A 55,780-nucleotide genomic window follows, 5' to 3' on the forward strand; every position below is an offset into this window, starting at 1 on the left:
AGCCGCACGTCGCCGCCGCCGCAAAAGATTTGTAAAAATGCGCTGCCCTCATTGGCGATGAAGGAGCGCGGCGGAATCTCGTGCGGGCTCTGGCGCGGGATCGTCTTGACGCCCGGCCAGCGGCAGACGGAGCGATTGGGACGATCGAAGAAGGCCGTGTTCGGCCCGAGCGTGACGACGAGCCCTTCCTGTCCTTCCAGCAAGCGAAAATCGCTCTCGCCTTCGACGAGGATGGGACGGTCGCGGCTGAAGAAAGGATTGCGCGCGATGGTGCGCAGGCCGAGATCGAGGAAAAAGGTCGGCGACAGATACATGGTGGGAAATCCCCTCGGCGGAGCGTCGCCGGAACGGGTCCAGCGCAAGCCTTGCGTCAGAAGAAAGCATCCCAGTATGGATAGCGCCGATGACATTCGGATCAAGCTTCGGCGGCGAAGCGAGACCGAACCGTCAGTATCCCGTCATCTCGAGATAGCCGACGCCGCTCTGCGCGCCGGCGAAGGAGATCGGCCCTTCGAAATAGCCGACGCCGACGCCCATGAAGCTCTGCGAATTGAGGGGCTTCGTCTCTATGTCGAGATGCAGGCTCGCCACGCGCACGCGCCAGCGCAGGGGCAGCAGGCGACCGGCGACGAGGCCCTGCTCCAGCGGCTCGAGGAAAATATCGTCGCGCGTGAGCATGCGCGTCGCGCCATCGGCTGTGATGAAGCTTCCCGAGAGAAAGGGAAGCGTCTTGTCGCTGCGCAGACGGAAGAGCATCAGCTCGCCGCCGCTGTCGAGATGCAGCGAGAACCAGTCCCAGCCTTTCTGATCCGCTGAGAGCGGCCGGCTGCTCCATTCGTGATCCATCCAGGCGCGGCCCTTCACCTTGCGCTCGGCGCCGTCTATGGCGAGCGCGCCTTCGACGCTGAAGAAGGGCTGGCTGTAATAATATGAAGCCTGTCCGCTCTCCGATTTGCGGCTGAAGCCTGCTTCGCCATGCAGAGCGAGCGGCTCTTCGGCGGTGAGCGCGAGCGTGTAGCGAAAGCGCGGCGCGATTGCGGAGATGGTTCCGCCGGAGAGATTGGGCTCCGTCGCGGAAAAGGACCAATTGTCGATAAAGGCGCGGAATGGCGCCGCTGTGACGCCCGCCTGTCCGACGCCGCCGCGTGCGCGCGTCTCGGCGAAGAGATGCAGCGCATCGGTCGTGACGGCGGCATGCGCGACGAAAGCTTGCGGGCTGTCCCAGCCTTCGCCGCCATGCGGCGCGCGCGCGTGGCGGAACAAGGTCCATTGCGCGCCATAGGCTTTGCCTGTCTCATCCGTCAGATTGGCGGTGAGATACCACCATTCGATGCGAAACTCTGGATGCGCGCCATGATCGCGCGGAAAGACGAGCGTATGGCCCGGCTGCGGCTCGGCGAAGCCCTGCGCCTCGTCGCCGAGACCGGCGAATCCGGCGGCGCGCGCCGACGCGGCGGAAAGAAGCGCCAGAGCGAGGAGAAGGGCGCGCAGCGCTTCAGCGTTCATTGGCGAAGACCGCGAGCAGGGACGCCGGCGCGATGCGCGCGAGACGGCGAATGGGCAAGAGCGCGGCTAGCGCGGCAGTGAGCAGCGCCAGCGCGAAGACCTCGAGCCATTGCGACGGAAAAATATGAAAGGGCAGGCGCCAGCCGAAAGCGCGCACATTGACGATGGCGACGAGATCATAAGCGAGAGCGAGGCCGAGCGGCACGGAGACGAGCGCCGTCGCGGCCGCAAACAGCGTGACGCGCGCGAGTTCCAGCAGAGCGAGGCTGCGCCGCGAGACGCCCGCCGCCCACAGCGGCGCGAGCTGCGGGACGCGCGCGGCGGCGAGCGTGGTGAGGCTGGCGAAAAGTGCGATCGCCGAGACGACGAGCGTCAGCGCGTCGAGCGCGGCGGTGACGGCGAATGTGCGCTCGAATATGTCCGTCGAACGCTGCTTCAGCGCCGCCTGATCGATGATGCGCGCGACGCCCGCGCCAAATTCCGCTTGCAGCGCGAGCATGATCTCCGGCGCAGTCTCCGAGCGCGCGCGTAGCATATAGTCGAGCCGGCGCGCGTCCGGCCAGCGCGACGAGAGCGCGTCGTGATCGACGCGGAGCTGGCCTTTGGCGGCGCCGTAATCGGGATAGATTCCGACGATCTCGACGCGCCAATCGCCGGTCGGCGTCGGTATCTCCAAGGTCGAGCCGAGCGCGAGGCGAAGACGCCGCGCGAGCTGCTCGCTGATGAGCGCGGAATCGCCGCGTGCGATGCTGTTCCACGCGTCGGCGTGCGCTTCGAGCAACGGAAAATGCGCGCTGAAGGTCTCATGCGGCGGCGCGCCGACGATCTCGACGGGCCAAGAACTTCCGGGCGTGGAGCGGATGGCCGTTTTCGCCTTGCACAGCGGCAGAACGGCGGCGACATCCTCGCGATGGGAGAGCCATGTCGCTATGCGCCGCGCGTCTTTATCGCTCGCGGCCTCGAAATAGATTTCCGCGACGAGGCGCTCGTCGAGCCATTGCGTGAATGTCCGGCGAAAGCCCTCCACCATGGAGCCGACGCCTATATTGGTGGAGAGGGCGAGCAGCAGCGCCATCAGCGCCAGCGAGAGGCCGGGAAGCTGCTGCAGCGCATCGGCGAAGAACCATTTGGCGAGCGGTCCGCGCGCGCGTCTTTCGCCGAGCCGCAGCATTGCGGCGAGCGGCAGCGGCAATGCGAGCGCGGCGCCGAGCAACAGCCCGGCCATGGAGGCGAAGCCCGCCTCCATCCCCTCGCCGAAGAGCAGCGCCGCCGCCGCGCCCATGAGAGCGAGTACTGCGAGCGCGGCCTGGCGGTAGAGCCAATGTCGCTGCGCCTCGCGCCAGGCGAAAGGCTGCGCGATGGCGAGCACGGGCAGGCGCAGAGTCTTGACCAGCCCGCTCGCCGCGGCGATCGCGGCGCCGATCAGCGCCATGCCGATGCCGGATAGCCACCAGGAAGGCGCGAGGCCGAGCGCGCCGTCGAGCTCGGCGCCATAGAGTCCCTCGAGGCTGGCGGCCATGTTGGGCAGCAGCGCGGCGGCGATGAGATAGCCGCCGGCCATTCCCGCAGCGCCGGCGAGCAGGGCGAGCAGCGTCAGCTCCGCGACCAGCGCCAATGAGAGCGCACGCAAGGAGGCGCCGATGGCGCGCAGCGTGCGGATGATCGGCAGGCGCTGCTCGAAGGCGAGGCCGAAAGACGCATGTGCGATGAACAGGCCCACCACATAGGCCAAAAGGCCGAAGGCGGTGAGGTTGAGATGAAAGCTCTCGGTGAGCTTGGCGAGCTCCGGCGCCTCATCTGCCTCCACGCGGCGCAGCGTTTCGCCGATGACGGATTCGAGCGTGGGCGCGTCCGCAGTAGGTTCCTCGGCGAGCAGCAGGCGCGACAGGCGCCCCGGCCGATGCAGCAGCCTCTGCGCGGCGCCGATGTCGACGACGACCATCCCCGGCGCGAGATCTCTGGCGATGGCGAGCGGCGGCAGGCGATCCGCTTCACTGATCGTCGGCGTCGCGCCTTCCATGAGGCCGAGCGCGCGCAATGTCTGCGGCGCGATCAGCGCGCGGCCGGGCGGGCCGAGGAAATCATTCAGATCGTCGCCCTCCGGCATTTTATTGCTGGAGATTTTGGGCAGCGTCAGCGGCTCCACGCCCAGCAGGCGATAGGATTTGTCGCCGAGGCGGATCGTCCCCTCGAGAATCGGCGAGACCTTCCAGCCCGCGCGCCGCAGAGCGATGAAAGCGTCCTGCGCGAAAAATCCGCCGCTCGCCGCAACGAGGCTCGGCGAGCCGCCGAGGCCGAGCGCGCCGGCCGCGCGATCATAGCTGCGGCGCGCTTGATCGTTCAGCGCCGCGACGCCGCTCCACAGCGCCGTCGCCACGGCGAGGCCGACGAAGAGCGCGGCGAATTGGCCGGGACGTCGCCGCCAATGGCTGGTGAGCGTGGTGAGCGTATAGAAGAATTGCTTCACGGCGCCAGCCTTCCGCCGGCCAGAGTGGCGCGACGGTCGAGCCGCGCAGCGAGCCGCGCGCTATGCGTGACCATCAGCACCGCCGCGCCCGCCGTGGCGGAGAGCTCGAGCAGAAGATTGAGCACGGCGTCGCCTGTGGCTTCATCCAGATTGCCGGTCGGCTCGTCGGCGAGCAAGAGGCGCGGGCGCGGCGCCAGCGCGCGGCCGACGGCGACGCGCTGCTGTTGCCCGCCCGACAATTGCTCGGGATAGCGATCGAGCAGAGCGGAGAGGCCGAGACGCTCCGCGAGCGCGTCGCGCCAATCGCGATCGTAACGCCCGGCGAGCCGCGCCTGCAGAGAGAGATTATCGCCGACGGTGAGGCTCGGCACGAGATTGAACTGCTGAAACACGACGCCGAGTGTCTTGCGGCGCAGCGCCGCGCGGCCTTCGTCGTCGAGCTTCGTCACTTCCGCATCGTCGATGTGAATGGCACCGCCATCGGCATGGTCGAGCCCGGCGACGAGATGCAGCAGCGTGCTCTTGCCGCTGCCCGACTCGCCCATCAGCGCGAGGCTCTCGCCGGCGCTGAGCGCGAGATCGACGCCGCGCAGCACGGGCAGAGGACCCTGCGGTCCGAGATAGGATTTCGAAAGCCCCGTCACGCGCAGCAGCGCGCCCTCTACTGCCGCATCACGCGCGGGCGCCGACATCACGCTCAAAACGCCCTCATTTCGGATCGAAGTGGAATTGAATGCCGCGCGGATGGCCGTAGGGCGGCGCGGGGAAAGGCGCGGCGCGGCGCACGGCGGCGAGAGCGGCGTTGTCGAGCTCGGCGAAGCCGCTCGAGCGATAGACCGCCTGATGCGTCACATGCCCGCCCTCGTCGATGAAGAACACGACGACGCCGTGATTGGGCGTCGTCTTGTTGCGCAGCGACGGCGGCACATTCATATGCCGCATGATGAGGCCGAAGAGCACGGAGAGATAGGTGGTCTTCGCCGTGCCGCCGCTGACCGGCGCCGGCTTGGAGGAGCCGGAGAGCTTGAAGTCCGGCAGCGGCTCCAGCGAGGCGAGCTGATCGGCGATGGATTTGGGCTTGGGCTCCGGCGAGGCCTTGATCTCGACCTCGCCCTGCTTGTCGTCGACCCGCGCTTCCTTTTGCGGCTCCGCCTGCTCGACGATCTCGGCGTCGGCCTTGTCCTCCTCCGCCTTGGGGGCGGCCGGCGCGGGCTCGGCTTTGGCCGCCTGCTGCTTTTGCGGATCGGCGGATTTCTCCTGCGCGGGCTTGGCGGCGTGCTGCTCGTTCGGCGGCTCGCGGCGGGCGGATTTGGTCTCCTGATCCGGCGCGTCGCGATCGGCCTTCTCCTGGTTCGGCGCGCGCGGCGCGTCGAAGGCCGGCTTCTCGTCATCGACGAGCTTTTGCGGCGGCGGCGGCTTCTGCTTTTGCTTCTCCTCCGGCTTCGGCTCCTCCTTCTCGGGCTCCGGCGGCGGCGGTTCCTGCGGCGGCGGAGGCTGCGGCGCCTCCGCGACCACCTCCAGCGGAATTTCCTGCTCTGTGGTCGGGCTCTCGCTCGACAGCAGCAATTGCTCGAGCAGAAATGCCGCCAGGACCAGAATATGAATGAGCGCGGACAGGATGATGGGCGCGAGCCGGCGCTTCGCAGGCGCCTCGCTCGCGGGCGGCGTTGTCAGACGTTCGGCCGGGTCCGCTCTCAAGCTCATGTCAGAAGCGACATTCGAACGCCGCATTGCGGAAAAACGACGGCGAGAGCTTCGCGCTCGAGCCTGAAAGGCGCGATTCTGCGAGGATGGACGCGCCGCGCGCCTCCGTTCCGCGAGATGTTCCGGCGACGCCGGGCGCGACAATGAAAAAGCTGCGCGTCATCGAGCCGGCGATCCAGAAGAGACGAGAGAGCATTCACACGAAACCGGCGGCAGGTTCAACCCCCGTTCGAGCCGGCTCCGCCGCTCGAATGGGGGCGTTCGTTGCGCCGCAGCGAGAATAGCGGGCGCGGCGGCGCGCGTCATCTCGGGAGTATTTCCGAAGCCGGCGGAAAACGGCGGCGCACCTTCTCATCCGCGCCGGGGCCGGGGGCGATCAGCAGCTCCTGCGGCTCCAGCGCGGCGCCGCTCGAGCCGGTCACGCGCAGCGGGGCGATCTCCGCGCCGGTCGCCGGGTCCAGCAGGCGCAGCGGCGGTCCCGCCGCCGCCGCCCAGCGGTCGCCCCATTGCATCAGCGCCACCAGAACCGGGAACAGATCGCGACCCTTCTCGGTGAGGCGATAGTCGCGTGGATTGCCGCGTCCCGGCACGTCGATGCGCTCCATCACGCCGCAGGCGACCAGCTTGGACAGCCGATCGCTCAGCACATTCTTGGCGACGCCGAGATTGCGCTCGAACTCGCCGAATCGGCGCGCGCCGAAAAACGCCTCGCGGATGATCAGCAGCGTCCACCATTCGCCGACGATCTCCAGCGCGCGCGCCACTGAGCAGGTCTGGGAGGGGAATTGATTGTTTCTCATCGCTTCGCCGTTTATTTAGTATCTTGACGAAACTAAATATTGCCTCAGTTTCGAAAGGCCAGAGGAGATCGCCTCATGTCCGACGAAACGCAGACCCATGTCGCGGGAGCCTTGCCGCTGGAGCGCCTGCGATCGATGAGCGGATTGGAAGTCGTGAGAGCCATGGGCGAAGGTTCCTTGCCCGTGCCGCCGATCATGCTCCTTTTCGCCTTTCGTCCCGTCGAGATCGAGAGTGGGCGCGTCGTCTTCGCGGCGACGCCGGACGAGCGACATTATAATCCGCTCGGAACGGTTCATGGAGGCTATATCTCGGCGCTGCTCGATTCCACGATGAGCTGCGCCGTGCATACGACGCTGCCGCCGGGCCAGCTCTACACGACGCTCGAGCTGAAGGTGAATTTCACCCGCGCGGTCTCGGCCGACGCCGAGATCCGCGCCGAGGGAAAGGTGCTGCACCAAGGCCGCAGCATCGCCACGGCGGAGGCGCGGCTCTATGACGCGCGCGAGCGCCTGCTCGCCCATGCGACGACGACCTGCATGATCTTCGCCGTCGGCCGCTCGCCCAGCGGATGATGAGCGGGCAGGGGAGTGGCGCGGTCGCGCCTCTCCCGCCGCCGCTCTTTCAGAACTTGAACTTCACGCCGCCCTGTATCGCGCGCGGCTGGCCCGCATAGATCGAGCCGGTCGAATTTTGCGCGAGCACGAAGCCGGGATTTTGAAATCCCGAAGTGAGCGAGTTGGAGATCACCGTCGCCGATGCGACATAGGTCCGGTCGAACACATTGCGCACTTCGACGAAGGCGGTGATGTTCTTCAGAAAGCCGATCGAGACGTCGCGATCATAATGCAGATTGAGATTGACGAGGCCATAGCCCGGAATGGTGAGCTGATTGCCATTGTCGATAAAATAGGAGCTCTTCAGCACATATTCCAAATAGGCGCCGACGCCTTTGAAGTCGCCTTGCGGAATATCGTAGCCGATGCGCGTCGTCAGCTCATGCGGAGCGACGCCGGGGATTTTATAGCCGGCGCGGTTGAAGTAAGAGCTCGGCCCGCGCTGCTCGGTGAAGCTCGTGAAGATCTGATTATTGTAGGAGTAATTGGCGAGCAGCCGCCATCCGTCGAAAGGCCGCCAGTCGAGCAGGAACTCCGCGCCGCGATGGGCCGAGCCCGGCGCATTATAGGTGTAGTTCTTGAGGCCATTGCCCGGCGACTGCGTCAGCATCTCGTTCTGATACCATTCGTAGAAGCCGTTGAGCGTGACTTTGAGAGTCTCCGTCGGCGTCCAGTCGAAGCCGGCGTCGAAGCCCGAGTTGCGCTGCGATTTGAGGCCTGTGTTATTGCCGTCAAGCCCCTGCTGATTGACGAAGAGGAAGCCATATTGCGGCGTTCCATAGCCGCTCGAGGCGCGCGCGTAGAATTTCCACTCGCGATCGGGCCGCCAGGTCACCGAGGCTTCCGGCGCGAAATTCCAATAGGTGCGATTGGCCGGCACGGTAGTCAGCGCGCCAGAGGGATAGGAGACGGAAGAGGACAGCGCCGCGACCTTGCTCATCTCGGTCGCCAGGGCGATGACGCCCGTCACATCCGGCGCAAGCTCGAGCTCCTCGCGGAAACGGCCGCCGAGATTGGAATGCATGATCTCCTGCTTATTGGTGAGCAATGGCCCGAGATCGCCATTGCCCCAGCCGAGCAGATTTTGCGAGTAGGTGGTGAAGCGCGTGCGATTGTACCAGGCGGCGAAATTGCTCGTGAGCTGCTGGCCCTGCAGCGCGCCGTGATGGGTGAGATCGGTCGATATGTTGATCGAGGGCGCGTCGCCATAAGTGACCGGCGTGTCGATCGGCTGATAGAAATCCTTGTCGTCATAAATGAACTGCGTGCGCAGCACCGTCTGCGCGTCTATGTCGTGCTCCCAGCGCAGGCCCAGCATGTCGCGCCGGTCGTTGCGATGCCAGCCCGATTGCAGCGCGGAGACCTGCGCCGTCGCGCCATTGGTTCCGTTGAGGAAAACGGCCGTCTGTCCGCAGAGGCTGCGGCTGACCGCGGTGGAGGGCGTCGGCAGGCCGTAGCAGCCGCGTTGATAGGGATTGAAATAGAATTGGTTGAGCGACATGCGCGCCGGCACATTGCCATAGAGCTGATTATGGACCCATTTGAAGGTGAAGCGATCGGTCGGCGTCGCCTCGTAGCTCGCCTTCAGATTCACCGTCTGCGTGTTGAATTCCGTATGCGTCGTCGAGCCTTCGCCGCGTGCGTCGCTGGCGAAGAGGGCGATGTCGAAATTGCCGTATTTCTTGCCGATGGCGGTGTAATTGGTGAGATAGCCGAAGCTGCCGGCCTCATGGCCGGTCTCCACGCCGTCGATCTCCGCGCCGGTGCGGGTGCGGAAATTGATGGCGCCGCCATTGGCCCAATTGCCGAACAGAGCGGAGGAGGGGCCGCGATAGACGTCGACGCCGGCATAGGCGTGCGGATCGGTGGAATCGGTGCGCGAGAATCCGTCCGGCTGCGTCATGGTGAAGCCGTCCTCGAGCAGCACGATATTGCGCATGGCGCCGCCGATGCGCGCGCCTGAGCCGCGGATGGAGAGCGTCATGTCGCGCGGGCCATTGCCCTGCTTGAAGGAGACGCCGGGGCTGTATTCGACGAGATCGCCGATGGTGACGAGCGGCGAGGTCTTGAAATCCTCGCGCTTCACCGTGGTGAAAGTCTGGCCGGTCGGATCGCGATAGACGGGCAGCGCCTTTTTCTCGGGAGAAAATCCCGGCGCGGCGGCTTTTTGTCCCGCGTCGCGCGGGGCGCCCTCGCCAGCGACGTCGATGGAGGGCAGCGCCTCCTGCGCCATTGCGGAGGAAAGAGACGCGATGAGGAGCGCGCCGGCGGAAACGCCGCGCGAGAGAATGGTTCTGGTCATGACGATTTGTCTCCTGGCGCGGCGATGAGCGCGCGCGGGTCTAAAGGGCGGGGCGGCAAAGCCGCATCGGACCGATCAGGAGAAGAAAGGCGGCGCGCGCGAGAGCCAGGGCGTCGTCGGCAGAGCGACGCCGGCGCGATGAGACGTGTCGGAGCGCGCCGCGAAGGACGGCGCGTCGGGAGCGGGGAATTGCACGAATCCGAGCAGAATTGCGACGAAGCCTGTCGCGTCGCGCCGCGCCGTGATTTGCAGGCAGCAGCAGCTCGCGCCGGCGTGCGCCTCGCCGTGGTCGGAAGCGTGATGAGAGAGCTCGCAGATTTCCTGCGTCGCGGCGGTGAGCGACGCCTCGTCGGCATGCGCTGCGCGTTGGGCGACGCCCGGCGCGGCGCTCATCACGAGAGCGAGCAGCACGGCCAATAGGGCCGCGATGCGCCCGAGAATCGGGAGCCGTCGGTCGCTGAATCGCCGCCTTTGCTTCATCATTGCGGCATAATCGGCAGCGGCTCACGACTGTCAAGCCTTCGTCCGCCCCGCCAGCTTGTCAGGCGAAGGTCACGCGCGTGATCGCGGGCATGCGCTCGCGAAAAAAGGCAAGGCGCAAAAGCCCTCCGAACAGCAGCGCGCGCCATCCGCGATAGAATCGATAGTCGAAATGATCCACCGTCTCGATCGCCGCCCAGCTTCGCAATGTCGGCGCGATCTCGCTGCGGTCGACGCCCCAGGGCATGGGCGGGATGGTGAAATTCGGCGTGAGCTTGCGGCCCTTCAGCGTTTCTCTCGAGAGCCAGCGTGGCACATGGTCGAACAAGAGGCCGGCTTTCGGAAAGCGCTGCGCCATGTCGCGCAGCAGCGATGCGGTTTCCTCCGGCGGAAGATACATGAACAGCCCTTGCGCCGTGATGAAGACGGGGCGTCCTTGCGGAACCTCGTCGAACCAGCGGCGGTCGAGCGCGCTCAGCGCCACGTGGCGATGGCGCGCGTCGGGCTTTATGAAGCGCTCGCGTATGGCGATCGACTCCGGCAGATCGACGGTGATCCACAGCGCCTCGCCCGCATCGGCCACGCGGAATCTGTGGGTCTCCAAGCCTTCGCCGAGATTGACGATCACGCCATCGGGATGCGCCGCCAAAAAGGCGCGCAGCGCATTGTCGAAGACGACGGCGCGATTGGCGTGCGAGGGCTGCGCCTTGCCGAAGCTCGCCTCATAGTCATAGTCGAGCGCGCGATAAATTTCGACGAGCCGAGGATCATGCAGCAGTCCGTTTGGCCGCAACGCCTCGCCGGCGCGATTGTGCAGCGTCCACAACATGGTTTCCGGCACGCCGGTGAGATTGGGCGCGATCTTGTCCATGCGGCCTCCTCGCAAATAGTCTTGCGCTTTATGTTTCGCGCTCGATCGCGCGCCAGCCTATGTCGCGGCGACAAAATCCCTCGGGCCAGTCGATCGCGTCGACGCCGCGATAGGCGAGCGCCTGCGCCGCCCTCGCCGTGTCGCCGAGCGCCGTGACATTGAGCACGCGTCCGCCGGCGGCGACGAGCGCGTCGCTCTCGCGCCGCGTGCCCGCATGGGTGACGATGACGCCGTCGATCTCGCCGGCGCGCGCGAGGCCTTTTATCGCCGTGCCCGTCAGCGGCGTTCCTGGATAGCCTTTCGCCGCCAGCACCACGGTGAGCGCGGTCTGCTGCGAGAAGCGCAGCGGCTTCTCCGGCAGCGCGCCTATGGCGGCGGCGCGCATCAGCGCGAGCAGATCATCCTCGAGGCGCGGCAGCATCACTTGCGTCTCTGGATCGCCGAAGCGCACATTGAACTCGATGAGCTTCGGTCCATCCTTCGTCAGCATCAGCCCGACGAAAAGCACGCCTTGAAACGGCGCGCCCATCTCGCGCATCGCGCGCAGCGTCGGCGCGACGATCTCGCGCATCACGCGCGCCTCTATCTGCGGCGTGAAGGCGGGCGCCGGCGAATAGGCGCCCATTCCGCCCGTGTTCGGCCCCGTGTCGCCGTCGCCGACGCGCTTATGATCCTGCGCGGATGTGAAAGGCAGCGCTCGCTCTCCGTCGCAGATCACGAAGAAGGAGGCCTCCTCGCCTTCGAGCTTCTCCTCTATGACGACTTCCGCGCCCGATTTGCCGAAGGCGCCGGAGAACATGGCCGTGACCGCCGTCTCCGCCTCTTCGAGAGTCTCGGCGACGACGACGCCCTTGCCGGCGGCGAGGCCGTCGGCCTTCACCACGATCGGTGCGCCCTTCGCGCGCAAATAGGCGAGCGCTTTCTCCTCATCGTCGAAGCGCTGATAGTCCGCGGTGGGAATGGCGTTGGCGCGGCAGAGATCCTTGACGAATCCCTTCGAGCCTTCGAGCTGCGCCGCGGCCTTGGACGGGCCGAAAACGGCGACGCCCTTCGCGCGCAAGAAATCGGCGAGTCCTTCGACGAGCGGCTGCTCCGGCCCGACGACGACGAGCTCTATGCTCTTTTGCGCGCAGAAGGCCGCGACGGCGGCGTGATCCGAAACATCGAGAGGCGCGAGCTCCGCTATCTCTGCGAGGCCCGGATTGCCCGGCGCGGCGTAGAGTCGGGAGAGAAGCGCGCTTTTCGAGAACGCCCGGGCGATCGCATGCTCGCGGCCGCCGGAGCCGATGAGGAGAACATTCATCCTGTGATCCGGATAATTGACGTCGGCCCTTCAATAGGGCCTCGCGCCTCCGGACGGAAGAGGGCGGCGCATCGCGCCGCCTGCGCTCTGCGATATTATGCCTTTGCGAGATCTCTGCCGCGCGGGCCGGCGTGGCGGGCCTTCATCAGACGGCGGCGGCGCAGCAGCAGGATGAGCGCCCCTGCACGGGTCGCGGGGCTTCGGACGAGCGCGGGCGTCGCCTTGCGCTCCCATGCGCTTCGATAAATGCGCCAGGCCGCGGCATAGGCGACAGTGAGCGCAGAGCCGGCGATCGCCGCGCTGATGATCTGAAACATGCCTCGTCTCCTTTGCAAGCTCGGACGGCGGCACGATGCGTCTCCTCGCCGTAAGGAAGCCATTCGCGATTTGCGGGAGGCGCATAAGGGCTTCGTAAAGATCGGGCGTGAGCGCGAAATTTCGCCGTGTCCGCGCTTGCGTGCGCGCCGCGCCTCCCGCATTTTGTGAGGACGCAGCGTGCGAGAGAGCTTAAGGAAAATGGCGGAGACGGGAAGCGAATTCGAACGTCGGCCGGATCCGGACGCGTTGCTCGCGCTCGCCGATCGCGAGAAGCGCGGCAAGCTGCGCGTGTTTCTCGGCGCGGCGCCGGGCGTCGGCAAGACCTACGCAATGCTCGCCCGCGCTCGCGCGTTGAAGACCGATGGCGTCGATGTCGTCATCGGCCTCGTCGAGACGCATGGGCGCTGCGAGACCGAGGCTCTGACGGAAGGCCTCGAGATTCTGCCGCGCCGCAAGATCGAGTATCGCGGCCGCACGCTCGAGGAGTTCGACGTCGACGCCGCGCTCGCGCGTCATCCCGCGCTCATCGTCGTCGATGAGCTCGCGCACACCAATGCGCCGGACAGCCGCCACCCGAAGCGCTGGCAGGATGTCGAGGAACTGCTCGACACCGGCGTCGATGTGTGGACCGCGCTCAATATTCAGCATCTCGAGAGTCTCGCCGATGTCGTCTCGCGCATCGCCGGCGTCGCCGTGCGCGAGACGGTTCCAGATCGCGTGCTGCAGGACGCCGCCGATGTCGTACTCGTCGATGTGACGCCGGACGAGCTGCTGCAGCGTTTGAAAGAGGGCAAGGTCTATGTGCCCGACATGGCGCGCCGCGCCGTGCAGAATTTCTTCACGCCGCGCAATCTCACGGCGTTGCGAGAACTGGCGCTGCGTCGCACGGCCGAGCGCGTCGACGATCAGATGGTCGATTATCTGCGGCAGAGCGCGATCGAAGGGCCATGGGCGACGTCGGAGCGGCTGCTCGTCTGCGTCGGCTCCGATCGTCTGTCGGAATTCGTCGTGCGCGCCGGCGCGCGCCTCGCGACCGGGCTCAATGCGCCTTGGATCGCGCTGCATCTGGAGCGCGCGGGAGAAGAGGAGCAGGACGCCGATCGCGCGCGGCGCGTCGACGAAGCATTGCAGCTCGCCGAGCGTCTCGGCGGAACGGTCGAGCGCATCTCCGGTCATGATCTTGCCGGTGAGGCGCTGAGATTCGCGCGGCGCGAGAATATCACGCAGATCGTCGTCGGCCGCTCGCGCGCCGGGCTGCTGGCGCGGCTGTGGCGCAAATCTCTGACCGACGAGATCGTGCGGCGCTCGGACGATATCGCCGTGCAGGTCATCACCGAGAGCCGCGCGAAGGCCGAGGAGGAGCCGCGGCCGCGCAAGGCGCTTTCCGCCAATGGCGAGCTCTGGCGCGGCGTCGGCGCGACGCTCGCCTCCGTCGCTTGCGCCACGCTCATCGCATGGCCGCTCGACGTCTGGCTGCATCTTCCCAATCTCGGGATGATCTTTCTCGCCTCCGTCGTGTTCTGCGCGCTCGCCGCCGGCGTGTGGTCGGCGGTCGCGGCCTCCATTCTCTCCTTCTTCGCTTTCGATTTCTTTTTCGTCGATCCGCGCTATGAGCTCACCGTCTCGCAAGCGCATGAGTTTCTGTCGCTGCTCGTCTACACTTTCGTCGCCATAGTGACGGGCACGCTCGCCGGCCGCGTGCGCGAGCAATCGCGGGCCATGCGCGCGCGGGCGGAGGCGGCGCAATCGCTATTCGAATTCTCGCGCAAATTGTCGAGCGCGGCCTCGCTCGACGAGGTGATGTGGGCCGCCGCCATGCATGCGCAAAAGGCGCTCGACGCGAAGAGCGCGGTGCTTCTGGCGCCGGACGACGGCGAGCTGACGATCGCCGCCGCCTGGCCGCCGATCGACCAGCTGGACGCGAAGGAGGCGGGCGCCGCGCGCTGGGCCTTTGAGCGCGCCGAGCCGGCGGGACTGCGCAGCGGCACGCTGCCCAACATACGTTTCGCCTTTCGTCCGCTGGCGACGACGCGCGGCGTCGTGGCGGTGATCGGCCTCGAGCCGAAGAATGCGCAAGAGACGCCCTCGGCGCAGAATGAGCGAATGCTGACGGCGATTCTCGAGCAGACCGCCATCGCCGTCGATCGCGCGCTGCTCGTCGGCGAATCTGTGCGCGCCGCCGCGCTCGAGGAGAATGAGCGCCTGCGCACCACGCTGCTCGCCTCGCTCTCGCATGATCTGCGCACGCCGCTCGCCTCCATCACCGGCGCCGTCACCAGCCTGCGCCAGCTCGGCGATCGGCTCGCCGATACGGATCGGCTGGATCTGCTCGTGTCCATAGAGGAGGAGGCGGCGCGTCTGTCGCGCTTTGTCGTCAATCTGCTCGATATGTCGCGCATCGAATCGGGCGCGCTGGCGCCGCGCCGCGAGCTCGTCGATGTCGGCGACGCCGTGCGGGCCGCTATGGAGCGCAGCCGCAAGGAGTTTCCGCAGCTGAAGGTCTCGGCGAGCCTCGCGCCCGATCTGCCAGCGATTCGCGGCGACGCCGGCCTGCTGGCGCAGATCGTGTTCAACCTACTGGACAATGCGCATAAATACGGTGGCGGCCAGGCTTCGGTCTACGCCCGCCGCGACGGCTCCGAGCTGCTGCTCACCGTGACCGACGAAGGGCCGGGCGTGAAGCCGGCCGACCTCGACCGCATTTTCGAGAAATTCTACCGCGGCGGGCGCGTCGACGGCCGCAAGGCCGGCACCGGTCTCGGCCTCTCCATCTGCCGCGGCCTCGTCGAGGCGATGGGCGGCTCTATCGTCGCGCAGAGCCCGGCCATCCGCCGCAAGGGCACGCGAATCGTGCTGCGCTTTCCCATTCCGGAGCAGCCGCGCCGCGACGCTGTGGCGTGAACGCATCACTCGCCGAAATTTGAAAAAGCGCGAGCGTGACGGCCACGTTTTCGCCGTTCATTTACGTTTTCTGGCTTTCATCGACGCGCTCGGCGCGCGGCTGGCGGCGTGACTCGGGGACAGGCCGTCCGAGCGCCGCCCCGGAGGGTGATGGAGAGAGTCATGAGGGAGATTTCGGCACGAAAAATCGCGGGCGCTCTCGTCGCGCTCGGCCTCGGCGTCGCGCCGATCGTGACGGCCGCGCCGGCCGCTGCGGGCGATCCGGGCGCGGCCATCGCCGCGGGCATCGGCGGCTTCGCGCTGGGCGCGCTCGCCGGCGGCGCCGCGCGTCCGGTTCCGCCGCCCCCGCCTTATTATGGCGCGCCGGCCTATTATCCGGCGCCCGTCTATGAAGCGCCGCCGCCCTATCGCTGCTGGCGCGAGCGTCGCCCGGTGTTCGACGAATATGGCGACGTCGTCGGCTATCGACCCACCCGCGTCTGCGAGTGAGGCGAAAGGCGAGGCTTCGGCCTCGCCTTTTCGGTTTCTACGGTCCCTGCAACCATGACGACGTCGCCGCGTTACAGCCAATGAGAGGCGCGGCCGACGCTTCGGGGAGAATTCCTCGCTCCAGTCGGCCCTTCGCCGGGAGCGTCGAATCATGGGCCTATCGAAAAATTCGCGAATCCTTCTCGCCGTGACGGTCGCGGCCAGCTTCGGCGCGTCTGTCGCCGCCACGCCGTCGCTCGGCGCGCGTTTCGAGGCTCTGGCCGCGCCATCGTCAATTACGAAAGCGACGCTCGGCGACAGCGTGACGGCGCTGCGTCCCTTCGGCGATGGTCCGGCGATACTGATCGGTCGCGCCTATGGCGCCGATGACGAGGATTGCGTGCTCGCCGTCACCCGCGTCGAAGGCTCGGACGGTCAGGTCAGCGTCGCCCGCGGAATCGCCTGCCCGCAATAAGAGACGAACTTCATCGGACGACGAGGCGCCCCATTCCGCCATTGGGCTCGAGGCGCGGGCGGCGCGTGCGGAACTGCCCCTTCAGCACCAGAGCGTAGGCAATGGCGTTGAGGCCGGCGAGCGTCAGCCACCAGAGCTGCTCGGCCGCCGGGCCCAGCACGCAGATCGTCAGACCCGTCGCCAAGCCGCCGAGCAGGAACGGCGCGAGCACCGGCCGCGTCCGTCCGATGACATAAAAGGCGCGGGCGACGACGGCGGCGAGGCCGAGCGCGCCGAGAATGCCGAGATCGAACCAAACCTGAAACAGCAGGCTGCGCGGCGTGTCCGGGTAGAGATAATGGCCGGCGACGCCGAACACCGCCGCGCCGAAGCCATGGCCGATGAAGAGCCGTGGCCCATCATTGGCGATGATCCGGCCCCAGGTCTCGAGCGGGGCGGCGAAAGCCGGCAGACGCTCGGGCGCGACGAGATGCACGAGAATCGGCGCCAGCGGCGCCAGCAGGATCAGCGCCGCCGAGAGGATCGCCAGCAGCGAGCCGGCGCGGCGCGCCTTGCCGAAGGACAGCGCCAGCGCCAGCGCGCCGGCCATCAGCGCGGGCAGCGCATTGGGCGCGCGCGCCAGCAGGCAGGCGGCGACGCTGACGAGAGCGAAAAGGGCGGCCGACACCCAGCGTCCGCGCAGCGCCAGCGCGCCGAGCGCCGGCCAGATCGCCAGCGCCAGGCCGAGTCCGGCGCGTTGCAGAGCATTGCTGTCGAGATCGACCGGCTGATCGCCGCCGCTCGCCGAGAGCAGGGCGACGGCGGCGAGGGCAGCGGCTGCGGCGCCGGTGCCGATCGGCAGCAGATTGAGGTTGGACGTCTTGGTGCGCGCCGGCAGCAGCGCGCAGGCGGCGGCGACCAGCGCCAAGGTCGCGGCGCTCTTGGCGTAGCGCTCGGCCGGGCCGGCGCCGAAGGGCGTCCAGGCGAGCGACAATCCCGTCCAGCCGACGAAGAAGAAAGCGGCGAGGGCGGTCGGCGTCAGCGCCAGCACGGCGATCTCGCGCAAGCGTCGCGTCTCCGGCGTGAGGCTGGCCGAGAGCAGCAGCAGCGCGGCGCCGACGGGCAGCAGAATATAGATGGTCTGCCGCGTCAGGATCGGCGCCAGCTGCGAGATGATGAACAGCAGCATAATGCTGAGACGCGCCAAAAGGCGCGCCGCCTCGGCGGCTGGATCATCTATTGTGCGTCGCGAAACATTGGGCATGGCGGCGGCGTTCGGCGTGAGGCGCGCGCCCGAGGGCGGCGCGGAGAACTCTACTGTTTGTGCTCCGACGAATCCATGGATGCGCCGGCATTGCGCCGCGGCAATCTGTGTCGCGACGTCACTTTTTCGCTGGGTGTGTCTCTTTTGCCCACTCCTCGCGCACGGCTACGTCTTCTTCCTCAGCGAGAGCCTTCCCGGCGAGCGCGGAAAAATCTCCCGGCGGAAGCAGCCGCGCCAGCGCCCATACGGACGCGCCGCGCGCGAGCGGCGACGAATCGGAGAGCAGCGGCTCGACCGCGGCGGCGAGCTCGCGGTTCTTGGAATTGCCGATCGCTATGGCGACATTGCGCCGAAAGCGCGCATGGCCGAGCCGCTTGACCGGAGTTCCTGCGAAGAGCGCGCGAAAGCCGGCGTCGTCCAGCGCGGCGAGATCGGCGAGGGGAAGCTCGGAGAGCTCCTCGCGCAGGGCGAGCTTGGCGTCCCGCGTGGCGCGCGCGAATTTGTTCCAGGGGCAGACGGCGAGACAATCGTCGCAGCCGAAGATACGGTTGCCGATGGCCGCGCGGAACTCGCGCGGAATCTGGCCCTTGTGCTCTATGGTGAGGTAGGCGACGCAGCGCCGCGCGTCGAGCCGATAGGGCGCCGGAAAGGCCTTGGTCGGGCAGGCGTCGAGACAGGCGCGGCAGGAGCCGCAATGGTCCTCCTCCGGCGCATCCGGCTGAAGCGGAAGATCGGTGAAGATCGCGCCGAGCAGCAGCCAGGAGCCGAAGCGCCGCGAGACGAGATTGGTGTGCTTGCCCTGCCAGCCGAGCCCGGCAGCTTGCGCCAATGGCTTTTCCATCACCGGCGCCGTGTCGACGAAGACCTTGACCTCGCCGCCGCCGGCCTGCGCCAGCAGAAAGCCGGCGAGCTGCTTCAGCCTTCCCTTTATGACCTCGTGATAATCGCGTCGGCGCGCGTAGAGCGAGACGGCGCCGCGATCGGGCTTCGCCAGCGTCGCCAGCGGATCGCCGGAAGCGCCATAATCGACCCCGAGCATTATTACGGAGCGCGCCTGCGGCCACAGCGCCTTCGGCGCGGCGCGGCGGTCGGCGGTCTCCGCCATCCACTCCATATCGCCATGGGCGCCGGATTCGAGCCATTGCGCGAGATGCTCGCCGGCCTCGGCGGGAGCCTGCGCTGTCGTGATGGCGCAGAGATCGAAGCCGAACTCGGCAGCGCGGCGGCGCAGCGCCTGCTCGAGGCTCAGAAGTCCAGCTCGGCGTAGACCGGTCCCGGCGTCATGCCCGGCGTGCGATCGGCCAGCAGGGGACGGAAGGCCGGACGCGACTTGATCCGCTGATACCAGTGCTTGACCGTCTCGTCTTCGTCCCATGGCACGTCGCCCAGATAGTCGACGCAGGAGAGATGAGCCGCAGCGGCGAAATCCGCATAGGTGAGGGATTCGCCGGCCAGCCAGCGCCGCGCCTCGGTCAGATAGCCGATATAGCGGATATGGGGACGCAGATTGGCGCGCGCGACCCGCAGCAGATCCATGTCCGGCGCGCCGCCGCCGATCTCGGCCGCGAGAAAGCGCTTGTAGACTTTCTCGGTGACCAGATAATTCGTCACCTCTTCGAAGAATTTGACATTGAACCATTCGATCAGCCGGCGCGTCTCTATGCGCTCGTGCAGACCAGCCGGCATCAGCCGCAGGCCGCGGAAGTCCGGCGGCAGGCAATCCTCGAGATATTCGACGATGACGCTCGCGCCCGGAACCACGGTCCCGTCGTCGTCGACCAGCACTGGCGTCTTGCCGGCCGGATCGAGCGTCAGAAATTCCCGCCGCCGCTCGGCCGCCCGCTCCTCGACCAGCGTCGTCTCGATCCCGTATTCGGCGAGAATCAGCCGCACGAATCGGGAATGGGGGCAGAGCGGGTGATGATAGAGAGTGGGCATGGAGCCGTGATTTGACGGCGAAACGCCGGAAACTGCGCCTGGCCGCGCGAAAGCGGAGACGTTCGTATAAGTCGGAGCGCGCGGCGCGACAAGCGCGGAGATTGTGCTCGGCAGGCGTCGGGCTTCGCTCTAATTGTCTGAAAATAATACGCGTACTGCCGACCGGCGCGGGCGCCTGCGAAACCGGCCGCGAGCCGCCTTTTTTATGGGCTGCGTTAATGAATGGTTTCTGATTCGTGGCGGCTGCGCGGCGCGCGCGAGGGGCGGAGAATTCGAAACCCATGACCCCTCCCTCCACGCGGCCGGCCTATGGCTTCGGTTTAGCGGGAGAGTGGGGCGGCGTTCGTGCGCTGGCGCACATTCCGGCGCGGAAAGAAGCTCTACCGCGCGGCTTTCGACCGCTGCGGCCGTCAGATCGTCTTGCCCTCTCAGATCGTCTTGCCCTCGAAGCGGCAGAGATCGGCGATGATGCAGCGCTCGCATTCCGGCTTGCGCGCCTTGCACACGTAACGGCCGTGCAGGATCAGCCAGTGATGCGCATGCAGCTTGAAGCGCTCGGGCACGAGCTTCTCGAGGCCTGCCTCCACCTGCTCGACGGTCTTGCCCTTGGTGAGCGGCAACCGGTTGGAGACGCGGAAAATATGCGTGTCCACCGCGATCACCGGCACATGAAAGGCGATGTTGAGCACGACATTGGCGGTCTTGCGGCCGACGCCCGGCAGCGCCTGCAAAGCCTCGCGATCGCACGGCACCTCGCCGCCGTGCTTCTCGATGAGCTGCGCGCAGAGGGCGATGACATTCTTCGCCTTGGTCGGATAGAGGCCGATCGTCTTGATATAGCCGCGGAGCCCTTCGACGCCGAGCGCGAGCATTTTCTGCGGCGTGTCGGCGATCGCGAAAAGAGCGCGCGTCGCCTTGTTGACGCCGACGTCGGTGGCCTGGGCGGAGAGCACCACGGCGACGAGCAGAGTGAAGATATTCACATGCTCGAGCTCGCCTTTGGGATGCGGATCAGCCGCCTCGAGACGCGCGAAAATCTCATCGATGCGCGCAGCCTCGCGGCTGCGCGGCGATGCAGGGCGCCGCGCCTTGGCGAGCGAGCTCTTTTCGTTCGGCATAAAGGCGTTATAACTCGGCGTTCTGGAGAACGAAAGGCGGCGGCGTGACGGCGAGCGCTCCTTCTGCGGAAGCCATTTATCAGACGCGGCTGATCCCGCATCGCTCGATGACGCTGCGGCAGGCGCATGTGTTCATCCTGCTGTTCGGCGCGGGAACATGCGTGCTGTCGGTTCCCTTCTATATTCTCGGCGCCTGGCCGGTGGTCGGCTTCATGGGGCTCGATGTGCTGGCGCTCTATGTCGCGCTGCGCGTCAGCTTTCGTTCCGCCCGGGCGTTCGAGAGCCTCAGCCTTACCCCCTTCGAGCTCGTCATCGTGAAGAAGAGCGCCTATGGCCTGCGGCGGGAGCGGCGTTTCGACACTTACTGGCTGCGGCTCGAGACGGAGGAGGACGAGGAGTTCGGCATGCAGCGCGTGCTGCTCGTCTCGCGCGGCGAGCGCGTCGAGATCGGCGGCTTTCTCGCGCCGGAGCAGAAGGCCGCGCTCGCCGAGGAGCTTTCCCGCGCGTTGGCGACGGCCAAGCGCGGACCGGTCTATTCCTGACGCGTTTTCGGGTGGCGGTGCCCGGCCGCGCGCGCCATGATGCGCCGCATGACCCTGCGCTCCGACACGATCCCTCCTCTCGCCGAGACGCGGCCGCAGGAGGATTACGCCAAGGTCGCGGAGACGATCCGCTTCATCGGCGAGAATTGGCGCCGGCAGCCCTCGGTCGAGGAAATGGCGGGAGCGGCGAGCCTTTCCGAAGCGCATTTGCGCGCCTTGTTCCGGCGCTGGGCGGGACTCTCGCCCAAGGCCTTCCTCGAGGCGCTGACGCTGCGCCATGCGCGCGCGCTGCTCGGCGGCGAGACGAGCCTGCTCGACGCCTCACTCTCGCTCGGTCTTTCCGGCCCCTCGCGCCTGCATGATCTCTTCGTGACTCATGAGGCGCTGACGCCGGGCGAATATAAGCGCGGCGGCGAGGGGCTGGAGATGCGCTACGGCTTCCACCCTTCGCCTTTCGGCGAGGCGATTTTGGTCGCGACAGAGCGCGGCCTCGCCGGGCTCGGCTTCGTCGATGGCGCGCGCGCGGAGGCTTTCGACGATCTTCGCCGCCGCTGGCCGAAGGCGCGATTTTCGCTCGACGACGCGGCGACCGCAGATTTCGCGCGGCGCGCCTTCGATCCGGCGGAATGGCGGCCGGACCGGCCCTTGCGCCTCGTGCTGATCGGGTCGGAATTCGACGTTTCGGTCTGGGAGGCGCTGCTCGACATCGACATGGGCCGGGCGACGACTTACGGCGCGATCGCGCGGCGGCTCGGCAAGCCCGGCGCCGCGCGGGCGGTCGGCGCATCCGTCGGGCGCAATCCCGTTTCCTTCGTCGTCCCCTGCCATCGCGTGCTCGGGGCGAGCGGCGCGCTCACCGGCTATCATTGGGGGTTGACGCGCAAGCAGGCGATCATCGGCTGGGAGGCGGGGCGCCTCGGGCGCCGGCCGGCTGATGAGGCGTGAGGCGGAGGGAGGTCCCGGCGCTGGACGCGAAGGCCGAGCCGCGTCATATTGATGGCTCACCTTACGAGGATCAGAAATGAGCGCCGCAGTCGCCTTCGATACGCTGAAATTCGTGGAGAAACTCGAGGCCGCCGGCGTTCCGCATGCTCAGGCCAAGGCGACAGCGGAGGCTTTCGCCGAGGCGACGAGCCAGGAGCTGGCGACGAAAGCCGATCTGGCCGTCGTCGAGTCGAAGATCGAAAAAGCCGAGCTGCGCCTCGAGGCGAAGATCGAGGCCACGAAAGCCGAAATCATCAAATGGCTGTTCGGAACGATCGGCTTTCAGACGCTCGTCATTCTCGGCGCCGTGATCGCGCTCGCTCGGCTCGCGCATAGCTGACGTCCGCGCCTCACGGCCGGCGATGATCGATGCGCTCGAAATGCGCCTCGGCCTCTCTGGTCAGCCGCTCCTCGTGGATCTTCCAATAGCGCCACAGCAGAAAGGCGCCGAGAATCGCGCCGGCGAGGCCCAGCCAGCCAATCGGGCCGGCGATGCGATGTATGGCCGCGCCGAAAACATAGCCGCCGAGGCCGAAGACCAGCGCCCAGCAAATGCCGCCCGCGGCGTTGTAGAACAGGAATTTGAGCGGATCGAAGCGATTGGCGCCGGCGAGCACGGCGGCCAATATACGCAGAAGCGCGATGAAGCGGCCGAAGAAGACGATAGAGCCGCCCCAGCGCATAAACATATATTGCCCGAGGCGCAATTGCGGCGGCCCGACGCCGATATGCGAGCCATAGCGCATCAGCAGCTTCACGCCGAACTCGCGTCCGATCCAAAAGCCGATATTGTCGCCGAAGATTGCGCCGGCCGCCGCGGCCAGAATGACGAAGCGAATGTCCATATTGCCGGAGTGGCCGGCGTAAATGGCCGCGCCGACCAATGTCGTCTCGCCGGGGAGCGGTATGCCGGCGCTCTCCAGCGCGACGATGATGAATATGGCCCAATAGCCATAGGTCGTCAGAATGGAGACGATCTGCGCTTCGTCGATCAGTCCCGACATGCCCCGCCTTTGCCGATTCGACCGAGAGACGGTCGAGCGACGGCATTGTCGCCGCCGGGCGCGCCGCCGGCAAGAGAGGCCTCGGGCAAAAGAGGCCGCCGAAAGGCGCGAGCTCGTCTCAGCGCGCGGCGCGCCGCAGGGGAACGACGCCCTCGAAGGTGAGGCCGCCGTCGCGCCGCAGGAAAGGCAGTCCGAAGCCTTTCACGTCATCGGCGAATTGCGCGCCGCCTTCAAGCGCCTTCTCTACCACCCTGCGCAGCCCGCTGAGGATCGGCTGATCGCAGCCGGCCATCTCGTGCGCCAGCTGCGCGCGCTCCGCCTCATCGGCCCGCAGCGCGAAATCGCGCACCACGACGGAGACGAAACGACCCTCGCTGACGCCATTCTCCTGCGCGACGGCGCGGACTCTCTCGGCGAAAACGCCTCCGATGCAGAAAGTCGCCGCCTGCGCGACCTTGTCGTTCGAGCATGAATGGATGAGATCGGTGACGAGCATGACCTTTTCTCCGTCCTGCGAACGAAACTCTCCTGCGCCGATGGAATGCATCTTCGGAATTCCCATAGTCTTCTCGCGGCAGTCTTCTTGCGGCGTTGTTTGTCCGCTTCCGTCCGAAACGCCGCCCGAGCCTCCGCCGTCACGCAAAAGCCGGACCAGATTTTTCAAAAGCCCCCTCGTCTTTCCCGCAGCTCTATCGTCGAAAAACTGGGTTACATTTGAATCTATTCGGTCATTCGGACTTCCCGCCCGGCGCCGCATAAGCAAAACGCCGTAGTTCCGAAAAGGTTTCATCGCCATCCGCCCTTTTACGCTCGGCGCGCGGCGGAAAAGCGGCGAAGGCCTTGCCGGCCGCCGGGACGGCCCGATTTCTTTGGGGATGAGCCGCACGCGCATCAGGCGCGTCCTGCGCCGGGCGTGGCGGCTTCTATGGAGGAAAGTCGATGGAACGTCGCTCTTTCATGAGATTTTTCGTTATCGGCGCGGCGGCGGCGCTGGTCGCCGGCCCCTCTCACGCCCTCACCTCGGTCGCGCCGCTCGAGGCGCCGCGGGCGCCGGAGCCGGCTCCCGAGGCCGCTGTGGCGACGCCGGAGGATCTCGAGCGGACGCAGGTCGAAAAGACCTATTGGTACTATCGTCGCCGCGTCTGGCGGCCGCGCTGGCGTCGCCGCTACTGGCGCCGGTATTATCGGCCGCGTTACTGGCGTCGCCGTCGCTACTATTATTACTGAGCGCTTTTTAGAGCGCTTTCCGATCGAACGGACCCGTTCGATCGATCAGAATTCGCTCCAACGAAAGAAAGTTAGAGCGCTCACCAGGCGCCGGTGTTGGGCATGGAGCTCCAGGGCTCGGCCGGCGGCAGCGGCGCGCCCTTCTGCAGCAGCTCGATCGAGATCTGATCGGGCGAGCGAATGAAGGCCATATAGCCGTCGCGCGGCGGGCGGTTGATCGTCACGCCGGCCGCCTGCAGCCGCGCGCATACGGCGTAGATGTCGTCGACCGCGAAAGCGAGATGGCCGAAATTGCGGCCGCCGGCATAATCATGCTCGTCCCAATTATAGGTGAGCTCGACGAGCGGCGCGCCGGCCTCCTTCGCCTGCGGAAGATCGTCCGGCGCAGCGAGATAGACGAGGGTGAAGCGGCCCTTCTCATTCTCGGTGCGGCGCACTTCGGCGAGGCCGAGCTTGCCGCAGAAGAAATCCAGCGAGCCGTCGAGATCGCCGACGCGGATCATCGTGTGGAGAAATTGCATATTGGCGCCTCTTGCGGGGGTGAGAGGCGGCGAGCATAGCCGCTCCCTCGCGCCGACGCACGCGCCCTATTGATGCGGCGGGATCTTCAGCGCGCTCTCCAGCGCGATGATGATCGGAATGAGCGCCTCCTTCTCCTGCTCGGCCGAGCCGAACTCGGCGGACTTCAGCCGCTGCTCCACCTCGTGAATCGTCATCAGGCGCCGCTCCAGGACGATCAGCAGCTCCCTGGCGATCTGCGGCTCGAGCTCGATTCTGATCATGCGCGCATCTTTCCTCATCGACTGGCCGATTCCGATCGACCGAGCCGCAGCATAGGTCCTGCTCGCAGGGGGCGCTGTGCGCTGGCGCATATTGCGAGCGTCGGAAAGGACGTCTCTACAGTCCCGGCGCCCAGGCGGGCCGCAGCGGGGCGTCCTCCGGCGCGGCGATGGCGGCGCGCAATTGCTCGAGCAGGCGCGGCTTGTCGGCGCCGAGCGTGCCGCGCAGCACCAGCCAATTGGAGGCGTGATCGCTGCGGAAAACGGTGCGCTTCAATTCCAGCCGTGAGAGAAAGCGCTCCATCTCGCGCAGCAGCCCCGGCACGTCGAGCGGCGCGAAATCGGGGAAATCGGCGCGAAATCGCGCCTCGCCCTTGGGGAAGCTGACCACCAGCGTCGCCAGAAATTCCGGCTGCGCGGCGTTGAGCAGCGCGGCGGAATTTTCCGCATGCGCCTCGCTGAGCGCGGCGCCGCCGAGCCCGTTGAGAATCATCACCGAGCGCTTGATCCCGGCCGCGCCGAGCTTCTCCAGCGCGTCGCGGGTGGAGGCGAAAGTCTCGCCCTTCTGGACCCGCGCCAGCACATCGTCATCGCCCGATTCCGCGCCGACATAGACCAGCGAGAGGCCGAGCGCGGCGAGATCGCGCAGCTCGGCGACGGATTTGCGGCTGACATTGCGCGGCAGGCAATAGCTCGACACGCGCCGCACGCCCGGCAGCTCGCGGCGGATCGCCTCGAGAATGGCGGCGAGACGCCGCGTCGACAATGTCATGGCGTCGCCATCGGCCAGAAACACGCGCGCGACAGAGGCCCCATAAATCTCACCGCAGCGCTTTATGCTCTCCATCACCTCGGCTTCGTCCCGCGGGCGGAAGCGCTTTTGCGGCGCGGTATACATCTCGCAGAAGCTGCAACGATTCCACGAGCATCCATCGGTGACGGGAAGAATCAGCGACTCCGCCTCGCTGGGCGGACGAAAGACGGGCTCGACATAGCGGATGGGGGCGTCGGTCATGGGGGGAGTCTAATACGAGGAGGCCGGGACGGGAATGGGGGCGGCGAGTGACCCATTGCAGCCCCATCCCCCAGATTGGCCGACGTCCGACAACGCCGATAGGAGACATTCCCGTGGCCAGGTAAGACGGTGCGAGATCAGGCCGTCGAAGGAAAACGCGATCTGGAGCAATGTGAAGCGCACAGGCGTCGCCAGAGCGCCTCTCGCAGGGGGGGAGATTGCTCTACAAGCTCGATGCGCAACTGAACAAGATCAAGAAAGTGCCTCGAATCGTCCAATCATTCTTCGGAGTTCCAAGCGTCGCCTATATTTCCGACTGGTGAGTAACGAAGGGGGAGCCCCAGCGCGTCGTGGAGTTCCGGCGTCGCGTGTCGCGACAAGACACTTTTGCTCGGTGTCCCGTCCTTCAACGTTTCTGGCATGGCCTCTCTCACCTCCATTGTCGCGCCGCATCGCGTATTTCACTCGTCGAGAATGTGAGTCGCAACAATGCGCGCTTAGCAAGATAAACTATTGGATAACCGCCCAAATATACGGCCGCAAACGGTGCGAAGGCCTGGCTGCCGTCGACGTGGGCGATGACGACTATGACAAGCGCGTAGAGCGCGACGCCCTCGTAGGCCGAGGAGGCGAACTTAAGTAGAATGCGTCTTTCCAACGATCCAATCATTGGCATGGTTTCTATGATCCCTCGCAGGAATTCCACTATCGCATAAATCCACGAAGCCGTGATCGCGAGCGCGACGAGCCATTGAATTTTTTCGCCGTGCGAGTTGCCCACTAGACGGGTTGCGACGTATTCGAAGGCTATGGCGAACACCAGCCCGAGTGCGCCGACCCACCCCACAAGAAAATTGGCCCAACTCATGGGTAGCCGAAAATCAGAAAGTTTCATGGACTTGTTCTCGAAAGGACTTGGTAACCGCGAACGCCTCCGGCGTCGCGCGCGCATTATTTCCGAGGACGAGAATCGCGTAAAGTCCAGGCTCGTTGCGTTCGTACAAGGAAAACGTGCGCGTATGCAAATTCATCTTGCCTGAGCCGGGTCGCCAGCAAGAGGGGGGAGCCGGTGACAAAATGACGAGCGCTTTCCGTCCAGCTTTCTCGACATAATCTCAGCGCTCCATTTTGTCGGCGCGCCCTTCCTCGGAACAACGTGCCTTCGCCTATCAGAGGGAAACGGTCGTCACTAGACCACGACCCGGCGCGTTGCAGTGACTGAAGAACGTGCTCGCCCGCTCCAGTGCCGCGAACGTCCGCGAGATCCAGCGAAAGAAGACCTACGTTCGTGCAGGTTGAATGGCCGGTTATGGCGCATCGCAGCCATCACCCCGCCCCCACGCCAATCGCCTGCCCGAACAAAATGCGATGCCCGTCGATCGTCGTGACGACGATTTCGCGCATTCCATAGGGGCGGTCGACCGGCGTTGTGCAGAGCGCGCCGCGGGCGGCGATCTCGGCGTGGAGCGCGTCGATGTCGTCAACGTTCACGTAGCCGAACAGATTGTGGGAGCCGAGCGCGGCGGGCGGCGCGTCGGTGGGGCAATGGCCCAGCATCACGCGGACATTGTCGCGCTGGACCAGGCGCCAATCCGTGGCCTCCGCCCAGAGCAGCTCGAAGCCGAGCACGTCGCGAAAATAGCCGGCGCTGGCGTCGAGATCGGGAACGGCGAGCACAAAGGCCCATGTGGAGAGCTTCGGGGGCAAAAAAGTCACCTCAATGAAATCACCTGTATGAAATCGGCTGCGTGCTTGCGCGTCCCTATGATGGCGGCGCGGTCCGCGAAATTCAAATCGAGAAATTATTCGCCGGCCCCTGCGTCTCCGAGTAGATGCGATATTGGTTTCTGCCATTCTCCTTGGCGAGATAGAGCGCGCGGTCGGCGCGCGCCAGCATGGGGTCCGGTCCTTCCAGAGCGGAGGCGAAGAGGGCGACGCCGACGCTCACCGTGGCGCGCAGCTCGCCGCCCGGCAGCAGATAGGGCTCCGCCGAGAGCGCACAAATTTTCGCCGCCATGACGGAAGCGCTGGCCGCGTCGCGCGAGCTCGATTGCAATATCGCGAATTCGTCGCCGCCGAGCCGCGCCACGACATCGCCGGCGCGGCAATGGCTCTTCAGCCGCGCGGCGAGCGCCTCCAGCAGCGCGTCGCCGCTGGCGTGGCCCAGCCGGTCGTTGACGTCCTTGAAATGATCGACGTCGATATAGAGCAGCGAGAAGGGCGCGCCGCCGGCTTCGGCGTCGGCGAAGGCGCGGCGTAGCGCGTCGATGAAGCTGCGGCGATTGGCGAGGCCGGTGAGAGCGTCCGTTTGCGCGAGAATAGCGATCTGATCGGCGACCTCCTTGCGCTCGGTCACGTCGAGCGCGACGCCTTCGATCAGCTGCGAGCGGCCGGGCCGGTCGCGTGCGGCGTAGCGCGCGTCGAGCCAGCGATAGCCGCCGTCGCGCCGCCGAAAACGGAACTCCACCATGCCGCCGCGCCGCCCGTCCGCGGCCGCCCGCGCCAGCGAGGCGCCGACCTTCTCGAGATCGTCGGGGTGAACGCAATCGGCGAGGCTGCGCGCCGGATCGGTCAGCTCCCAGGGATCGTAGCCGAACAGCGCGATGTTGTGGGACACATAGACGAGGCGCGGCGTTTTCGCGTCCATGCGCAGGCGGAACAGCAGAGTCGGGCTGCGCTCCACCACCTCATTGGCGTCGCGGAGCCGATCGACATAGCGCTGCCGCGCGAGCGAGCCGCCGATGAGATCGCCGAGTATGCGCAGCGCGTCGATCTCGGCGGCCTTCCACATGCGCTCGCTGTGGCAATCCTCCACCTCCACCCAGCCCCAAGGGGCGTCATCGACGACGATGGGCGCGAAGAGCGCCGATCGCACGCCGGCGCGCTCGAGAAAGCTCTTGGCGGGGCCGGGCTCGAGCGCGCGCGTCGCCGCCGTCACCGGCCGGCGCTCGGCGAGAGCGGCGAGCAGAGGGCCAGAGAGAAAGGCGCGCGTCTTGTCGGCCGCGAAAAACGAGGCGTCCAGCGCGACCGGAGAGTCCGCGCGCTGCCAGAAATGCAGCAGGGACGGGGGCTCTTCCGGCGCCGTGGCGGATTCGAAGACGAGAATGCGATCGGCGCCGATCGCCGCGCCGACGGATTCGAGCAGATCGGGAATTGCGGCGGCGCTGGGCGCGGTGGTGGTGAGCTCGGTCGCCGCGGTGGAGACGGCGTGCAGCAGAGCGTTGCGCTGATGCAGCGCCGCCGACAGCGCCTCCTGCTGCAGCCGGCGCCGCGACACCGACACCAGCCAGCCATTGGCGCGCAGGCCGAGAATGACGAGCACGGCGGTGAAGGCCGAGAGCAGCGCCCCCATCGCGAGGGCGGTCGACTCCCCGCGCGCAAAGAGCCCGACGATGGAGGGCAGCACATCCGGCGCGATATAGCCGAACATGGCGGGCAGATAGGCGGAATTGGTGAGCACGGCGCCCGCCGCCATGCCGCCGGCGGCGAAAAGCGCGAAGGCGTGATAGCCGGGGTCCGGCGTCAGCCACAGGACCGATGAGGCCGCTCCCCAGAGGCAGCCGGTCAGCGTCGAGCCGAGCGTCCACAGCGCGAGAAAGCGCCGCACCGCCTCTGCGCTGGGCTGCGTGGCGCGAAAGTGGCGCGCATGGACGATGCGCGCGACGACCAGGATCAGAAAGGCGAGAAGCCAGGCGGCGATTTGCGCGTGCGAGTAGAAGTCCCGAAAAATGCTAGCGACGATTGCGGCATTGGCGGCGTTGAAGACCAGCACCGATTGTCCGGTGGCGAGCATTTGCGCCTGATCCGCCCGGATCGAGGCGTCGAGCTCCTCGGGATCGATCTCCTGCTCCTCGGAACGCGAGTCGCGCTCATACCGACACATAGCTCGACCCTCGACGCGTCTCTGATATTGGAGGCGCGATTTGTTTCCAAAATGTCCCGATCGCGGTACGAAGATATTTCTCCGCTGGAAGAATCTAGCGCGCTGCGGTCCCGAGCGAAGTCCACGCGAGGGCTCGAAAGGACGCGGATGGCGCGAATGATGTTCAGGTGAGCGAGACGGGCGGGCGGGTGCGGCCGGCCGGCTCGGCGCCGTCGACGAATGCGCGGAGCGGTTGCGGCGCGCTGATGACATAGCCCTGAATCTCGTCGCAACCGAGCTGGCGCAGAATGCGCAGCTGCGCATCGGTCTCGACGCCTTCGGCTGTCGCCATTAAGCCGAGCTCATGGGCGAGAGAGACGATCGATCGCACGATCGTCGCCGCGCGCGGATCGGCTTGCGCCTGCTGCGTCAGCGAGCGGCCGACCTTGACGCGATCGACCGGCAGAGCGTGGAGATGCGCGAGGGCGGCGCCGCCGCCGCCGAAATCATCGAGCGCGATGGAGACGCCGAGCGTGTGGATCGCGGTGAGGCAGCGCAGAATATCCGCATTGTCGGCGAGGCGGACCGAGCTGGCGATCTCGATCTCCAGACGGCTCGGATCCATGCCGGAGGCGGCGAGCGCCTCGGCGACGTCGCGCGAGAAGCCGGTCTTCTCCAATTGCGTCTGGGTGACATTGACGCTGATGCGCGCGTCGGGCGGCAGAGCGGCGGCGCTGGCGCAGGCCTCGTTCAATATCCAGGCGCCGATCTCGTAGAGCAGGCCGGCCTTGGTGGCGACGGGGAGGAAATCCTCCGGCGTCCGCAGGCCGTCGCGCGGGTGCCGCCAGCGCAGCAGCGCCTCATAGCCGCAGACGCGCGTGACGCCGAGCGCGACGATGGGCTGGAAATGGAGCTCGAACTCGCCGGCGGCGACCGCCTGACGCAAATCCTGCCAAATGCGACGATTGGCGGCGATGCGCGACTCTATGTCGGGATCGAAGAAGCGGAAATGGGCGCGGCCGCTGGATTTGGCTTCGTACAAGGCGAAATCCGCCTTGCGCATCAGCGTCCGCAGATCGAGCCCGTCCTCCGGCGCGCGGGCGATGCCGACGCTGACGCCGACCGTCGCCATCGCCTCCTCGAGATCGAAAGGGGCGGCCATCGCCTCCATCAATCGCATCGCGAAGCCGCCGACATCGGCGAGCGAGCCGGCGTGCGATTGCACCACGGCGAATTCATCGCCGCCGATGCGGGCGACGATATCGGCCTTGCCGACGATGGAGGAGATGCGCTCGGCCACCGACCGCAGCAGAATATCGCCGGCCCTATGCCCCAGCGTGTCGTTGATCTCCTTGAAATTATCGAGGTCGATGCAGTGGATCGCGGCGCCGAACCCATTGGCCACCGCGGCGGCGATGACGCTCTCGCCCTGCTGCTCCATGGAGGCGCGGTTGGCGACGCCGGTGATGGCGTCGAAATAGGCGAGCCGCCGGATACGCTCCTTGCGCTCCTCCTGCTCGAGCGCGATGGCGCAGAGATGCACGCAGGTCTCGACGATCGTGCGCTCGAGCGGGCTCGCGCCGCGGCAGGTGCGATAATAAAAGGCGAAAGTGCCGATGACGCGATCGTCCGAGGCGCGAATGGGAGAGGACCAGCAGGCGCGCAGGCCGAGCGGAGCGGTCTGGGCTCGAAAAGCCGTCCAGCGCGGATCATTCGCCATGTCCGTGACCTCGACGGGCTCGCCGAAATAGGCGGCCGCGCCGCAGGAGCCGACGTCCGGCCCGATGCGAAGGCCGTCGAGCGAGTCGGAATAATGCGACGGCAGGCTCGGACCGGCCAGCGGATGCAGACGGCCTTCGCGATCGACGGTGAGGACGGAGCACACGGCCTGCGGCGCGAGCTGCTCGGCGCGGAGGCACAGCTCGGCCATCGTCTCGCGCAGCGGCTTGCCGCGCGCCAGACGCTCGAGCACCTCGTGCTGAAGCGCTCGGAGACCCTGCATCGTGCGGTTCGAGCAGTCATCACAGTCGAGTTCGAGCATTGGCCTCGCCTTTGAAGACAATCTTATCTTTTTCCGCGTATCTCGACCGTGTCGATAAGAATTAAAAATCAACCGCCTTTGTAGGCGACGAGACGATGATTCTCCATCGGTGCAAATAATGCGCCCGCGCGGCCCTGTCGATCATGGGAGCCGAGCATGGGCTTCAGCAAAACCTATTATCGCATGCCCGCCGGCTGTTGTGTAGGGCGGAGCTGGAGCGCAATATATCGACGCTAGATCAATATGATCGTTGGCGCACAACCGGCTTCGCCAGCGCTTCCGCGAAAAAAGGTCGCGGGCGAGCCGACCCCCCGCATTTAGGATGTGGCGGGCTCGAGGGTGGCGAGGCCTAGGAGGAAGGCGACAAGGAGGACGGAGCGACTTGCCTTGGTCACGTCATTGGCCCAGTCTTGCGCAGCCGCGGGCGGCGGCGCGCCGAAAAAAGCAGGCGCGCTGTCATGACGCAACGACCCGCCGGCATGGGAGAGAAATATGTCGAAATTCGCCACACTGGCTCTGGCCGTTCTGATCTCGGCGCCCTTCGCGGCCGCTCCGGCGCGTGCGGTGGAGATCAGCCCCTTCTTTCCGCTGCCCAATTCCTTCGACGTCAAGGGGCCGATCAAGGATGGCGTGCTCGCGCAGCAGATCTCTTGGCTGGAGGACGGCATCGCCGCCATCGAGAAGGCGCGCGCCGGGGCCGCGCCGGACAAGCTCGCCGAGCTCGACGCGCAGCTCGCCGCGGCGGTCAAGGAGCGCGACATTTTGAAGAGCGACGAGACCGGCCGCGACGCCGAGCTGGCGCGCAAGAATCTGGTCGTCAGCAATATCAACCGCTGGATCAACGGCCTCGCCCGCAAGGCGACCGAGCAGCTCAAGATCGCCATTCTCAAGGACGGCGCGGAGCGCGACGCTGCCGAGCGCCGGCATATTCAGCTGTCGCAGCAGGCCGACGATCTCGAGAAGGTCAAGCACGAGCCGGCCTTCGAGGCCTGGGGCCGCTGAAGCGCCCGTCCGGCGTCGGGCTCAGAGCATAGGGGGCGTCTCTTCGCCCCCGTGCTGCAAATCTCAGAGCATAGGGGGCTCAGAGCATAGGGGGCGCCTCTGCGCCCCCGTGCTGAAGGTCTCGCGAGAGACGCTCGACCCGCGTCGTCGCATCCTCGAGCGCGGCGGCGAGCTTATCGACCAGAGCGGCTTCGGCCTCTTTCGCTGCAGCCGCATTCTCGCGCAGCGTCGCCAGCTCCGCCTGCAGGGACTCGAGCTTGCGCGTCGCAATCGACGCCTCATCGGCGAGGGTGAGCGCCGCCATCACGGTGATGCGCTGCTCGCCAATGTCGCCGAAACCCTCGCGCAGGGACAAAATCTTGTTCTCGACGAGCTTGGCCAACTCGTCGAGATGGCCTTCCTCGCCATCCTCGCAGGCCATGCGATAGGTCCGGCCCGCGATCGTCACCACCACATGCGCCATTCGCCGCCTCTGAGTAGACTAGGTCTGTGTCCGGTCCTCGTCGCCGAGCACGGCGATAATGCCAAGGCTCGTGCGGTCGAGACGCGTCAGCACCTCGTCGCGCGCTTTCTCCAGCGCGCTGTTTTGGGCGAGGGCGGCGTCGAGCTCGAGGCCGAGACGGCTGCGGTCGTCCTGCATGACGGCGAGCTCCTCCTCGAGGTCGGCGTGCGACAGCTCGACCTCTATGCGGCGCGCGACGGTCTCCTCCAGCCGCTCCAGCGCGGCGGAGAGCCGTTGCAGCGCGTCATCGAGCCTGTGTGGGACTTGCGTCATATGGAAACCGGACCGATCGCGATTAGATTCGCACGTACGAATCGTTAACGCCTAGCAGCAATCGCGTAAACCCCAATCCGAGCCGCGACTCCGCCGCAGAGCGACCTGTGACCGCGTTGACAGGGGGGCGCGACCTGTTATCAAGCCGCTCATTCGAGCGGGCGTTCGCCGCCAGAAAATGCGGCAAAATGGGCAAAGCCCCGATTTTGGGCGGTTCAGCGGCCGCCCGGCCCCGCCCGAGCGAGCAGATGAGAAGGAGCACCGCTATGGCCGTGAGAGTGGCGATCAATGGGTTCGGACGCATCGGACGCAATATTCTTCGCTACATCGTCGAGACCGGCCGCACCGACCTCGAGGTGGTGACGATCAACGATCTCGGCTCCGTCGAGACCAACGCCCATCTCCTGCGCTATGATTCCGTGCATGGCCGCTTCCCGCGCGAGGTGAAGGTAGAAGGCGATTCGATCGACCTGGGCTATGGGCCGATCAAGGCCACGGCGATCAAGAATCCCGCCGAGCTGCCGTATAAGGCGCTCGGAATCGACATTGCGCTCGAATGCACGGGCCTTTTCACCGCGCGCGACAAGGCCAAAGCGCTGCTCGACGCGGGCGCCCGGCGCGTGCTGGTCTCCGCGCCCTCCGAAGGCGCCGACATCACCGTCGTCTATGGCGTCAATCAGGACAAGATCACGAAGGACGATCTCGTGATCTCCAACGCCTCCTGCACCACAAATTGCCTCGCGCCCGTCGCCAAGGTGCTGAATGACGCCATCGGCATAGAGCGCGGCTTCATGACGACGATCCACTCCTACACGGGCGACCAGCCGACGCTGGACACGTATCACAAGGACCTCTACCGCGCCCGCGCCGCCGCTCTGTCCATGATCCCCACTTCCACCGGCGCGGCGAAGGCCGTGGGTCTCGTGCTGCCGGAGCTGAAAGGCAAGCTCGACGGCGCCGCCATTCGCGTGCCGACGCCCAATGTCTCGGCTGTCGATCTCAAATTCGTCCCCAAGCGCAAGACGAGCGTGGAAGAGATCAACGCCGCCATCATCGCCGCCGCCGACGGCCCGCTGAAGGGCATTCTGGGTTACACCGACGACAAGAATGTCTCGGTCGATTTCAACCATGATCCGCGTTCATCCGTGTTTCATCTCGATCAGACGAAGGTGATCGAGGGCGAGCTGGTGCGCGTCCTGTCCTGGTACGACAATGAATGGGGCTTCTCCGGCCGCATGACGGATGTCGCCGCGACGATCGCCAAGCTCATCTGACGCGATTTTTTCCTCATCCACCGGGACACGATCATGCCGTCTTTCAAAACGCTCGATTCCGCCGATCTCGACGGCAAGCGCGTCCTGTTGCGCGTCGATCTCAATGTGCCGACCGAGAATGGCGTCGTCACCGACAAGACGCGCATAGAGCGCGTTCTGCCGACGATCGAGGATATTTCGAAAAAGGGCGGCAAGGTCATCCTTCTCGCCCATTTCGGCCGACCCAAGGGCGAGCGCAAGGAAGAGGATTCGCTGAGAGCCGTCGTTCCCGCGATAGAGGAGACGGCCAAGCGCAAAATCGCCTTCGCCGATGATTGCGTCGGCGATGTCGCCGGCGCGGCGATCGCGCAGCTGAAGAATGGCGACATTCTGCTGCTCGAGAACACGCGCTTCCACAAGGGCGAGGAGAAGAACGATCCCGCCTTCGCGGCGGAGCTCGCCAAGCTCGGCGATATCTATGTGAACGACGCGTTCTCCGCCGCGCATCGCGCCCATGCCTCGACCGAAGGGCTGGCGCATCTTCTGCCGGCCTACGCCGGCCGCACCATGCAGGCTGAGCTGCAGGCGCTCACCGAGGCGCTGGAACATCCCGCGCGTCCCGTAATGGCGATCGTCGGCGGCGCGAAAATCTCCACCAAGCTCGATCTGCTCGGCAATCTCATCCGCAAGGTCGATATTCTCGTCATCGGCGGCGGCATGGCCAATACTTTCCTCGCCGCGAAGGGCGAGCCGGTCGGCAAATCGCTGTGCGAGCATGATCTGCTCGAGAAAGCGCGCGCCATTCTCGCCGATGCGCAATCGTCCAATTGCGAGATCGTGCTGCCGATCGACGCCACTGTCGCGCAGAAATTCGAGGCGCATGCGCCCTCGCATATCGTCGCGATCGAGCATGTCGGCGAGAGCGACATGATTCTCGACGTCGGGCCGAAGAGCATCGCCCATATAGAGAGCCTGCTCGCCAAGGCGAAGACGCTGGTGTGGAACGGGCCGCTCGGCGCCTTCGAGCTGCCGCCCTTCGACGAAGGCACCAATGCCATCGCGCAGACGGCGGCGCGGCTGACCGTGGAGGGCAAGCTGCTGTCCGTCGCCGGCGGCGGCGACACTGTGGCCGCGCTCAATCAGGCTCATGTGGCGCAGGAGTTCAGCTATCTCTCGACCGCTGGCGGCGCTTTCCTCGAATGGCTCGAGGGCAAGGAGCTTCCCGGCGTCGCGGCGCTGACGAAATAACGACCCAGCCCGTCATTGCGAGCGAAGCGAAGCAATCCAGAGCCGTGGAGCGGCCTCTGCTCTGGATTGCGTCGTCGCTACGCTCCTCGCAATGATGGGGCGTCACTCCTCGCAACAGGCGCGCGCCGCGGCGATGGCGCGCTTCAGCTCTGGAATGCAGGAGCCGCAATTCGTGCCGGCGCGCAGCGTCTCGCCGATCGCGGCGACGCTTCGCGCCCCATTCGCGATTGCCGCGTCGATCGCCGCGGTGCCGACGCCGAAGCAGGCGCAGACGATCGGACCATCCTCCGCCGCGCCATCGGGCGAGCGCCCCGACAGAAGCGCCTTGCGCTGCTCTGTGCTGAGCTGCTCCTTCTCGAACAGCGCCGCCGCCGTGTCGAAGGCGCTTTGCGCATCCTCTCTTCCGACGAAGAGGCAGAAATCGACGCGCTGCTCGCGAAAGCGCGCGGCGCGATAAATTCCGCGCGCCGCATCCTGATATTCGGCGGTATCGCCGCCATCGCCGAGCGACGCCGCATAGTCGAGCCACAAAGGCAGCGCCGAATCCGAGGCGAAGAGCAGAGCATGGCCGCCCGCTATGGCGACCTTGGCGCCGAGCGCAGCGATCGGCGGCCACAGCGGCGCGCGCGAGAGCAGGAAGCCGCGCGATTTGAATCCGACGGCATCTATGCGCGCTGGCGTCGCCTTAGCTTCCGGCTGTCCCGAATGCGGATCGGTGATCGCGGCGACGAGCGCGCCCACACGCGCGAAAGACGCCGTTTCATCGCTCCAATGAATCGGCGCGAATAATTGCCCGCGCTTCTGACGATCGGTGATGGCGACAGCGAGAATGCATTCGCCATGGCGGGTCGAAACGCGCGCAAAGTCGCCATCGATGAGGCCGAGCGGCGCAGCGTCGGCCGGATGAATCTCGACGAAGGGACAAGGCGAATGCCGCGCGAGACGCGGGCTTTTGCCGGTGCGCGTCATCGTGTGCCATTGGTCGCGAATGCGCCCCGTGTTGAGGCGGAAGGGAAAGGCCGCTGTTGTCGCGGCCTTCAACGACGGCGGCTCCGGCGCGATGAAGCGCGCCTTGCCATTGGTGGTGAAATATCCGCCCTCGCCGAAAAAGCGTTCGCGCCCTTTCGTCTGGCCGGCGCGGATCGGCCATAGCGTCGGATGCAACGCGTCATAGGCCTCATCCGAGAGCGTCGCCAGCCCGCCTATGTCGAAGCTGCGCGCGCCGTCATTCTCGAAAGCGGAGAGCGCCGCATGCTCGCGAAACACATCCGCTGCGGATTGAAAATGGAAGGCGTCGCCGAAGCCCATGCGCGCAGCGACGTCGCTGACGATCCGCCAATCCGGCTGCGCCTCGCCGGGCGACGGCAGAAAGGCGCGCTGGCGCGAGATGCGCCGTTCCGAATTCGTGACCGTGCCGGACTTTTCGCCCCAGGCTTGCGCCGGCAGCAGCACATGCGCGCCGGCGTTTATCGTGTCGTTCGACAGAACATTGTCCGAGACGACGAAGAGATCGAGCTTCGCCAGCGCCGCGCGCGCATCATCGGCTTGCGGCAGCGAGACGGCGGGATTGGTTCCCATCACCCACAGCGCCTTTATCTCGCCGCGCGCTATGGCCTCGAACATTTGCACGGCCTTGAAGCCCTCATGCGTCGCAATGCGCGGCGCATTCCAGAAGCGCCGCACGCGATCGACCTCGGCGCCCGAAAAACCCATATGCGCGGCGAGCTGATTGGCGAGGCCGCCGACCTCGCGTCCGCCCATGGCGTTGGGCTGGCCGGTAAGCGAGAAGGGCGCGGCGCCCGGCGCGCCAATGCGTCCCGTCGCGAGATGACAATGAATGATCGCGTCGACCTTGTCGGTCCCTTGCGCGGATTGATTGACGCCCTGCGAAAAGGCCGTGACGGTCTTCGCGGTCGCGGCGAAGAGCTCGAAGAAAGCCGCGACATCGACCTCGCGCAAGCCGGCCACGGCGGCGGTCGCGGCTATGGTCGGCGCGATCTCGCGTGCGGCGGCGAGCGCTTGCGTGAAGCCCTCGGTATGACGCGTGATGTAATCGTCGCAGGTCGCGCCATTGGCGACGAGATGCACGAGAAGGCCGCAGAAGAGCGCGACATCGCCGCCGGGCGCGATGGGCAGAAAGAGATCGGCCTCTTCCGCCGTCGCCGTGCGGCGCGGATCGATGACGACGATCTTCGCGCCGCGCTCCTGCTTGTTGCGCAACATGCGCTGAAACAGAATCGGATGACACCAGGCCGCATTGGAGCCGACGAGCACGATGAGATCGGCGCAGTCGAGATCCTCATAGCATCCCGGCACGACATCGGCGCCCAGAGCGCGCTTATGTCCCGCCACTGTCGAGGCCATGCACAGCCGCGAATTGGTGTCGACATTGGGCGAGCCGATGAAGCCTTTGATCAGCTTGTTCGCCGCGTAATAATCCTCCGTCAGCAATTGGCCGGAGAGATAGAATGCGACCGCCTGCGGCCCATGCGTATCGATGATGCGCGCAAAGCCCTGCGCGACATTATCGAGGGCCTCGTCCCATGTCGCGCGTCGCAGCGTTTCGCCGGCGCGCAGCATAGGATGCAGCAGACGTCCGTCGAGCGACAGCGTTTCATGCAGGGCGGAGCCTTTGGAGCACAGCCGTCCGTGATTGGCCGGATGATCGGGATCGCCGGCGACAGCCGCGCCGCCGCATCCATCCGGCGTCGCCAGCACGCCGCAGCCGACGCCGCAATAAGGACAAATGGTCGCGACAGAGGCGCTGCGTGGATCGACCCGCTGCATCAATAGACATCCTGTCGGTAGCGGCCGCTCTTCTTCAATTCGGCGACGAAGGCGACCGCCTCGTCCGTGGCGCGCGCGCCATATTGCGCGACGATATCGACGAGCGCGCGCTCGACATCCTTGGCCATGCGCTTGGCGTCCCCGCAGACATAGATATGCGCGCCTTCGGCGAGCCAGGCGAAGAGATCGCGTCCGACTTCGCGCATGCGGTCCTGCACATAGAATTTCTCGGAGCCGTCGCGCGACCAGGCGAGCGAGAGGCGCGTGAGCAGGCCGGATGATTTCATCGCATTCAATTCATCCGCGTAGAAGAAATCGCAATCGCTGCGCTGATGACCGAAGAACAGCCAATTGCGCCCGCGCGCGCCGATCGCCTCCCGCTCTTGCAGAAAAGCGCGAAACGGCGCCACGCCCGTGCCGGGGCCGATCATGATGACCAGCGCATTCGGATCATCCGGAAGCGAGAAGCCATGCGCCGCCTGCACATAGACTTTCAACGGTGCGTCTTTCTCGATGCGCTCCGCGAGAAAAGTGGAGGCGACGCCTTTGCGCAAGCGCTTGCCGATCTTGTAGCGCAACGCGTCGACAGTGAGCGACACGCGCCCCGTCGTCGCCTTAGGCGAGGAGGATATGGAATAAAGCCGCGGCTGCAGAGGCTCGAGCGCCTCGACGAAAGCTTCCGCATGCGGCCGCACGCCCGGAAATTTCATCAGCGCCGCCAGCACGTCGAGATCGGCGGCGTCATTGTCTCTATCTTCTCCCTGCGCCAGCGCGCGCGCTTTTGCGCGCGTCTCGCCCCCGGTGAGGAAGGAGATCAGCTCGAAGAGCCGATCGGGCGCAGGCGAAAGCGCGCAATCGTCGCGCAGCGCTTCGCGCAGGCTCTTGCCCTTCACTGGCGCGAGCGGCGAGGCGCCGATCATGGCGATAATCTGATCGACGAGGCCGAGATCATTCTGCGCAAAGACGCCGAGCGAATCGCCGACATTGTAATCGATCCCGCTCTTCGAAAGATCGAGCTCGATATGCCAGCTTTCCTTTTCCGAGGCTGGCTTGTTCAGCCTTCGACGCGACAGAAATATCGCCTCGACCGGATTGTCGCGTGAGCGACCCCGCGCCGATGTGGAATGCGAGCTGGGCGGCGCCGCCGGCTCTATCTCGGTGGATGGTGCAGCGTCACGCTCTTGCGCGAGCGTCTTCAACATGCGCGCGGTGTCCTTGCCGCCGGGCGCGCAGAGATTGAGCCGCTCCTCCTTGCGGGCGAACAGCGCTTCCGCATAATTTTGGCAATCATAGCCACATTGGCCGCAGTCCTGCTGCGCCATTGCAGCCATCATCCGCCGTCGCAGCGGACGATCTTGCGCGAGCGTCATGCGCTCCTGCAATTGCAATGTCGGATCATGCCAAGGCGCGGCGCCGTCATCCGCATTGCCGGCGATGGCGGCATTTTCCGCCGGCGACAAAGCGACGACGCCGGCGTCGTCCATCGACATCAGCCCGGCAAAAAAGCCGTTGAGCCAGGCGCGCTGCTCTTCAGAGAATGGAGCCGAAGGCGGAATGAGATCGAGACGTTGCGGCTGCGTGATCTTGGTCATTGCTCCGCCTCCGCGATCAAGCGCCGTAAAGCCTCAATGTCATGGCGTCGCGTGAAGGCGGCGAAGCTCTCTTCGCCCTTCGCGCGATGCGCGAGATAGGCGCGCAACAGGCTCTCGATCTTGCGCGGCGCATCTGCCGCTGCGACATTTTCGAGCAGCTCGCGGCCGATCGCGCCCTCCGCGCCGAAGCCGCCGCCGACGACCATATTATAGCCTTCGACCGTATCGCCTTCCTCATTGATAGGGACGCGCGCACCGACGAGGCCGATGTCGCCGATATAATGTTGCGCGCAGGAGTGACGGCAGCCGGTCAAATGTATGTTGATCGGCGTGTCGATCTCTATTCTCTCCTCGCAATGCGTGGCGATCTCGTCCGCGTGCCTTTTGGTGTCGGAGGCGGCGAAGCGGCAGCCGGCATTGCCCGTGCAGGCGACGAGGCCGGCGCGGAGCGGCGAGGCCTTCGTCGAAAGGCCGAGCGCCTCGATCCGCGCGAGCGCCTCGTCGATCCGCGCGTCGGCAATTCCTGAGATGAGCAGATTTTGCCAGACCGTGAGCCTGATGTCGCCATCTCCGAGCTCGCGCGCGATCGTCGCGAGACCGCGCGTCTCGTCGCTCGACAGACGGCCGAGCTTCAATGCGACGCCGATCCAGCTTTTCTGCGCGTCACTCTGCGCATGCACGCCGATATGCGCGAGCCTGTCGAAGCCGGGCCGCGGCGCGATCGCGTCTTGCGGCGCGCGCAGCAGGGGACGGCCGAGCTTATCCTCGACGAGCGTCAGGAATCGATCGAAGCCCAATTGATCGAGCACATATTTCAATCGCGCCCGCGCGCGATTGGTGCGGTCGCCTGTCTCGATGAAGACGCACAATATGGCGTCGGCGATCTCGATGGCTTCGTCCGGCGCAACGATCACGCCCGTGTCGCGCGCGAGATCCTTATGGCCGGTAATTCCGCCGAGCGCGAGACGGAAATAGACGCCCGGCGCGATTCCATGCTCATCGCGAATCTCGACCGCCTGAAAAGCGACGTCATTCGTCTCCTCGAGCACGGCGATGCGGCCGCCGCCATCGAAAGCGATGTTGAATTTGCGCGGCAGGCCGAAGAGCGAGCGGTCATTGAGAATGTGAAAATGCAGCGCGCGCGCGAAGGGGCGCGTGTCGATGAGCTCCTGCGGATCGATTCCAGCGGTCGGCGTTCCGGTGATGTTGCGAATATTGTCTGCGCCGGAGCCGCGCGTCCACAGGCCGAGGCTCTGCACGCCTTCGATCATGGCGACGGCGCTCTTGGGCTCTATCTCGCGAATTTGTAGATTGGCGCGCGTCGTCACATGCAGATAGCCGCCGCCATGGCTGTCGGCGAGATCGGCGAGGCCGGCGAATTGCCAATGGGTGAGCACGCCATTGGGGATACGCAGGCGGCACATATAGGAAGATTGCGTCGGCGCGACATAGAATAGCCCATAATAGCGCCAGCGAAAATTATCGGCGGGTTTCGGCGGTTCATTGCGCTTGGCCTGCGCGACGAGTCGCGCATAGGCGTCGAAAGGATGCTCCTCGCGCTTGATTTTCTCTTGCTCATTGAGCGCGTCGCCACTCGCGACGGCGCGATCCTGCGCCGCGAAATGCGAGGCGTCGGGGCCGGTCGGCTTTTCCTTGGTCGGCAAGGCGCGTTGCGCGCGCGAGGCCTGGAAGCCGGAGGCGAAGCCTTCGAGATAGCGCTTTTGTTCTGCTGTGAAATCGCCGGCCATGGTCATGCCGCCTTTCTTTCGCAGAGCGCGCGACCGAAGATCAGCGCATCGCGCCATTGCGTCACATCGACGCGCGAGCGAATGAGCTCGAGGCACCAGAGCGCGGCGCTGGTGTCTCCGACGAGCACGGCGCCGGTGAGACGGTCGTCCTCGATGACCAGCTTTTTGTAGAGGCCGAGCCCAAAGTCGCGCCAGGAGATCGTCTCCGCGCCATCGCTTCCCATGAAGTCGCCGGCGGAAAAGACATTGACGCCGGAGACCTTCAGATTGGTGGAGACGATGCTTCCCTCGTAAATGTCGCTTTCGCCGCAGAGCCTCGCGGCCAGGACGCGCGCCTGCTCATAGGCGGGCTCGACGAGGCCATAACAGACGCCTCTGTGCTGCGCGCATTCGCCGAGCGCGTAAATATCGTCGATATTCGTTTCCATATGATCGTCGACGACGATTCCTCTTTGCGCGCTCACGCCGGCGTCGCGCGCCAGCTCCATATTGGGCGCAATTCCGGCGGCGAAGACGACGCCGTCGGCCGCGAGTCGGCGACCATCGGCGAGCTCTATCGCGCTGACGCGCTCCTCGCCGATGATGCCTGTCGTGCGCGCTTCCAGCAGAACTTCTATTCTCTTGCTCTCGATGAGCAGCTTCAGCAGCTCGGCTGCGTCCTTGTCCAGCTGCCGCTCCATCAGCCGATCGGTGACATGCGCGAGTGTGACCTCGGCGCCGCTTTTGGCGAGGCCATAGGCGGCTTCGAGACCGAGCAGGCCGCCGCCGATGACGATGATTTTCTTGCGCTGCGCCGCGAGGCGCTTCAGCGCGTCGACGTCGGCGCCGTCACGAAACACATGAACGCCTTGCAGCTGCGCGCCGGGCAGCGGCAGACGCAGCGCGCGCGAGCCGGTCGCGAGCACGAGCTTGGAAAAGCCGATGCTCTCGCCATTTTCCAGCGACACGCGCTTCGTCGCGAGGTCTATGGCGCGCGCCCTGGCGCCGTAGAGAAGAGTGACGCCGCGGTCGCGCCACCAGCTCGCGGGCCTCAGCTCTATCTCGGCCATCTCGGCCTCGCCGGCGAGCACCGAGGAGAGCAGCACGCGATTATAGGCGAGGCGAGGCTCCTCGCCGATGACGGCGATGGCGTAGCGGCCGAGCGCGCGCTTCGACAATTCGTCGACGAGGCGCGCAGCGGCCATGCCATTGCCGATGATGACGAGAGGCTCGCTCATTTTCCGTCCGCCTCACGCCGCTTCGACATAGTGATGACGCTCATAGAGGAATTGCAGCACGCGGCGTCGGCATTCGAGATAGAGAGGATCGGCGGAAAGAGCGACGCGATCGCGCGGGCGCGGCAGAGCGACATCCAGCGTCTCGCCGATCGTGGCGCAAGGACCATTGGTCATCATCACGATGCGGTCGGAGAGCAGCACGGCTTCGTCGACATCATGGGTGATCATCATCACCGTATTGCCGAGCGTGCGATGCAGCTCCATCACACGATCTTGCAGATGCGCGCGGGTGAGCGCATCGAGCGCGCCGAAAGGCTCGTCGAGCAGAAGCACCTTGGGCTCCATGGCGAGCGCGCGGGCGATGCCGACGCGCTGCTTCATGCCGCCGGAAATCTCGCTCGGACGCTTGTCCTTGGCGTGCGTCATCTGGACGAGCTCGAGATTGCGCATCGTCCAATCATGACGTTCGGCGCGGCTCTTCTTTCCCGCGAAGACCTTGTCGACGCCGAGACGCACATTGTCATAGACGGAGAGCCAGGGCAGCAGCGAATGATTCTGGAACACGACGGCGCGATCCGGCCCGGGCGTGTCGACCTGATGATTTTCCAGCACGACGCCGCCGGCGCTGGCGTTCACGAGGCCGGCGACGATATTGAGCAGAGTGGATTTGCCGCAGCCGGAATGGCCGATGATGGTGACGAATTGTCCCTTCTCGACGGCGAGATCGACGGCTTCGAGCACTTTCGTCGTGCGGGCGCCGCTCACGAAAATCTTGTCGACATGATCGATGCGAAGATAGCTCATGGAAGCGCCTTTCTTAGGAGGCCTGCGCGCCGCGCGTGGCGATGGAGCCGATGGCGGCGACGATGCGGTCGAGCACGAAGCCGGTGACGCCGATATAGGCGAGCGCCACGAATATGTCGGGCAGGCGCGAGGAGTTCCAGGCGTCCCAGATGAAGAAGCCGATGCCGACGCCGCCTGTCAGCATTTCCGCGGCGACAATGGCGAGCCAGGAGAGGCCGACGCCGATGCGCAGGCCGGTGAAGATGTAGGGCGCCGCGGACGGAATCATGATCTTCCAGAAGAACTCGAATTGATTGAGCCGCAGCACGGCGGCGATATTGCGATAATCCTGCGGAATATTGCGCACGCCGACGGCGGTGTTGATGATGATCGGCCAAATGGAGGTGATGAAGATCACGAAGATCGCGGATGGATAGCTGTCGCGAAAGGCGGCGAGCGAGATCGGCAGCCAGGCGAGCGGCGGCACGGTGCGCAGAATCTGGAACAGCGGATCGAGGCCGCGCATCGCCCAACGCGATTGTCCGACGATCACACCGAGCAGCACGCCGGCGACGCTGGCGAGTCCGAAGCCGATCGCGACGCGCTGCAAAGATGTGAGCACGCGCCAGCCGAGGCCGATATCCTGCGGCCCCGCGATGAAGAAGGGATGCAGGATGAGATCATTCGCCTCGCTCCAAATGCGCGCGGGCGAGGGCAAGGACGAACTCGGCTTGATGCAGATGAGCTGCCACAGGCCGAGCAGGATCGCGAGCACGATGATCGGCGGCAGCATCGCCCCGAATAAGGCGCGAATGCGCGCGCCATGTCTTTCGATGAGCGGAATGCGCCGACGCGCATAGAGCTCGTCGATCGAACGATCGTCGCCGGTCGTCGCATCGACGAGATCATTCTTGGTGATTTGCATCGTCATTTCGGTCTCTTCGGTCAAACCTGCGCGCGCTTGATGGATAGGCTCTTCAGATAGGTTTGCGGATTTTCCGGATCGAAGACCTTGCCATCGAAGAAGGTCTCCTTGCCGCGCGACGTCGATGCGGGAATCTCCTTCGCCGGGACATTGATCGACTTCGCCGCCTCGCGCCAAATGTCTTCGCGATTCACCTTGTCGACGAGCGCTTTGATATTGGTGGTCGGCTCCAGCTTGCCCCAGCGAATATCCTCGGTGACGAACCAGGCGTCGTGACTCTTGAACGGATAGGAGGCGGCGTCGCGCCAGAATTTCATGAACTGCGTCGTGTTCTTCTCGATGCGGCCATTGCCGTAATTGAGATCGCCTTTCAAGCGGCCGACGATGTCGGCGACGGGCACGTTGAACCATTGGCGCTTGCCGACGATCTCGGCGAGCTCGGCTTTGTTTTCCATTTTGTCGCACCATTGCTGCGCTTCCAGCACAGCGGCGGTGAGCGCGCGGGCGGCGCGTGGATTTTTGTCGACCCAATCGGCGCGCAGGCCGAGCGCTTTTTCCGGATGTTTCGCCCAGATCTCGCCGGTCGCGCAGGCGGTGTAGCCGATGCCTTGATTGGCGAGCTGCTCGTTCCATGGCTCGCCGACGCAAAAGGCGTCCATATTGCCGACCTTCATATTCGCCACCATTTGCGGGGGCGGCACGACGATGGTCGAGACATCCTTGTCGGGATCGATGCCGGCGGCGGCGAGCCAATAGCGCAGCCACAAATCATGCGTGCCGCCGGGGAAGGTCATGGCGACCTTCACCTCCTTGCCTTCGGCTTTCTTCTTGGCGAAGGCCTCGCGCAGCGCGGAGGCGTTGGTCGTGATCTTCAGATCCTTATATTCATTGGCGACGGAAATGCCCTGTGCGTCGAGATTGAGGCGCGCGAGTATGTACATCGGCGTCGGCATATTGTTCTGCGTCACTCTGCCGGTCGAGATGAGATAGGGCATGGGCGTCAGAATATGCGCGCCGTCTATGCCATTGGCGGCGCCGCCGAGCACGAGATTGTCGCGCGTCGCGCCCCAGGACGCTTGCTTCGTCACTTCGACGTCGGGCATTCCATGCTTGGCGAAAAGGCCTTTTTCCTTCGCGATGATCAGCGGCGCGGCGTCGACCAGCGCGATATAGCCGAGGATCGCTTTCGTCGTTTCGGGTCCCGCGCCTTGCGCGAAGGCGCCGCCGGGAAAAGCCGCGCGTATCGCGGCGAAACTCGCGGCGGCGCCGGCCGCGCCGCGCAGCAGCGCGCGACGATCGAACGCCATCGGCGACAGTGTCTTCGCTTCGCTTGCTTCGTCTGTCATGGTCACCGTCGTCCTCTTTGCGCTTCGAAAGCGCATCGGTTAGGGCGAGTCGGCGCCGTCTTCCTGTCGACGGCGCGAAACGCAAAAAAGCCGCTTCCCGGAAGGAGCGCGCATGTGGCGCGATCTCCTCGGGACAGCGGCGTTGCTGGTTCGTCCGTCGTTGGACTGAGAGTGATGCGCGGGGCGCATCGTCATGACCCTATGTGCAAGCGGCGCGCCAAACAGCGAAAGTGTCGCTAGCCGATGAGAATCAATGAGCTATAAGAAAGCCGCGTCGGCGCGGGGCGATGCGCCAGCCGGCGCCTTGCACAATGTGCGGGCGCCATATCGACAAAAAACAGGCTATGCGCGGCGGATCGGGAAGGCCGACAGATAGGCGCCGATGTCGCGATCGTCGAAGACAGGCCCCGAGAAGGCGCCGATCGCATCGCCGGTTGGCGGCGGCGGCGCAGTGGCGGAGGGCAGCGCGGCGTCGAAGAGATCGGCGCGAAATACGTTTTTCGCCGCGTCGAGATGCGCGGGTGAAACAGGCGCCTGTCCCCAGCGGGCCATTTGCGCATAGAGCCATGCGGCCTGTGTCGGGTCGGGCCGCTCGGCGCCCTCCTGGCCGAGCAGGAGATAGCGCGCATTCTCGCGCGTCGCGCCGTCCGGCGTCACTTTGAGACGGCCCTGCAGCGTCCGCAATATCACTTGCGCATCGACGCCGACGCGGTCCGGCCGCGCGAGCAGAGCGGCGATCTCATGCGGATCGGCCTCGGCGACGAAGCGCGCGGCGCGATGCAGGGCGCGCAGCAAAGCGGCGACGACATTGGGGTGCTCCAGCGCGAAATGCTCGCGCATGGCGAGCGATTTTTCCGCGCAGCGCGAGAACAGCTCGACCGAAAAATGCAGAATATGTCCGACGCCGAGATCGACGGCGACCGAATTCCACGGCGCGCCGACGCAAAAGCCGTCGACATGGCCCTGCGCCAGGCTGCCGACCATATAGGGCGGCGGCAGCACCACGAGGCGCACATCCTCGTCCGGATCGACGCCTCCGGCCGCCATCCAATAGCGCAATTGATAATTATGACCGGAGAAGGGAAAGGTCATGCCGAAGGTCAGCGGCTCCGCCTGCGCGGCCTTGCGATCGGCGACGACGCGCGCGAGCGCGCGCGCCGTGGCCAGCGGATCGAGCGCATCGCCGTCGAGCCGCGCCCGCATCGCCTCATGCAGCGTGGGAGAGACGGTGATGGCGTTGCCATTCATGGCGAGATTATAGGGCGCGACGATCGGCGTCTTCACATGGCCGACGCCGAGGCTGGAAGCGACGGCGATTGGCGCCAGAAGATGCGCGGCGTCGAACATGCCGATATTGAGCTTGTCGCGCACATTGGACCAGGAGACTTCCTGCACGAGCTCGACATCGAGCCCTTCCTGCGCGGTAAAACCCTTGTCCACGGCGACGAAGAGCGAGGCGGCGTCCGCGAGCGGAATGAAGCCGATGCGTAAATGTTCGCGCTCCGCGGTCATTTGAACAGCTCCGAGGCGGTGATGATCGCCTGGGCGATCTCGAAAATCTTCTTCTTCTCGCGCATGGCCGTGCTGCGCATCAGCCGATAGGCGTCCTCTTCGCTGAGCTTCTTCGCCTTCATCAGCAGGCCTTTGGCGCGGTCTATGGTTTTGCGCTCCTCTATCTCCGATTTGGCGCGCGCCAATTCGTCCTGCAGATGCGAGAAGGCGTTGAAGCGCGACACGCAGAGATCGAGAATGGATTTGATGCGCTCTTTCTTCAGCCCGTCGACGATATAGGCGGAGACGCCGGCGTCGACGGAAGCCTGAATGGAAGCGGCGTCGCTCTGATCGACGAACATGGCCACGGGCCGGCGCACGGCGCGGCTCACTTGGAACATCTGCTCCAATATGTCGCGGCTCGGATTTTCGAGATCGATGAGGATGACATCCGGGTCGATCGCATAGATGCGCGCGAGCAGGCTGCGCATCTCGGCGATGCGCTCGACATTGGTGAAGCCGGCCTCGCGCAATCCATCCTCGAGGATCGCAGCCCGCACCGGACTCTCATCGACGATGACGATTTTCAAATCGACGCCTCCGCGACGCTGCGCCGCAGGCTGGCGCTAGCGAAAATGCGGACGAATTACAAATGATTTCGGCGGGCGGGGGAAGACATGAGATGGCCCCGCAGCGCTGAGGCTGGCGGGGCCGCTTGTTTCGCAGAATGCGAAATCTCCGGAAAGCTCCAGATTCGGAAGATTGGGAGGCGTCGCGCTTGGCCTTCGCGTTTCGCCGCCCGTCGGGATGTCACGAATGTCGGCGCCCGAGGAAACCTGCGCTCGATTTCTTCGCCGCGCCATCGACCTCGGCTGAGGTCAAACGGTGTGACCCGGTGGCGTCATGCTCCTCTCGCATGTATCGCTCGACTCGAGGCCTGCGTGCGTTGCCACGCCGGCCCGCCCATCGCGTTCTCATCCCTCGAGGTCCCGCTCGATCGGTTCGCCTCGGTTTGCGGCTCGTCGCCGTTTCCCGCGGCCCCCTGTGACGCGATGATGAAATGGTGATCTCGATTCTGAATTTCGTCAAGCGCAGAATTGGTCGCAGCGAGGCGGTTTTCTTTTTTCGCCGGGCGCGCTACGCAATCGCTCCGACGAGGCCGGCGGGAGCGCCAATGCCGGTCCGACGGGAGAGAACGCATGCAAGCGGACAGTGACGGTTATTACTATTTCCTTACCTATAGCGGCGTGAGCCTTCCGCTCAAATTGACGTCGCCGCTCGATCCGAACGACCTCAACAATCGCAACACATTCTTTCGCGCCCGCTATGACGAGGCCGAGCGTCTGCTTCTGTGCGAGAAGATGGTCTATGGCGAGGTGGAGCTGCGCCACGCTTACGAATATCGCGCGGAGGGCGGTCTCGCCCGCGCGCTCATTCTGATGGGCGAGGACGAGACCGAGGTGCTGTTCGACGAGAATGGCAAGCAGACGGTGGCGTGAGGGCGGCGTAGGTCGGGCGGAGCGCGCGAGCCGGAAGGCTTTTCCGGACGATCGGTTCGCCGTCATTGCGAGGAGCGTAGCGACGAAGCAATCCAGGAGCCGCCCCCATGGCTCTGGATCGCTTCGCTCCGCTCGCGATGACGCGAGGTGATTGTCGGGTTATGCGGAGCGAGCGTCCGCGAGCAGCGTCACGCCTTGCCGAAGACGCGATCGAAGATCGTGTCGACATGCTTGAAGTGATAGGCGAGATCGAACAATTCATCGAGCTCCGCGGGCGAGAGCTTCGCGCTCACCTCGGCGTCGGCGCCGAGCAGCTTGCGGAACTCGCCTTCGCCGCGCCACACCGGCATGGCGTTGCGCTGCACCAGCGAATAGGCGTCCTCGCGTGAGACGCCCTTTTGCGTCAGCGCCAGCAGCACGCGCTGCGAATGCACGAGCCCGCCGAGGCGGTCGAGATTCTTCTGCATATTTTCGGGATAGATCATGAGCTGATCGACGACGCTGGTCAGGCGTGAGAGCGCGAAGTCGAGCGTCACTGTCGCATCGGGGCCGATATTGCGCTCGACGGAAGAATGCGAAATGTCGCGCTCATGCCATAGCGCGACATTCTCCAGCGCCGGCGTCACCATGCCGCGCACCAGCCGTGCGAGGCCGGTGAGATTTTCGGTGAGCACGGGGTTGCGCTTATGCGGCATGGCGGAGGAGCCCTTCTGCCCGGCCGAGAAATATTCCTCGGCCTCCAGCACCTCGGTGCGCTGCAAATGGCGGATCTCGATCGCCAGCCGCTCCACCGATGACGCCACGACGCCGAGCGTCGCGAAAAAGGCGGCGTGACGGTCGCGCGGAATGACCTGCGTGGAGACGGGCTCCACCGCGAGGCCGAGCTGCTTGGCGACATGCTCCTCGACGCGCGGATCGACATTGGCGAAAGTGCCGACGGCGCCGGAGATGGCGCAGGTCGCGACCTCCTTGCGCGCAGCGACGAGCCGCTCGCGGGCGCGGGTGAATTCGGCGTAAGCCTGCGCGAGCTTCAGGCCGAAGGTTGTCGGCTCGGCGTGAATGCCATGCGAGCGGCCGATCGTCGGCGTATATTTATGCTCCAGCGCGCGGCGCTTTATCGCGGCGAGCAATCCATCGACATCGGCGATCAAGAGATCGGCGGCGCGCGCCAATTGCACGGCGAGGCAGGTGTCGAGCACGTCGGAGCTGGTCATGCCCTGATGCACGAAGCGCGAATCCGGGCCGATGAACTCGCCGAGATGGGTCAAAAAGGCGATGACGTCATGCTTGGTCACGCGCTCGATCTCGTCGATGCGGGCGACGTCGAAAGTGACGAAATCCGCCTTGTCCCAGATCGCCTTGGCGCTCTCCTTGGGGATGACGCCGATTTCGGCGAGCGCGTCGCAGGCATAGGCCTCGATCTCGAACCAGATGCGAAAGCGCGTCTGCGGCTCCCAAATCTTCGTCATCTCGGGGCGGGAATAGCGGGGGATCATGGGCTCGGGCGTCCTTTGGAAAAGTCTCGGCGCAGCCGGGTCTGCGGGAAGAGGATCGTTTAGGCCCTTCCGTGAGCAGAGTGAAGGGGGCGGCCCGGCTCCGCTTCCTGTGTTCGTGGTGAATAGGTCCTAAAGACAGCAAGGCGCGATGCGGAGGCTGGCGTTCCAGACGAAGGCCTGGGTGACCCCGAGCGAACCTCGCGATATATTGAAAGGGAACCGGAGGTCGAAATGAGCCAGCTCGAGCACATCACTGTCGACCCGCAGCAATGCGGCGGACGCCCTTGTATCCGCTCGCTGCGCATTCGCGTCAAAGACGTTCTCGACCTTCTCGCGGCGGGGGCCTCGAATGAGGAGATTCTCGAGGATTATCCGCTGCTCGAGGCGTCGGATATCGCCGCGGTCCTCGAATTCGCCGCGCGCCAGAGCGATCATCCGATCTTGCGCGTCGCCTGATGCGCTTTCTCGTCGATGCGCAACTGCCGCCAGCGCTCGCGCGCTGGCTCTCCGCGGCGGGACATGACGCCGAGCACGTCGGGGACGTCGGTCTCGGCGACGCCAGCGACAGTTCGATCTGGAGCTATGCCCGTGCGGCAGTGGGCCGTTATCTCCGCCGTCGTTATCTCCAAAGACGAGGATTTTGCGCAGCGGAAAGCGCTCGAGGGGGGCGGTCCGCCAATCGTCTGGGTGCGCGTTCCGAATACGCGGAAGCGCGAGCTTCTGGCCTGGTTCGAGACGATGCTTCCCGAGATTTTGGCGGCGCTGGAGCGAGGCGAAAGCCTCATCGAGGTCATTTGAGCGGCCTTCGCCGGTCGCGCCGCCGGAATACGAGACACCCTTTCTGGCCGAAATATTGCAGCGGATGAGCCAACGCCTGCGCTGGCGTTCGCCCGCCCGCGCCGCCATATTCCGCTTTTAGAATATGTTCGCCCGGAGGACCTTATGCAGCAGACCGCCGATGTCGCCGTGCTGGGCGCGGGAATGGTCGGAGTTTCGGCCGCCCTGCATCTGCAGGCGCGGGGGCGAGACGTCGTTCTCGTCGACCGGCATGGCGCGGCCGGGCTCGAGACCAGCTTCGGCAACGCCGGGCTCATCGAGCGCGCCTCCATCTTCCCTTATCTCTTCCCGCGGGACTTCGGCGATCTGTTGCGCTATGCGCTCAATCTCTCGCCGCAGGCGCATTATCATTTCTCGGCCCTGCCGAGCGTCGCGCCCTGGCTGTGGCGCTATTTCCGCGAAAGCTCGCCGGAGCGCGCCAAGCGCCACGCTCTGGACGCGCTGCCGCTGGTCGAGCGCTGTCTCGAGGAACATGACGCGCTGATCCAGCTTTCGGGCGCCGGCGACATCGTGCGCCGCACCGGATGGATCAAGCTCTATCGCAGCGAGAAGAGCCTCGCCAAAGGGCTCGTCGACGCCGCGCGGCTGCGCGATTTCTCGCTGCGCGTCGAGGAGCTGGACGCGGCCGGCCTATCGGCGCTGGAGCCCGACATAGCGCCCGTCGTCGGCGCCGTGCATTTTCGCGACACCGCCTCGGTCGCCGATCCTTGCGCGGTCGCGCAGGCCTATGCCGCGCTGTTCCAGCGCCGCGGCGGGCGTTTCCTCGCAGGCGATGTGCGCGCGCTCGAGCAGACGCGCGACGGACATTGGAGCGCGCCCACCCACGATGGCGCGCTGATCGTCCGCGACATCGTCGTCGCGCTCGGCCCCTGGTCGGACCAGATTTTCCGTCCGCTGGGCTATGATCTGCCCTTCGCGGTCAAGCGCGGCTATCACATGCATTACGGAACCAAGGAGGGCGCGCGGCTCTTCCATCCGGTTCTCGACGCCGACAATGGCTATGTGCTGGCGCCGATGACGCGCGGCGTGCGCCTCACTACTGGCGCCGAATTCGCCCGCCGCGACGCGCCGCCGACGCCCGTGCAGGTGGATAAGGACGAGCTTCTCGCGCGCACGCTGTTCCCGCTCGGCGAGCGGCTGGATCCCAAGCCCTGGATGGGCTGCCGCCCCTGCTTCCCGGACATGCTGCCGATCATCGGCAAGGCGCCCCGCCATCAGGGCCTCTGGTTCGATTTCGGCCATCAGCATCATGGCTTCACGCTCGGCCCGGTGAGCGGTCGGCTGCTCGCCGAGATGATGACCGGGGAGACGCCCTTCACCGATCCGGCGCCCTACGCGGTCGAGCGATTTCGATAAATCCACAGCGGAATTTTGCCGCCGAATGAGCGACCATGGCGCGCAGTGATTCGCCCTGGCGTCGATGATCGATTTCCAATCGTCTTTTTTAAAAGCGTGCGCGTCCCCTGCCGGCGAGCCTTTCTTTTCAGCGGAGACGAATATGAAGCTCTCTTTCATTCTCGGCGCGGCGCTCGCGCCTTTTCTGCTCGCGCCCGCGGCGGCCATCGAGGTCGCCGTCATCTATGAAGGCTTTCCGGGCTATGCCGGCTGCAAGGAGCGCGCGGATATGCAGCGCGTCATCGAGCTCGCCGAGCAATATGATTTGGAGGCGGCGCGGGAGATCATCCGCCGTGGCTTGAAGAGCAAGGATTGCCGCGTGCTCGGCGGCGATATCATCGTCGAGGTGGTCCCGCCCTTCAGCCGGCTGGTGAAGGTGCATATGCGCGGCGACCCGGATGCTTATTGGATCATCCAATAATCAGCGGGCCGGCTTGGCGAGCGCGCGCTCGCCCAGCGTCACCAGCGCGGCCCGCAGCCTCTCGTCGGCGACGCCTTCGGTCACTGCTTCCGCCTGTCGGCGCGCGGCGAGGTCGACGGGCGGCTTCGTCGGCCGGACGCGGCGGGGCGAGAGCGGCTCCTGCTTCATCGTGATCTTGGCGACGCAGCGCCAGCCGAGATGCGTGTTCACGCGCTCGATGATGGCGGCGCTCATATGCTGAATGTCGAGGCCGAAGCCCGGCTCGACGCGCAGCGCCAGAGTCGCCGGCTCGTCTTTCTTTTCGGCGGGGCGGTTTTTGGCGCCAGCTTGGTTCTCGTCGGCCGGGCGCCTTTTGGCCCGCGGCGGCCATTGCAGCTTCACTGGCTCGCATATGGCGGCGACGCGTGCGCCGACGATCGCCTCCCAGCGCAGCAGCAGCGAGCTTTCGCTGAAGCCCTGGCGCGCGGCCAGAGGATCGAGCGTCTTGTCGAGGAATTCGCCGATGAGGCGGGATCGCCGTGATTTCGAGCGCCCGGTCGCCGCGTCGGTCATGCTCTCTCCTTGCGCGATCGGCTCCGATCTCGTTATGGACAGGTTAGCCCATGCCGAGAGCCCCCGCCAAGTCGTCGGCCGCAAGGTCGTCCGCAAAATCGCCGCCGCGGCCCGATCCGCGTGCGCTGCTGTCCGATTTGCTCTCCTGGTACGACCGTCGTCGCCGCGATCTGCCCTGGCGCGCCGCGCCCGGCGAGCGGGCCGACCCTTACGCCGTCTGGCTGTCGGAGATCATGCTGCAGCAAACGACGGTGGAGGCGGTCAAACCCTATTTCCACGCTTTTCTCGTGCGTTGGCCGAGCGTCGAGGCGCTCGCCGCCGCGCCGCTGGAGGAGGTGATGAAAGCCTGGGCCGGCCTCGGCTATTACGCCCGCGCGCGCAATCTCCACGCCTGCGCGCAGCAGGTGGCTTTCGAGCGCGGTGGGGTTTTCCCGCGGGAGGAGGAGGATCTTCTCTCGCTGCCGGGCGTCGGCCCCTATACGGCGGCGGCGGTGGCGGCCATCGCCTTCGATGCGCCCTGCGTCGCCGTCGATGGCAATGTCGAGCGCGTCGTCGCCCGGCTCTTCGCCATCGACAGGCCGATCCGCGAGGCCAAGCGCGAATTGCGCGAGACGGCGCAGACGCTGCTTCCCGCCTCACGCTCCGGCGATTTCACCCAGGCGCTGATGGATCTCGGCGCGACGGTCTGCACGCCGCGCGGGCCGCGCTGCGATCTCTGCCCTTTTGCTTCCGCCTGCGAGGCGGCGCGGCGCGGCGAGACCGAGCGTTTCCCGGTCAAGGCGCAAAAGCTCGAGAAGCCGCTGCGGCGCGGCGCGGCTTTCGTCCTCACCTGCGGCGGCGCGGCCCTGCTGCGCACGCGGCCGCCGCGCGGCCTGCTCGGCGGCATGAGCGAATTTCCCTCGACGCCCTTTCGCGTCGATTTCGACCCCTCCCGCGCTCACGCCCATGCGCCCGCCGCGGCGCGCTGGCGCGCGCTGCCGGGGGAGGTCGAGCATGTGTTCACGCATTTTTCGCTGCGGCTGACCATATTCGCCGCGACGCTTCCGGCGCCGCCGCCCCATATCGAGAACGGCCGCTGGACGCCATTGGCGCGCCTTACCGAGGAAGGGCTGCCGACCTTGATGCGAAAGGTGGCGCTACGGGCCGGTTTGATCGTAGAGTGAGCTGAAGCGGGAGCATCGACATGGCGCGGCGCAAATCGATCCAGATCGAGATGACGGAAGGCGCGATTCGCGTCCTCTCCAGCGGCCATGTGCTGACCATCGCCAATAGCGCGCCGCCCCCAGACGCCGAGGAGGACACGGATTTCTTCATCCGCCTCGACGATATCGACCATTGGGACGCCCCCGACCAGGAAATCCCCATCGACATCGTCGAGCTGCAGTCGATTCTGGAAGCGATAGAGGAAGAACTCGAGCGCCACGGGTTGAGCGTGACCTTCGAGTAGGGT

General features: G+C 65.6%; 55 protein-coding genes and 1 pseudogene (1 of these 56 running past the window's edge). 19 read left to right on the plus strand and 37 right to left on the minus strand.

The window, feature by feature from the left end; all coding sequences use genetic code 11:
- From A1351_RS20680 to A1351_RS20710, 6 genes are all read right to left on the minus strand, one after another.
- A protein-coding gene (locus A1351_RS20680; RefSeq protein WP_024878583.1) for a hypothetical protein crosses the window boundary here: on the minus strand, positions 1-314 show its 5' end (the start). The gene continues 682 nt to the left of window position 1, outside the view; only the first 314 of its 996 coding nucleotides appear in the window; it begins with the start codon at positions 312-314; its stop codon lies off the left edge, out of view.
- Positions 315-447: 133 nt separating this feature from the next.
- Positions 448-1,506, minus strand: coding sequence for a lipocalin-like domain-containing protein (locus A1351_RS20685; protein ID WP_064033795.1), 1,059 nt, complete (start codon positions 1,504-1,506; stop codon positions 448-450).
- Complete coding sequence (locus A1351_RS20690; protein WP_064033796.1) at positions 1,496-3,973, minus strand: ABC transporter permease; 2,478 nt, start codon at positions 3,971-3,973, stop codon at positions 1,496-1,498. Before A1351_RS20690 ends, A1351_RS20685 begins: the two co-directional genes overlap by 11 nt.
- Positions 3,970-4,665, minus strand: a complete 696-nt coding sequence (locus A1351_RS20695; RefSeq protein WP_198162459.1) for an ABC transporter ATP-binding protein — start codon at positions 4,663-4,665, stop codon at positions 3,970-3,972. Before A1351_RS20695 ends, A1351_RS20690 begins: the two co-directional genes overlap by 4 nt.
- A gap of 16 nt (positions 4,666-4,681) precedes the next feature.
- A complete protein-coding gene (locus A1351_RS20700; protein WP_024878587.1) occupies positions 4,682-5,677 on the minus strand; it encodes a TonB family protein in 996 nt (331 codons plus the stop codon).
- A 302-nt stretch (positions 5,678-5,979) separates the two neighbouring features.
- Positions 5,980-6,477, minus strand: a complete 498-nt coding sequence (locus A1351_RS20710) for a helix-turn-helix domain-containing protein (RefSeq protein ID WP_064033797.1) — start codon at positions 6,475-6,477, stop codon at positions 5,980-5,982.
- A gap of 75 nt (positions 6,478-6,552) precedes the next feature.
- Between A1351_RS20710 and A1351_RS20715 the strand changes: the two genes are divergently transcribed.
- Positions 6,553-7,050 (plus strand): PaaI family thioesterase, encoded by a 498-nt coding sequence (locus A1351_RS20715; RefSeq protein ID WP_064033798.1) that lies wholly within the window; start codon positions 6,553-6,555, stop codon positions 7,048-7,050.
- Between the two features lie 49 nt (positions 7,051-7,099).
- Here the strand turns inward: A1351_RS20715 and A1351_RS20720 are convergent, their stop codons facing one another.
- The 5 genes from A1351_RS20720 to A1351_RS20740 form a co-directional block, all read right to left on the minus strand.
- A complete protein-coding gene (locus tag A1351_RS20720) occupies positions 7,100-9,394 on the minus strand; it encodes a TonB-dependent receptor (protein WP_245291696.1) in 2,295 nt (764 codons plus the stop codon).
- A 75-nt stretch (positions 9,395-9,469) separates the two neighbouring features.
- The gene (locus A1351_RS20725) at positions 9,470-9,877 is read right to left on the minus strand and encodes a hypothetical protein (protein ID WP_024878592.1); all 408 of its coding nucleotides are present in this window, start codon (positions 9,875-9,877) and stop codon (positions 9,470-9,472) included.
- 58 nt (positions 9,878-9,935) lie between these two features.
- Positions 9,936-10,745 carry a class I SAM-dependent methyltransferase gene (locus A1351_RS20730; RefSeq protein ID WP_024878593.1) on the minus strand — a complete coding sequence of 270 codons (810 nt, stop codon included), beginning with the start codon at positions 10,743-10,745 and terminating at the stop codon, positions 9,936-9,938.
- A 28-nt stretch (positions 10,746-10,773) separates the two neighbouring features.
- Entirely contained in the window at positions 10,774-12,048 is a 1,275-nt protein-coding gene (gene purD / locus A1351_RS20735; protein ID WP_024878594.1) for a phosphoribosylamine--glycine ligase, read from the minus strand.
- 95 nt (positions 12,049-12,143) lie between these two features.
- Positions 12,144-12,365, minus strand: a complete 222-nt coding sequence (locus tag A1351_RS20740) for a hypothetical protein (protein WP_024878595.1) — start codon at positions 12,363-12,365, stop codon at positions 12,144-12,146.
- A gap of 199 nt (positions 12,366-12,564) precedes the next feature.
- Here A1351_RS20740 and A1351_RS20745 point away from each other — a divergent pair, with 199 nt between their 5' ends.
- From A1351_RS20745 to A1351_RS20755, 3 genes are all read left to right on the plus strand, one after another.
- Positions 12,565-15,267, plus strand: coding sequence for a sensor histidine kinase KdpD (locus A1351_RS20745; protein ID WP_064033800.1), 2,703 nt, complete (start codon positions 12,565-12,567; stop codon positions 15,265-15,267).
- 162 nt (positions 15,268-15,429) lie between these two features.
- Positions 15,430-15,756 (plus strand): hypothetical protein, encoded by a 327-nt coding sequence (locus tag A1351_RS20750; protein WP_245275845.1) that lies wholly within the window; start codon positions 15,430-15,432, stop codon positions 15,754-15,756.
- Positions 15,757-15,907: 151 nt separating this feature from the next.
- A complete protein-coding gene (locus A1351_RS20755) occupies positions 15,908-16,210 on the plus strand; it encodes a hypothetical protein (protein WP_036291361.1) in 303 nt (100 codons plus the stop codon).
- Positions 16,211-16,220: 10 nt separating this feature from the next.
- Here the strand turns inward: A1351_RS20755 and A1351_RS20760 are convergent, their stop codons facing one another.
- The 4 genes from A1351_RS20760 to nth form a co-directional block, all read right to left on the minus strand.
- Complete coding sequence (locus A1351_RS20760; RefSeq protein WP_026600083.1) at positions 16,221-17,453, minus strand: hypothetical protein; 1,233 nt, start codon at positions 17,451-17,453, stop codon at positions 16,221-16,223.
- A 118-nt stretch (positions 17,454-17,571) separates the two neighbouring features.
- Positions 17,572-18,801: a tRNA epoxyqueuosine(34) reductase QueG gene (queG, locus tag A1351_RS20765; protein ID WP_245275865.1), complete on the minus strand. Its 1,230-nt coding sequence runs from the start codon at positions 18,799-18,801 to the stop codon at positions 17,572-17,574.
- On the minus strand, positions 18,699-19,391 hold the full coding sequence (locus A1351_RS20770) for a glutathione S-transferase family protein (protein ID WP_024878601.1): 693 nt from the start codon (positions 19,389-19,391) through the stop codon (positions 18,699-18,701). The genes queG and A1351_RS20770 overlap by 103 nt, the downstream gene beginning before the upstream one ends.
- Positions 19,392-19,819: 428 nt before the next feature.
- A complete protein-coding gene (nth, locus tag A1351_RS20775; protein WP_026600085.1) occupies positions 19,820-20,509 on the minus strand; it encodes an endonuclease III in 690 nt (229 codons plus the stop codon).
- Positions 20,510-20,553: 44 nt separating this feature from the next.
- Here nth and A1351_RS20780 point away from each other — a divergent pair, with 44 nt between their 5' ends.
- From A1351_RS20780 to A1351_RS20790, 3 genes are all read left to right on the plus strand, one after another.
- A complete protein-coding gene (locus tag A1351_RS20780) occupies positions 20,554-21,051 on the plus strand; it encodes a DUF2244 domain-containing protein (protein WP_024878603.1) in 498 nt (165 codons plus the stop codon).
- A 48-nt stretch (positions 21,052-21,099) separates the two neighbouring features.
- Entirely contained in the window at positions 21,100-21,996 is an 897-nt protein-coding gene (locus A1351_RS20785) for a bifunctional helix-turn-helix domain-containing protein/methylated-DNA--[protein]-cysteine S-methyltransferase (RefSeq protein WP_024878604.1), read from the plus strand.
- 76 nt (positions 21,997-22,072) lie between these two features.
- Complete coding sequence (locus A1351_RS20790; RefSeq protein ID WP_024878605.1) at positions 22,073-22,375, plus strand: DUF1640 domain-containing protein; 303 nt, start codon at positions 22,073-22,075, stop codon at positions 22,373-22,375.
- A 10-nt stretch (positions 22,376-22,385) separates the two neighbouring features.
- Here the strand turns inward: A1351_RS20790 and A1351_RS20795 are convergent, their stop codons facing one another.
- A complete protein-coding gene (locus A1351_RS20795; RefSeq protein WP_024878606.1) occupies positions 22,386-23,039 on the minus strand; it encodes a DedA family protein in 654 nt (217 codons plus the stop codon).
- Positions 23,040-23,157: 118 nt separating this feature from the next.
- Positions 23,158-23,586, minus strand: a complete 429-nt coding sequence (locus A1351_RS20800; RefSeq protein ID WP_245267218.1) for a hypothetical protein — start codon at positions 23,584-23,586, stop codon at positions 23,158-23,160.
- A gap of 410 nt (positions 23,587-23,996) precedes the next feature.
- Between A1351_RS20800 and A1351_RS20805 the strand changes: the two genes are divergently transcribed.
- The gene (locus A1351_RS20805) at positions 23,997-24,266 is read left to right on the plus strand and encodes a hypothetical protein (RefSeq protein WP_245267219.1); all 270 of its coding nucleotides are present in this window, start codon (positions 23,997-23,999) and stop codon (positions 24,264-24,266) included.
- An 80-nt stretch (positions 24,267-24,346) separates the two neighbouring features.
- Here the strand turns inward: A1351_RS20805 and A1351_RS20810 are convergent, their stop codons facing one another.
- The 7 genes from A1351_RS20810 to A1351_RS20840 form a co-directional block, all read right to left on the minus strand.
- Entirely contained in the window at positions 24,347-24,787 is a 441-nt protein-coding gene (locus A1351_RS20810) for a VOC family protein (RefSeq protein ID WP_024878609.1), read from the minus strand.
- Positions 24,788-24,853: 66 nt separating this feature from the next.
- The gene (locus A1351_RS20815; protein ID WP_024878610.1) at positions 24,854-25,048 is read right to left on the minus strand and encodes a hypothetical protein; all 195 of its coding nucleotides are present in this window, start codon (positions 25,046-25,048) and stop codon (positions 24,854-24,856) included.
- A gap of 115 nt (positions 25,049-25,163) precedes the next feature.
- Entirely contained in the window at positions 25,164-26,060 is an 897-nt protein-coding gene (locus A1351_RS20820; protein WP_064033802.1) for a radical SAM protein, read from the minus strand.
- Between the two features lie 430 nt (positions 26,061-26,490).
- Positions 26,491-26,955, minus strand: a complete 465-nt coding sequence (locus A1351_RS20825) for a hypothetical protein (RefSeq protein WP_064033803.1) — start codon at positions 26,953-26,955, stop codon at positions 26,491-26,493.
- Positions 26,956-27,386: 431 nt separating this feature from the next.
- Complete coding sequence (locus A1351_RS20830) at positions 27,387-27,776, minus strand: VOC family protein (RefSeq protein ID WP_245267220.1); 390 nt, start codon at positions 27,774-27,776, stop codon at positions 27,387-27,389.
- A 73-nt stretch (positions 27,777-27,849) separates the two neighbouring features.
- Entirely contained in the window at positions 27,850-29,943 is a 2,094-nt protein-coding gene (locus A1351_RS20835; protein ID WP_064033804.1) for a sensor domain-containing diguanylate cyclase, read from the minus strand.
- 163 nt (positions 29,944-30,106) lie between these two features.
- The gene (locus tag A1351_RS20840; RefSeq protein WP_245267221.1) at positions 30,107-31,963 is read right to left on the minus strand and encodes a bifunctional diguanylate cyclase/phosphodiesterase; all 1,857 of its coding nucleotides are present in this window, start codon (positions 31,961-31,963) and stop codon (positions 30,107-30,109) included.
- A 492-nt stretch (positions 31,964-32,455) separates the two neighbouring features.
- Between A1351_RS20840 and A1351_RS20845 the strand changes: the two genes are divergently transcribed.
- Positions 32,456-32,965, plus strand: a complete 510-nt coding sequence (locus A1351_RS20845; RefSeq protein ID WP_024878617.1) for a hypothetical protein — start codon at positions 32,456-32,458, stop codon at positions 32,963-32,965.
- Positions 32,966-33,044: 79 nt separating this feature from the next.
- Here the strand turns inward: A1351_RS20845 and A1351_RS20850 are convergent, their stop codons facing one another.
- On the minus strand, positions 33,045-33,428 hold the full coding sequence (locus A1351_RS20850) for a cell division protein ZapA (protein ID WP_064033805.1): 384 nt from the start codon (positions 33,426-33,428) through the stop codon (positions 33,045-33,047).
- Between the two features lie 18 nt (positions 33,429-33,446).
- Positions 33,447-33,740 (minus strand): DUF4164 family protein, encoded by a 294-nt coding sequence (locus tag A1351_RS20855; RefSeq protein WP_024878619.1) that lies wholly within the window; start codon positions 33,738-33,740, stop codon positions 33,447-33,449.
- Positions 33,741-34,006: 266 nt separating this feature from the next.
- Between A1351_RS20855 and gap the strand changes: the two genes are divergently transcribed.
- Both gap and pgk read left to right on the plus strand, forming a co-directional pair.
- Positions 34,007-35,014, plus strand: coding sequence for a type I glyceraldehyde-3-phosphate dehydrogenase (gene gap / locus A1351_RS20860; RefSeq protein WP_024878620.1), 1,008 nt, complete (start codon positions 34,007-34,009; stop codon positions 35,012-35,014).
- A gap of 33 nt (positions 35,015-35,047) precedes the next feature.
- On the plus strand, positions 35,048-36,241 hold the full coding sequence (gene pgk / locus A1351_RS20865; protein ID WP_026600110.1) for a phosphoglycerate kinase: 1,194 nt from the start codon (positions 35,048-35,050) through the stop codon (positions 36,239-36,241).
- Between the two features lie 102 nt (positions 36,242-36,343).
- On the opposite strand, the gene A1351_RS20870 is transcribed toward pgk, so the two are convergent.
- The 9 genes from A1351_RS20870 to A1351_RS20910 all read right to left on the minus strand — a co-directional run bounded on the left by A1351_RS20870 (position 36,344) and on the right by A1351_RS20910 (position 48,720).
- The gene (locus A1351_RS20870; protein WP_064033806.1) at positions 36,344-39,028 is read right to left on the minus strand and encodes a nitrate reductase; all 2,685 of its coding nucleotides are present in this window, start codon (positions 39,026-39,028) and stop codon (positions 36,344-36,346) included.
- Positions 39,028-40,620, minus strand: a complete 1,593-nt coding sequence (locus tag A1351_RS20875; protein WP_024878623.1) for a sulfite reductase subunit alpha — start codon at positions 40,618-40,620, stop codon at positions 39,028-39,030. The genes A1351_RS20870 and A1351_RS20875 overlap by 1 nt, the downstream gene beginning before the upstream one ends.
- Positions 40,617-42,368: a NirA family protein gene (locus A1351_RS20880; RefSeq protein ID WP_064033807.1), complete on the minus strand. Its 1,752-nt coding sequence runs from the start codon at positions 42,366-42,368 to the stop codon at positions 40,617-40,619. Before A1351_RS20880 ends, A1351_RS20875 begins: the two co-directional genes overlap by 4 nt.
- A gap of 2 nt (positions 42,369-42,370) precedes the next feature.
- Positions 42,371-43,585, minus strand: a complete 1,215-nt coding sequence (locus tag A1351_RS20885; protein WP_024878625.1) for an NAD(P)/FAD-dependent oxidoreductase — start codon at positions 43,583-43,585, stop codon at positions 42,371-42,373.
- A gap of 12 nt (positions 43,586-43,597) precedes the next feature.
- Positions 43,598-44,389 carry an ABC transporter ATP-binding protein gene (locus A1351_RS20890; RefSeq protein WP_064033808.1) on the minus strand — a complete coding sequence of 264 codons (792 nt, stop codon included), beginning with the start codon at positions 44,387-44,389 and terminating at the stop codon, positions 43,598-43,600.
- A 13-nt stretch (positions 44,390-44,402) separates the two neighbouring features.
- Entirely contained in the window at positions 44,403-45,299 is an 897-nt protein-coding gene (ntrB, locus tag A1351_RS20895; protein WP_064033829.1) for a nitrate ABC transporter permease, read from the minus strand.
- Between the two features lie 14 nt (positions 45,300-45,313).
- Positions 45,314-46,639 (minus strand): CmpA/NrtA family ABC transporter substrate-binding protein, encoded by a 1,326-nt coding sequence (locus tag A1351_RS20900; RefSeq protein WP_024878628.1) that lies wholly within the window; start codon positions 46,637-46,639, stop codon positions 45,314-45,316.
- A gap of 342 nt (positions 46,640-46,981) precedes the next feature.
- Complete coding sequence (locus A1351_RS20905; protein ID WP_064033809.1) at positions 46,982-48,151, minus strand: CmpA/NrtA family ABC transporter substrate-binding protein; 1,170 nt, start codon at positions 48,149-48,151, stop codon at positions 46,982-46,984.
- Positions 48,148-48,720, minus strand: coding sequence for an ANTAR domain-containing response regulator (locus A1351_RS20910; protein ID WP_064033810.1), 573 nt, complete (start codon positions 48,718-48,720; stop codon positions 48,148-48,150). The genes A1351_RS20905 and A1351_RS20910 overlap by 4 nt, the downstream gene beginning before the upstream one ends.
- A gap of 609 nt (positions 48,721-49,329) precedes the next feature.
- On the opposite strand from A1351_RS20910, the gene A1351_RS20915 reads away from it, so the two are divergent.
- Entirely contained in the window at positions 49,330-49,629 is a 300-nt protein-coding gene (locus tag A1351_RS20915) for a DUF6156 family protein (RefSeq protein ID WP_024878631.1), read from the plus strand.
- Between the two features lie 188 nt (positions 49,630-49,817).
- Here the strand turns inward: A1351_RS20915 and purB are convergent, their stop codons facing one another.
- A complete protein-coding gene (purB, locus tag A1351_RS20920; RefSeq protein ID WP_064033811.1) occupies positions 49,818-51,125 on the minus strand; it encodes an adenylosuccinate lyase in 1,308 nt (435 codons plus the stop codon).
- Between the two features lie 231 nt (positions 51,126-51,356).
- Between purB and A1351_RS20925 the strand changes: the two genes are divergently transcribed.
- From A1351_RS20925 to A1351_RS20940, 5 genes and pseudogenes are all read left to right on the plus strand, one after another.
- Positions 51,357-51,581, plus strand: a complete 225-nt coding sequence (locus A1351_RS20925) for a DUF433 domain-containing protein (protein WP_064033812.1) — start codon at positions 51,357-51,359, stop codon at positions 51,579-51,581.
- Positions 51,581-51,658: pseudogene (locus tag A1351_RS26305) on the plus strand (DUF5615 family PIN-like protein); the annotation flags it as partial. The gene A1351_RS20925 and the pseudogene A1351_RS26305, both read left to right, overlap by 1 nt.
- Before the next feature lie 55 nt (positions 51,659-51,713).
- Positions 51,714-51,923 (plus strand): DUF5615 family PIN-like protein, encoded by a 210-nt coding sequence (locus A1351_RS25520; RefSeq protein WP_245267222.1) that lies wholly within the window; start codon positions 51,714-51,716, stop codon positions 51,921-51,923.
- Between the two features lie 144 nt (positions 51,924-52,067).
- Complete coding sequence (locus A1351_RS20935; RefSeq protein WP_064033813.1) at positions 52,068-53,318, plus strand: FAD-binding oxidoreductase; 1,251 nt, start codon at positions 52,068-52,070, stop codon at positions 53,316-53,318.
- Between the two features lie 142 nt (positions 53,319-53,460).
- Positions 53,461-53,778 (plus strand): hypothetical protein, encoded by a 318-nt coding sequence (locus A1351_RS20940; protein ID WP_064033814.1) that lies wholly within the window; start codon positions 53,461-53,463, stop codon positions 53,776-53,778.
- Here the strand turns inward: A1351_RS20940 and A1351_RS20945 are convergent, their stop codons facing one another.
- Positions 53,779-54,330 (minus strand): DUF721 domain-containing protein, encoded by a 552-nt coding sequence (locus A1351_RS20945; protein WP_064033815.1) that lies wholly within the window; start codon positions 54,328-54,330, stop codon positions 53,779-53,781.
- Between the two features lie 50 nt (positions 54,331-54,380).
- Here A1351_RS20945 and mutY point away from each other — a divergent pair, with 50 nt between their 5' ends.
- Both mutY and A1351_RS20955 read left to right on the plus strand, forming a co-directional pair.
- On the plus strand, positions 54,381-55,493 hold the full coding sequence (mutY, locus tag A1351_RS20950; RefSeq protein ID WP_064033816.1) for an A/G-specific adenine glycosylase: 1,113 nt from the start codon (positions 54,381-54,383) through the stop codon (positions 55,491-55,493).
- A gap of 20 nt (positions 55,494-55,513) precedes the next feature.
- Positions 55,514-55,777, plus strand: coding sequence for an Imm74 family immunity protein (locus tag A1351_RS20955; RefSeq protein WP_024878638.1), 264 nt, complete (start codon positions 55,514-55,516; stop codon positions 55,775-55,777).
- Positions 55,778-55,780: the final 3 nt, after the last annotated feature.

The organism is Methylosinus sp. R-45379, from assembly GCF_001644125.1.
In the GTDB taxonomy this organism is placed as follows: Bacteria; Pseudomonadota; Alphaproteobacteria; order Rhizobiales; family Beijerinckiaceae; genus Methylosinus.

Coding starts and splice junctions, on each gene's coding strand:
- A1351_RS20835 (WP_064033804.1), bottom strand. CDS start 29,943: ATGTGTCGGTATGAGCGCGACTCGCGTTCCGAGGAGCAGGAGATCGAT.
- A1351_RS20815 (WP_024878610.1), bottom strand. CDS start 25,048: ATGATCAGAATCGAGCTCGAGCCGCAGATCGCCAGGGAGCTGCTGATC.
- A1351_RS20885 (WP_024878625.1), bottom strand. CDS start 43,585: ATGAGCGAGCCTCTCGTCATCATCGGCAATGGCATGGCCGCTGCGCGC.
- gap (WP_024878620.1), top strand. CDS start 34,007: ATGGCCGTGAGAGTGGCGATCAATGGGTTCGGACGCATCGGACGCAAT.
- A1351_RS20685 (WP_064033795.1), bottom strand. CDS start 1,506: ATGAACGCTGAAGCGCTGCGCGCCCTTCTCCTCGCTCTGGCGCTTCTT.
- A1351_RS20720 (WP_245291696.1), bottom strand. CDS start 9,394: ATGACCAGAACCATTCTCTCGCGCGGCGTTTCCGCCGGCGCGCTCCTC.
- A1351_RS20840 (WP_245267221.1), bottom strand. CDS start 31,963: ATGCTCGAACTCGACTGTGATGACTGCTCGAACCGCACGATGCAGGGT.
- ntrB (WP_064033829.1), bottom strand. CDS start 45,299: ATGACGATGCAAATCACCAAGAATGATCTCGTCGATGCGACGACCGGC.
- A1351_RS20955 (WP_024878638.1), top strand. CDS start 55,514: ATGGCGCGGCGCAAATCGATCCAGATCGAGATGACGGAAGGCGCGATT.
- A1351_RS20900 (WP_024878628.1), bottom strand. CDS start 46,639: ATGACAGACGAAGCAAGCGAAGCGAAGACACTGTCGCCGATGGCGTTC.
- A1351_RS20770 (WP_024878601.1), bottom strand. CDS start 19,391: ATGCCCACTCTCTATCATCACCCGCTCTGCCCCCATTCCCGATTCGTG.
- A1351_RS20810 (WP_024878609.1), bottom strand. CDS start 24,787: ATGCAATTTCTCCACACGATGATCCGCGTCGGCGATCTCGACGGCTCG.
- A1351_RS20725 (WP_024878592.1), bottom strand. CDS start 9,877: ATGATGAAGCAAAGGCGGCGATTCAGCGACCGACGGCTCCCGATTCTC.
- A1351_RS20755 (WP_036291361.1), top strand. CDS start 15,908: ATGGGCCTATCGAAAAATTCGCGAATCCTTCTCGCCGTGACGGTCGCG.
- A1351_RS20945 (WP_064033815.1), bottom strand. CDS start 54,330: ATGACCGACGCGGCGACCGGGCGCTCGAAATCACGGCGATCCCGCCTC.
- A1351_RS20805 (WP_245267219.1), top strand. CDS start 23,997: ATGAGATTTTTCGTTATCGGCGCGGCGGCGGCGCTGGTCGCCGGCCCC.
- A1351_RS20905 (WP_064033809.1), bottom strand. CDS start 48,151: ATGACCGCGGAGCGCGAACATTTACGCATCGGCTTCATTCCGCTCGCG.
- A1351_RS20915 (WP_024878631.1), top strand. CDS start 49,330: ATGCAAGCGGACAGTGACGGTTATTACTATTTCCTTACCTATAGCGGC.
- pgk (WP_026600110.1), top strand. CDS start 35,048: ATGCCGTCTTTCAAAACGCTCGATTCCGCCGATCTCGACGGCAAGCGC.
- A1351_RS20800 (WP_245267218.1), bottom strand. CDS start 23,586: ATGCATTCCATCGGCGCAGGAGAGTTTCGTTCGCAGGACGGAGAAAAG.
- A1351_RS20695 (WP_198162459.1), bottom strand. CDS start 4,665: ATGTCGGCGCCCGCGCGTGATGCGGCAGTAGAGGGCGCGCTGCTGCGC.
- A1351_RS20790 (WP_024878605.1), top strand. CDS start 22,073: ATGAGCGCCGCAGTCGCCTTCGATACGCTGAAATTCGTGGAGAAACTC.
- A1351_RS20760 (WP_026600083.1), bottom strand. CDS start 17,453: ATGCCCAATGTTTCGCGACGCACAATAGATGATCCAGCCGCCGAGGCG.
- A1351_RS20700 (WP_024878587.1), bottom strand. CDS start 5,677: ATGAGCTTGAGAGCGGACCCGGCCGAACGTCTGACAACGCCGCCCGCG.
- A1351_RS20825 (WP_064033803.1), bottom strand. CDS start 26,955: ATGAAACTTTCTGATTTTCGGCTACCCATGAGTTGGGCCAATTTTCTT.
- A1351_RS20855 (WP_024878619.1), bottom strand. CDS start 33,740: ATGACGCAAGTCCCACACAGGCTCGATGACGCGCTGCAACGGCTCTCC.
- nth (WP_026600085.1), bottom strand. CDS start 20,509: ATGCCGAACGAAAAGAGCTCGCTCGCCAAGGCGCGGCGCCCTGCATCG.
- A1351_RS20785 (WP_024878604.1), top strand. CDS start 21,100: ATGACCCTGCGCTCCGACACGATCCCTCCTCTCGCCGAGACGCGGCCG.
- A1351_RS20845 (WP_024878617.1), top strand. CDS start 32,456: ATGTCGAAATTCGCCACACTGGCTCTGGCCGTTCTGATCTCGGCGCCC.
- A1351_RS20850 (WP_064033805.1), bottom strand. CDS start 33,428: ATGGCGCATGTGGTGGTGACGATCGCGGGCCGGACCTATCGCATGGCC.
- A1351_RS20890 (WP_064033808.1), bottom strand. CDS start 44,389: ATGAGCTATCTTCGCATCGATCATGTCGACAAGATTTTCGTGAGCGGC.
- A1351_RS20745 (WP_064033800.1), top strand. CDS start 12,565: ATGGCGGAGACGGGAAGCGAATTCGAACGTCGGCCGGATCCGGACGCG.
- A1351_RS20820 (WP_064033802.1), bottom strand. CDS start 26,060: ATGACCGACGCCCCCATCCGCTATGTCGAGCCCGTCTTTCGTCCGCCC.
- A1351_RS20880 (WP_064033807.1), bottom strand. CDS start 42,368: ATGGCCGGCGATTTCACAGCAGAACAAAAGCGCTATCTCGAAGGCTTC.
- mutY (WP_064033816.1), top strand. CDS start 54,381: ATGCCGAGAGCCCCCGCCAAGTCGTCGGCCGCAAGGTCGTCCGCAAAA.
- A1351_RS20795 (WP_024878606.1), bottom strand. CDS start 23,039: ATGTCGGGACTGATCGACGAAGCGCAGATCGTCTCCATTCTGACGACC.
- A1351_RS20730 (WP_024878593.1), bottom strand. CDS start 10,745: ATGGACAAGATCGCGCCCAATCTCACCGGCGTGCCGGAAACCATGTTG.
- A1351_RS20750 (WP_245275845.1), top strand. CDS start 15,430: ATGAGGGAGATTTCGGCACGAAAAATCGCGGGCGCTCTCGTCGCGCTC.
- A1351_RS20715 (WP_064033798.1), top strand. CDS start 6,553: ATGTCCGACGAAACGCAGACCCATGTCGCGGGAGCCTTGCCGCTGGAG.
- A1351_RS20940 (WP_064033814.1), top strand. CDS start 53,461: ATGAAGCTCTCTTTCATTCTCGGCGCGGCGCTCGCGCCTTTTCTGCTC.
- A1351_RS20935 (WP_064033813.1), top strand. CDS start 52,068: ATGCAGCAGACCGCCGATGTCGCCGTGCTGGGCGCGGGAATGGTCGGA.
- A1351_RS20875 (WP_024878623.1), bottom strand. CDS start 40,620: ATGACCAAGATCACGCAGCCGCAACGTCTCGATCTCATTCCGCCTTCG.
- A1351_RS20870 (WP_064033806.1), bottom strand. CDS start 39,028: ATGCAGCGGGTCGATCCACGCAGCGCCTCTGTCGCGACCATTTGTCCT.
- purB (WP_064033811.1), bottom strand. CDS start 51,125: ATGATCCCCCGCTATTCCCGCCCCGAGATGACGAAGATTTGGGAGCCG.
- A1351_RS20740 (WP_024878595.1), bottom strand. CDS start 12,365: ATGTTTCAGATCATCAGCGCGGCGATCGCCGGCTCTGCGCTCACTGTC.
- purD (WP_024878594.1), bottom strand. CDS start 12,048: ATGAATGTTCTCCTCATCGGCTCCGGCGGCCGCGAGCATGCGATCGCC.
- A1351_RS20710 (WP_064033797.1), bottom strand. CDS start 6,477: ATGAGAAACAATCAATTCCCCTCCCAGACCTGCTCAGTGGCGCGCGCG.
- A1351_RS20925 (WP_064033812.1), top strand. CDS start 51,357: ATGAGCCAGCTCGAGCACATCACTGTCGACCCGCAGCAATGCGGCGGA.